Source organism: Gemmatimonadota bacterium (genome assembly GCA_026702745.1).
In the GTDB taxonomy this organism is placed as follows: domain Bacteria; phylum JAAXHH01; class JAAXHH01; order JAAXHH01; family JAAXHH01; genus JAAXHH01.
On sequence record JAPPBT010000101.1, the window covers coordinates 1 to 57,671 of the forward strand.

The following is a 57,671-nucleotide window of genomic DNA, read 5'->3' on the forward strand; positions in this document are numbered from 1 at the left end:
GACGGACTCGTACTGGTCCAGGATCAGGCGGTACTTGCCGGTGAGCCCGACCTTCAGCGACGGGTGGTAGGACGTGGGTTCCAGGCCTTCCGCGATGGCCAGGACCCGTTCGCACAGGTCTCGCGAGAAGGACACGCCGGTCGACGACCCGAAGGGTTTCAGCACCATGACGAGAAACTGCCCCTGCTCGTCGTGTCCGGTGAAGTACCCGTCGACCCACTTGTCCAGCTTCTCCGACGCCTGTTTCTCGTACTTCTCCTCCAGGTCGCTCACGGTGAACGGTTCGTCTTCCGTCTCCAGGCCGAGGTCTTCCTCGGAAACGAAAAGGGGATTCTGTTCCAGTTTCGTCTTCAGGATCTGCCGGCTCAGCCGGCTCTGGATCTCTTCCAGGTCTTCCAGGTCGGCGTACAGGTACTTGTGGTTTTCGTAGAACCGCTTTTCGTCGTCCACCCTGTACTCGATGTAACGGACATATCCTTCCGGGAGATCGGACCGGAGCCGGCCGGCGAGGTCGTCGGCGTACCGCTGGGCGGCGGCCAGGTCTTCCGTCTCTATGACGACGGTCAGGTTGCCGATGCCGCCGACGCGCTCCGTGAGCCGGTGTATGTCGTCGACGCTCCGGTAGCCTTCGGGGAGCAGTTCGACGAAGTCGGTTTTCAGCTGAAGCCTGAAGGCGAAATGGACGGAAAGCGAGGCGGAAAGCAGCGCGAACAACAGGACCTTTGCCGGATGGCGGCAGATGAAGGCGATATACCTGTTCAGGAAGCGGTCTAGGGCGGCTCTGGTTTCGGCCTTCACGGTGCATTCCTCGTATGAATCGCGCACATCCAAGGTATGGAAATATCCCGGTAAACCACTGGGGTGTCAACCACTAAAACGGCGAATGCAACGGGGTTGAAGGGCTTCGGCGAAAGGCGTTTTTCTTTGACTTATCCCGTGCGCGACCTTACATATGCTGGACCCGTTTTTTGATACAACCCATTGCTGAAAAACGCGAAAGCCGTACTCCGCCCACTACATTTTCCGCCCACTCCATGGCCTCAGTACAGCAAAGTGTTTCCGCCTCGGCTGTCCGTGCGACCGCGACCCGGATCATTACGCCGCGATCCATTCTCCTGGGCCTGACGAGCGTCGTCCTGATTTCCCTCATCGTCCCCTATTTCCAGTACACCATGGCCTCGTCCCAGCTGGGCGCGGATCATCTCCACATCGGCGCGCTGTTTCTGGCCTTTGCGTACCTGGTCGTATTCAACGTGGTGCTGGCCAGGTGGAAGAAGGACTGGGCCCTCACGCCCCACGAGTTCGTCATCCCTCTGGTCATGGGCATGGCGGCATCGGGGCTGACGACCAACGGCATGGGCGCCCCGTTCATCTCCACGCTGATGGCCCCCTACCTGCTGGCGACGCCCGAGAACCAGTGGGCCGAGTACTTCTACCCGTACCTGAAGCCCTGGGCGACCGTCACGAACCAGGGCAACGCGCTCACGTGGCTGGTGGACGGCATCCCGCCCGGCGCGTCCATTCCCTGGAGCGTGTGGGGCATTCCGCTGTTCTGGTGGCTGACCTTCATCGTCCCGATCATCTTCATGGGCCTGTGTCTCGTGGTCATCCTCAGGCGTCAGTGGGTCGAACACGAGAAGCTCGTCTTCCCCATGATGCAGATCCCCCTCGCCTTCACCCGCGGCATGGAATCGCCGAGCCGCGTCCCGGCCTTTCTCTCGGAGAAGCGTTTCTGGATCGGCTTTTCCATCCCGTTCTGCGTGATGATGTACAACATCGTAGGGTACTTCACCCCGGTTGTACCCCAGTTCCCCTATTTCGGGTCGGCGCCGCCCATCGTATTCGGCGAGGGGTTCCCCCCGCTGGAAATCAACTTCCGCCCCGCCATACTTGGAATTTCCTATTTCGTCAACCTGGACGTCCTCGCCGGTTTCTGGGTGTTCTACATGATCGGGATCATCCAGGTGGGCATCGCTCACCGGATCGGGTACGACATCCCGGGACGGGACAATTACACGTCGATCCACCCCATGCTGGACTGGCAGAACATGGGCGCGTTCATCCTGTTCGTGGGATGGGGGCTCTGGCGGGCGCGGTTTCACATCCGCGCCGTGTGCTCCCAGGCCTTCGGCCGCAGGTCGGACCTGGACGACTCACAGGAAATGCTGCCCTACCGGGTCGCAGTCTTCGGATTCATCGGGGGTTTCGTCTATGGGGTGGTCTGGCTGAACCAGCTGGGCATGAGCGTGCCCATCGCCGTGTTCCTCCTCGCCGGCGTATTCATCATCTACATCGGCGTGTCCCGCATCATCGCCGAGGCCGGGCTGCCCTACGTGCGTTCGCCCATGATCGCCCAGGTGCTCGTGTTCTATTCGGTCGGGTCGGCCAACCTGTCCATGTCCACCATGACGGCCATGGCCCAGACCTACGGACCCGTCAGCGAGATCAAGTCGACCTTCATGCCCGCCTTCATGCAGGCTGCCAAGCTGTCCGAGATCGGTGCGCGCTGGCAGCGCGGCCTGGGCTGGTCGATCCTGGCCGCCGCGGTGATCGGCGTGGTGATCTCACTGGTATGGACGATCTACATGGGATTCGACCAGGGTACGCGCCAGTTCACCAATGGCTGGTGGTTCGGCCGAATCGGATCGACCATCCCTTACACTGAAACGCTTACCAAGATGCGGGATCCCTTCGGACCGGACACGTCGCGGCTGATGTTCTTCCTGGTGGGCGGTGCGCTCATGTTTCTGCTCATGACGCTGAGAGCCCGGCTGCCGGGCTGGCCGCTGCATCCCCTCGGATTCTTTCTTTCCTACTCCTGGCCCGCCCGGGCGATCGTCTCGTCCATGTTCGTGTGCTGGGTCATCAAGAGCATCATGATGTGGGTTGGCGGCATCGAACTGTACCGGAAGGGACAGCCCTTCTTCCTGGGCCTGATCTTCGGCGTGGTCACCGGCGTGGTCATCTCCATGTTCGTCGACTACGTTTGGTTTCCCCACGCGGGCCATCATATCTACGGGATAGACTGACGTGTATTCGCGGATATTCGGTTACTTCTTCCTCGCCGTGGGCGTCCTGTTGTTCCTCGCCGTGGCCGTCGCCGGCCCGGCCTGGGTGACGGAGCACGTGATCCTGAGGATCGTCTCCCTTCCGGAAGACGTACCGCCCAGGCCCCTCGAAGAGGCGCCGGTGACCTGGGAAGAGGTCTCCGAAATCGTCACCCCGGAACGCGTGGAGGCCCATGTCCGGGCGATGAGCGAAAACCCGTCCCGCGTCGTCGGTTATCCAGGAAACCGGGCGGCCATGGAGTACGTGGTCGATGCCTTTCATGCCGGCGGCCTTTCAGACGTCTCCGTCGACACCTTCACCGTATCCTCGCCCGTCGACCACGGTTTCACGCTGACCGTGCACGACTCCGTGGAAACGGAAATGCCGGTGTACCAGTTCTGGCCCAACCTGGTCCGGCTGAATTCCTTTACCGACGGGATCCGGGGACCCCTGCACTACGGCCGGCGGGGCGAGTTCCAGGCCTTCAACGGGAAGGAGATCGAGGGGAGTATCGTCCTGGTCGATTTCGACGGGCGCGACCAGTACCTCAACGCGCGGATGCTCGGTGCGCAGGCCATACTTTTCTACGACAGCGGCCCCGGTTCCGTGACCAACAACCAGGCCCAGCGCAAGATCCTGGACGTGCCCGCCGACGTGCCGCGCTTCTGGGTCCCGGACCCCCATGCCGCTGCGGTCCTGGCGGCCGCGCGGTCCGGCGAGGTCGAAGTGACAATACGGGGACGCATGTCATGGGAACGGGCCGAGACCTGGAACGTCATGGGGTGGATACCGGGCAAGGACGAGCCGCTGCCGGGGAGCGACGGTACGGAGAAATGGAAAGACCGGGTCGTCGTGCTGTCGGCCTTCTACGACGCCATGTCGGTCGTACCCGGACTGGCGCCGGGTGCCGAGAGCGCGGGGGGCGTCGCCGCCATGCTGGAACTGATGGACGTGCTTCGGGCCCATCCGCCGGGATACACGGTACTGTTCCTGGCCACGTCCGCCCATTTCCACGGGCTGCAGGGCGTAAACGACTTCCTGGACCGTCACCAGAGGAAAGACGAGTTCTTCCTGGAACGGATTCCCGAGGAGGACCGGATCCCCTTCGACCTGTTCCTGGGCCTGGACCTCACCAGCAGGGCGGACCAGGTCGGCCTGTTCAGCTACGGCGATTTCATCTTCTTCACCTCGAATCTGGAGATTCTGTACGAACCCTATGCGGACCGGTACCTGAATTACGCGCGCAAGGCCGGGGTCCACGATGAAGCGGACAGCCGGACGGCCTACCTCAACACGCTGACGCACCCGCTCCGGTCGCAGGAAAGCTTCATGCCCGCCGGTCCCGCCTTCGACCACGAGATGGTCACGCTCGCCGGGCTCCACGGCATGACCTTCGCCACAGTGAACGACAACCGGCTCCTTATCGATACCCCGAAGGACCGGATCGAGTACGTCGATTTCCCCAACCTGGTCCGGCAGATCCGGACGCTGGGCACCTTGCTGCCCGCCATGCTGTCCGATCCCGAGGCCTTCGACGTAGACGAGTCTATACGGCTCAAGGACGAGGGCCGCGACATCGAGGGCCGGGTCCTCGAATTCGACCGCACGGTCGATTTCTTCAAGCCCAATACCCCGGTCTCCGACGCCCTGGTCGTCTACGAGCCTGGCTATACGAGCCACAGCGGCGTGCGGGGATTCATGGTCACCCACGCCGACTCGCTGGGGCATTTCCGGCATTCAATGGTCCGGTTCCCCCGGGGACCGACGGAACTTCGCAGCTACGGCCTGGGCGCCGACGGCCGGATCGTGTACGCCCCGGACCTGGGTGAAGAGGGCAACGCCACCTTTCCCCTCGCGGTGCCGAACGCCGCAAAGGTGAACAATACCATACAGGTCCTTTTCCCCTGCGAGGAGATCAACCTCTTCGATATCGTGGACCCCGGCGTCTTCGTCGCCCTCGACAACCTGACCGTACTCGGCCGGGACAACAGTCCGTTGCGCAAGTACGGCGCGGCCTTCGTGGAGGATCAGAGCTTCTTCGGCAACTGGATGACCAACGCCGCGGTGGTCTTCGCCAGGCCCGAAGACCGGGTCAAGATGTTCATGAGCTCGGGTCCCCGGGGCGTCAAGTACCTGCTGACCAACACGCCCGAATCGTGGCTCGACGAACCACCGGAAAGTATCTCGGACGACGCCATGGCCCTGGCCCAGGGACGGGGATTCACGGCGGACCATGGCCTGATCCTCTACCCCTTCTACCAGAGCGCCCTGGACCTGTGGTCGCTCAACCGGGCCCGCCTGATGAAACTGGAGGACCACGGCGTGACCAACGCCCGGGCCGCCCAACTGCACGAGGAAAGCACCCAGGCATTGCGGGCCGCCCGGGAGGCCCTGGAAAACCGCCGTTACGACGCCTTCGCCGCACAGTCGAGGGAGGCCTGGGGCTACGAGGCACGGGCCTATCCCGACGTGCGGTACGCCGCGGACGACACGGTGGACGGCATTGTGTTCTACTTCATGCTGCTGGTCCCTTTCTGTTTCTTCCTCGAACGGCTTTTCTTCGGTTTCACGGACATACGGAAGCGGCTGGCCTCGGTGGGCGTCATCTTCGCGGCGGTCTTCCTGCTGCTGCAGAACGTGCACCCCGCCTTTCAACTCAGCCTGACGCCGTACATGGTCTTTCTCGCCTTCATCATCCTGGCCATGGCACTGATCATCATCACCATGATCGTAACCCGGTTCGACACCGAGATGAAGAACCTGACCCGGTCGGCGGCCGGCCTCCACGAGGCGGACATCGGCCGGCTGAGCGCCACGGCCGTGGCCATATCCCTGGGGATATCGAACCTGCGCAAGCGGAAGATGCGCACGGCGCTGACCGCGGTCACCCTGACCCTGCTGACCTTCACCGTGTTGTCCTTCACTTCCTTCCGGACCGGCATCCAGTTCTATACGCTGGACCGCGAGAACACCCCGCCGTACGACGGTGTCCTCATGCGCAGCCTGTCGTGGCACTCCCTGCCCACGTCCTTCCTGCCCTACGTGGAGAACGCCTTCGAAGGCCAGGCGGACGTGGTGCCCCGGTCCTGGTACGAGCCGGAGGACATGACCAGTCCCTACATCGATCTGCGCGTGCCGGGCAAAGGGACCGCCACCACGGTACAATCCGTCCTGGGACTGCACGCCGGCGAACCGGCCGTCACCGGCCTGGACCGCTTCCTGGTGCCGGGCGGACGATGGTTCGCCCCGGACGAAAGGTCGGTCTGCCTCCTGCCCACGGAACTGGCCGAGCGGTTGAACGTGGGGCCGGAGGACGTAGGTACGGCGGAAGTGGAGATCCTCGGGGGACGCTATACCGTGATCGGCCTGCTCGATTCCGATGGGTTCGACGCCTACCGGGACATGGACGACGAGAGCATCATGCCCGCCAGCTTCTCCATGACCCGTTCCCTGACCGAAATGGACATCGAAGTGTTCATGTCCACCATCCAGGCCTCCGAACACCTGCCGTCCCGCAACGTGCTCGTCCTGCCCTACCGGCAGACACTCGACCTGAACGGGTCCACGCGGTCCGTGGCCATCGCGGGGTTCTCAGGCGGCGAACAGCTTCGCGATTCCGTGGAGGCCTTCATGTCCCGGGTCCTCCTGGCCGTGTTCGTCGGCATGGAAGACGAAGTAAGGGTGTACAGTTCCCTGGGCGCCACTTCGGTCTCGGGCCTGGCCAACCTGATCATCCCGGTGCTCATCGCGGCGTTCCTGGTGTTGAACACCATGATGGGCGCCGTGTTCGAACGGTTCCGGGAAATCGGCGTGTACAGCGCGGTGGGCCTGGCGCCGAACCACGTGGCGGCCCTGTTCATTGCCGAAGCCGCCGTATTCGCGACCCTCGGGGCCGTATTCGGTTACCTGGCCGGACAAATCATCACCATGGGGCTTTCGCAATGGGACCTGCTGGGCGGCATGTCGCTCAACTATTCCTCCCTGTCGACCGTATACGCCACGATGGTCGTCATGGCCATCGTCTTCCTCTCCACCCTCTACCCGGCGAAGAAGGCCGCGGACATGACGGTGGAGGACGTGACGCGGCGCTGGTCGCCCCCGCCGCCCGACGAAGACGACTGGTGCTTCGAGTTCCCGTTCACGGTGACCGTCCCCGAAGCGTTGCCGCTGTCGGGTTACCTGAACCACATCTTCCAGACCCATGAAGACAGTTCGGCGGAGGACTTCGTCGCCGAGGGGACCACGCTCGACGCGATACCGGGCGATACCTTCGACACGTATCACGTGGCGTCCACCGTCTGGCTGGCGCCCTATGACCTCGCCATCAGCCAGGACGTGCGGCTTGAACTGGAGCCTGTGCTCCACGAGAGACTGTACCGCATCCTGATCGTGATCCATCGCCGCAGCGGAGACCTGGCGCAGTGGCAGACGATCAACCGGCGGTTCTTTACCGTACTGAGGAAGCGGTTTCTGGTATGGCGGACCCTGGCAGAGCCCATAAAGGCGCGGTACCGGGATATCAAAGCCTTCGATCGCCACACGGCCCTGTAACCTGCGGAGAGGAGCGGCGATGTACGATTTGATCATCAAAGGCGGCCACGTCATCGATCCGGAGAACGGCATCAGCGGAAGCCGGGACGTCGCCGTCGACGGCGGCCTGATCGCGGCGGTGGAGCACGACATCCCGGCGGAACACGGCCGAAAGGTCGCCCGCGTCCACGGCCATTACGTCACGCCCGGGTTGATCGACATCCACATGCATGCCTACGGCGGTTACCGGGGATGGGTATTCCCGGACGCCCACGTGCTCCCCAACGGGGTGACCACGGTGCTGGATACCGGGGGCGCGGGCTGGAAGAAGTTCGAAGACTTCAAGGACACGGTCATCGCGGATTCCACAACCCGGGTCCTGGCGCTGATCAACATCGTGGGCGCCGGCATGGAAGGCGCCGTGGAGCAGGACGTTTCGGAGATGGACCCGGTACCCTGCGGGGACATGATCGCCCGGTACCCGGAGCACGTCGTCGGGTCCAAGACCGCCCATTTCGGCGGACCGGGCTGGGAGGCGGTGGACGGCGCCGTCGAGGCGGCCCGCCGAAGCGGCACCATCGCCATGATCGATTTTGCGCCGAAGCCGACCCGGAGCTACCGGGACCTGCTGCTGAAGAAGTTGAGCCCCGGCGACATACACACGCACCTCTACGCGCAGCACATACCCCTGCTGGACGAAAACGGCCGGGTGAACGACTACGTCCGGGAAGCCCGGGACAAGGGCATCCTGTTCGACCTGGGCCACGGCGGCGGCAGCTTCTGGTTCCGCATCGCCGTGCCGGCCATCGAGCAGGGCTTTCTGCCGGATACCATCAGCACGGACCTCCACAAGTACAGCGCCCTGATGCCGAACGCGAGCATGAACACGACCATGTCGAAATGCCTGAACATGGGGATGACCCTGGAGGACGTGATCATGCGCTCCACGCGAAACCCCGCCCGGGCCATCCGGCGCCCCGAACTGGGTACGCTGAGCATCGGCGCGGAGGCGGACGTCGCCGTGCTGGAACTGGAATACGGAGAGTTCGGTTTCGTGGACTCGGGCCATGCGCGCATGCGCGGCGACCGCCGGCTGAGGTGCCTGCTGACGGTGCGGGGCGGCGAGGTGGTCTGGGATCTGAACGGCCTGACGCGGCCGGACTGGGACAAGGCGGGCGACTACATAAGGACCGAGTGAGCGAATGAGTGACACCAGCCGGGAACAGCAGGAACAGCGGGAGCAGCGCGACCAGGCCGCGACGACCGCCGGACAGGACGACCAGTGGCAGATCGTGCCGGACAGCCTGCCCTACGAGGACGGGTTCAGCAGCCGGATCATCTGGGCCGCCTTCTTCGTCGGGCTGGTCATGCTGCCCGGGGCGATCTACCTGGAACTGGTGACCGGAAAGAGTTTCGCGGGCGCCGCGGAATGGGTCACCATCATCATGTTCATCGAGATCGGGAAGCGCCTGTTCATCAAGCTGAAGCCCCAGGAAGCCATCATCCTCTACTGGCTTGCCGCCGGGTTGGCGGCGACGGGCCTGGGCGCCAGCGGCATGGCGGCCGGATCGTCGGTGCACGGCGCGCCTTTTGCCAAGATGATCTGGTTCCAATATCTGATCCAGTCCCCCCAGGCGGACGGCCTGGCCCAGCTTCTGCCCCAGTGGGTATCGCCGCCCAGGGGTTCCGACTCCCTGATCACCCGGACCCTCTTCTCCATGGAGTGGATGGAGCCCATCCTGCTGGCCGTCCTCGTGTCCATCCTCGGCCTGGTCAACGCCCTTTCGCTGGGATACGTGCTCTTCCGCATCACGGCCGACACCGAGCGCCTGCCCTTTCCCCTGGCGCCCGTGCAGGCGGCCGGCGCCACCGCGCTGGCGGAATCGTCGGCGGGCGAGGAGACCTGGCGCTGGCGCCTGTTTACCGTCGGCGCCATGATCGGCCTGGGCTGGGGCATACTCTACGTGGTCGTCCCGACGGTATCGGGCGTGGTGCTGACCAAGGGCGTCGAGGTCTTCCCCATTCCCTTCGCGGACTTCACGCCGCGGGTCCGGGACGTATTGCCCGCGTCGCCTATCGGCATCGGCACGGACATGGCCACGCTCCTGGTGGGTTTCGTCCTGCCCTTCTGGATCGTGGTCGGCACCTTCATCAGTTCCTTCGTGGTCACCTTCATCGCCAATCCGGCTCTCTACCATTTCGGCCTGTTGCACAGCTGGGCGCCGGGGATGAGCACCATCCCCACTTCCATTAACAACACCATCGATTTCTGGCTTAGTTTCTCTTCCATCGGCACTTCGCTGGTCATCGGCCTGATCGGCCTGGTGGCCTTCGCCCGCGCCCTGAAACGAGACCCGGACGGCACGTCGGGCGTCCAGGGACCCCGCCGGCCGCCGCCGGAACGGGGTGATTTCAGGCTGCCCATACCCATCGCGCTCTGGGCGTTGTCTACCCTGTGCTTCATCGCTCTGGTCTACTACCTCGAACCCACGTTCCCGGTATGGATCTCCGTGGTTTTCGGGTTCCTGTGGACGCCCTTCTTCTCCTACATCGGCGCGCGCATGATCGGCCTCACGGGCTCGCCTTACGGATCGTCCTTCCCCTACGCGAGGGAGGGCTCCTTCTACCTGTCGGGCTACAAGGGCGTGGCCATCTGGTTCGCGCCGGTTCCGCTCTTCGATCACAGCGGGGTGGTCGCGACCTTCCGGCAGTTGGAACTCACCCGAACGCGATTCCCAAGCCTGGTCAAACTGTATATATTGAGCCTGTTGCTGCTCATTGTGTTCAGTTTCCTGTTCTACGCCCTGATCTGGAAACTGGCGCCCATACCGTCCGCGGCCTATCCCTTCGTCGAGAAGATGTGGCCGCTGCAGGCGACGATGGAAACGATCTGGATCAAGTCGACCCTGCCGGGCGGATCGGATGTGATCGGGCAACTCATCAAGTGGGAATACATCGGCGCCGGGATGGGGTTCACGGTGGCCCTGTACGGGGTCCTGAGCCTGCTCAAGGCGCCGCCGTTGCTATTCTATGGCCTGGTCGCGGGACTGGGCACCGGTGCCTGGATACACTACACGCTGCCCACGTTCATCGGAGCGATGCTGGGCCGGTTCTATTTCGGGCGGCGGTACGGAGAGAAAAGGTGGCGCGCCTACGCGCCGGTGATCCTGGCCGGGTACGGGTGCGGCCTGGGACTCATCGGCATGGCGGCTGTCTCCCTGGTGCTGATCGCCAAGTCCACGTCCCAGATCCTGTTCTGACGTCCCGGATCCTGTGCTGACGAATGTAAAGAGGGAACGGACTGTTTATGTCCGATGATTTCCGCGTAGCCCTGGTCGCCGACCTGCGGGGTCCCGACGGCGGGGTCGTGTTCGACAATTTCGGCGTCGACCTGCTGGACGAAGCCGGGCTCTTCCATGCCTTCCTGGAAGAGGACCGGTGGCCCGTCACCCCGGATCAGCTCGAGGATTTCGACGCGGTGATCTCCATGGGCCAGCCCTACACGCAAGACTCCTTTGCCGGGAGCGAGCGCCTGGCGCTCATCGCCCGGACGGGCGTGGGCTACGACATGATCGATATGGACGCCGCGACGGAGGCGGACGTCATGGTGACGATCACGCCGGAGGCCACGCGCAGGCCGGTGGCCAGCGCCACGATGGCCCTCATGCTCGGTCTGTGTCACCGGGTGACGATCAAGGACGCCATCGTGCGGAACGACGACTGGGACATACGTTTCGATCACATGGGATGCGAGATCCGGGGCCGCGTGGTCGGCCTGATCGGCATGGGAATGATCGGCCGCGAGGTGTCGCGCATGCTGGCGCCCTTCGAACCATCGGAGATCCTCGTCTCCGACCCCGTCGTGACCGCGGATGAGGCCGCACAACTGGGCGTTACGCTGGTGGACCGGGAGACACTGCTCAAACGAAGCACTTTCGTCACCATTCATTGTCCGTTGAACGATCACACCCGGTACCTGATCGGTGCGCGTGAGCTGCGCATGATGCGGGAGGACGCCTACCTCGTCAACACGGCGCGTGGCGCCATCGTAGACCAGAAAGCACTGGAGCAGGCGTTGCAGGAAGGCTGGATCGCAGGCGCGGCCATTGACGTATTCGAGCAGGAACCGCCAGACGCCGACGATCCCCTGCTGTCCCTGCCAAATGTCATCCTGGCGCCTCACGCTTCGTGCTGGACCTACGAGTTGTTTCGCGATATCGGACACGACTGCATGAAGGCGGCCCTGGCCGTCTCCCGTGGAGAAGAGCCTCCCTACGTGGTCAACCGGGAAGTACTCGAACGGCCCGGCTTGAGGAGGAAACTGGAAAAGTTCAACGGATAAGACCAGGAAAGGAAGACAATGCCAGTAATTTCCCCAGAGAAACTGCATCGAATCGGCTGTGAGGTGATGGAGGCAGCCGGCTGTACGGCGGACGATGCCCGCAGCGTGGTGGACCACCTCGTGGATTCCAATCTCTTCGGCCACGATTCTCACGGCGCCATCCGGATCCCGGAATACGTCAAGGCCATCAAGGACGAGGGCCGGTTCAAGGCCAGAGCGGACGTGCGAATCCTGATGGAGAGTCCTTGTACGGCCGTGGTGGACAACGGAGGCGCGCTCGGCCAGGTGGGCGGAACCGTCGCCATGCAACTGGCCATGAAGAAGGCGAGAGCGCACGGCACGGCCACGGTTTCGCTAAGGCGCACCAGCCACGTGGGGCGCGTGGGCGCTTATCCGCTCATGGCGGCCCGGGAGGGCCTGATCGGACTGGCCTTCGTCAACGCGGGCCGGTTCGGACGCCAGATCCCGCCCTTCGGCGGTATCGACGGACGCATCAGCACCAATCCCATTGCTTTCTCGGCCCCCCGCAGGAACGACGACCCCGTCATGGTAGACCTGACCACTTCCGTCGTCGCAGAAGGCAAGGTGCGTGTCGCCGCGAACAAGGGCGTTCGGGTTCCCGAGGGCTGGTTGATCGACCACGAAGGAAATCCCACCACGGACCCGACCGTGATCAAGGGCCCGCCGCCCAACGGCGCCATCCTGCCCATGGGCGGCATCGTCGCCCACAAGGGCTACAGCCTGGGGCTGCTCGTAGAGATCCTGGGCGGCACGCTGAGCGGACAGGGATGCGCGCAGGGCGAGCAGACCGTATCGAGCAACGGGGTGCTCTTCACCGTTTACGATATCTCTTTCTTTACCGATCTGGACTGGTACTACGAGGAAGTCGAAGGAATGATCCGCCACGTGAAAGCCAGCCGTACAGCACCGGGATTCGACGAGATCCTCATACCGGGCGAACCGGAGTTCCGACTGGCGGCGAAGCGACGTCAGGAAGGGATCAGCATCGACGACACCACCTGGCAGCAGATGAAGGAAGCCGGGACGCGGGTCGGCCTGGACCCCGAGCACTGGTAAGTCCGCGTATATAAATGAATAGGGGCAGGAGAATCGCTCTCCTGCCCCATAAAACCTTCTTACTGGATAGCGGCGGAAACTACTTGGCGGCGAAACTGCCCTTGAGCCGGTGGGTTCCCCACGAAACGGACAGCTTTCCCTTCCCATCCGAATCCTTGAGCTCCACGGTGAGCCGCTCCACCGATTCGTCGCCCGTGCTGTAACTCAGCGGTACTTCCAGCACGTCGTTCTCCCGGCTGGCGCCCGGTGCGCCCCAGATCCCCACCTCACTGTTGAAGATGAGCGACCACGAATCGCCTTCCACGTGCTTGATCCATGCGCTGTAGGAACCCATGGCCAGGGTCTGATCACCGAACATCAGGTCGGCTTCCGACGTGAAGGTCGTGGATTTGTTGCTGCCGAATCGCCAGACGAATCCCGCCGGCGCCATGGCGAGCATGTCCCTGCCCTTCATTTCGGGACGGCCGTAATCGATGGATACCTTGCCTCCCGACAGCGTGACTTCCGCCATGCCCCGGCCGGGGTCCGATCCTTCACCGCCTGCGGGCATCGTCGTCTGGGCATCGGCGATCCCGCCCAGGGAAGTAAGGGCCATGGCAAGGACCAGGCCGCCGATCATACGGGTAATGCGAAGCATAAAAACCTCCTGAAAACGGTACTTGTTCCGACATCCTTTGAAGCAGGTCGTACGGACCAAAAAATGACAAGAATCAACGTTGCTGTCAACGGATTTGCATCGACCCGACGTTGCCCGGGAAACGGACCAGGGCAAAGTCGACACGCATGCCGCGGCCAGCCTCGGGAGACGGTAGGCCGGCGGTGTATTTCCCTTGATTTCTGGTTCTTCCCGGTCGATTTTAGCCCGTGGGGCTCTACGTTCAACAACCCCTTCCTGCTGCGACGATTCTATATACGTCCGATAACTGTAATTCTTCAATTTAAAGGAGCTACTGGGATGACCCGTGTAGACGATGCCGTATTGAACGGTCTGGCCGGATTCGACTCGGCCACGGTTTACAACGCCGTGGAGAAAGTGCAGGGCGTTTCGAATGACGATTACACCGGACCGGAGATTCAGTACCTGACGCCTGAATTCGGCGCCGTGATCGGGTACGCCGTGACTTCCGAGGTCACCCCGCTGGACGCCACACCGGCCAATATGAGCTGGTCCGACTACTACGACGTGCTGGACGAGACGCCGGGTCCCATGATCGCGGTAATGAAGGACGTCGACACCCGTCCGAAGCGCGCCGCCCTCTTCGGCGACGGCATGGCGCATATCCACAGGAAGCTCGGCGTAGTCGGCGCCGTGGTCGAAGGCTGTGTCCGTGATCTCGAGGGCATCCGGGCAGCGGGTCTGCCTATATGGGGCCTCGGTACGGTATCCGGCCACGGCCCCTTCAACGTGCGGGCCGTAGGCCGGCCGCTTGTGGCCGGACAGTTGCTTGTGCAGACCGGCGACCTGTTGCTCGCCGACGTGGACGGCGTGGTGAAGATCCCGCTCGACATCGCGGAAGACACCCTGAGAAAGGCGAATGAGATCAGGACCTGGGAACGGTCCCACTTCGACATGATCAACAGTCCCGAATTCACCTACGAAAAATGGAAGAACCGGGAATCGCAGGCGTAAGCCGCCTATTGGACCAGATCGTGAAATCACCAACGGGCACCGAGCTGAATTGCAAAAATTGGCTCATCGAAGCGGCCTACCGCATGATCCAGAACAACCTGGATCCGCAGGTCGCCTTCGATCCCGAAAACCTAGTCGTATACGGCGGCAGGGGCAAGGCCGCCCGGAACCGGGAAGCCCTTGAAGCCATCCTGAACGCATTGCGGAACCTAGAACCCGACGAGACCCTCATGGTGCAGTCGGGCAAGCCTGTGGCGGTGTTTCGCACCCACGAGGACACGCCGCGCGTCCTGATCGCCAATTCGAACATGGTGCCGGCCTGGGCGACGCAGGAGAATTTCGACGCCTGGGAGCGCGAGGGCCTGACGATGTACGGCCAGATGACGGCCGGCAGCTGGATCTACATCGGCACGCAGGGCATCCTGCAGGGTACTTACGAGACCTTCGGCGCGCTCGCTCGTAAACACGGTTGGGGCAGCCTGTCGGGAAAGCTCGTGGTTACGGCCGGCCTGGGCGAGATGGGCGGCGCCCAGGCGTTGGCCATCACCATGAACGGCGGCGTGGGCCTGCTGGTGGAGGTGGATCCGTGGCGCGCGCGTCGTCGCCTGGAGCTTCGCCAGGTGGACACCGTGGCGGAGAACCTCGATCTTGCGTTGAGTTGGGTGGATGAGGCGCTGGCCGCGGGCGAAGCCCGGTCGATCGCCCTGATCGGAAACGCCGCCGAGGTCCTTCCCGAACTGCTTGACCGGGGTATCGTGCCCGACGTGGTCACGGACCAGACCGCGGCTCACGATCCGCTCTACGGGTACATTCCCGCCGGGCTGTCGCCTGAAGAAGCGCGCCGGTTGCGCGAGTGCGATCCGGACGCCTACCAGGAGCGTTCCCTCGCTTCCATGACCGTCCATGTCCAGGCCATGCTCGCGTGGCAGCGGAAGGGCGCTGTGGTCTTCGACTACGGCAACAACCTGCGGCAGCGGGCCTATGACAACGGGGTGGAGCAGGCCTTCGACTATCCCGGTTTCGTCCCGGCCTACATCCGTCCCCTGTTCTGCGAAGGCAAGGGTCCCTTCCGCTGGGTCGCCCTCTCGGGAGATCCCGAGGACATCTACCGGACGGACCAGGCCATTCTCGAGCTGTTTCCGGAGGACGATCACCTGTTCCGCTGGATCACCATGGCCCGGCGGCACGTGGAATTCCAGGGGCTTCCGGCCCGAATCTGCTGGCTGGGATACGGAGAAAGAGCCCGGGCGGGACTGAGATTCAACGAGCTGGTCGCTTCGGGCGAGGTCACCGCGCCCATCGTCATCGGTCGCGACCACCTCGACAGCGGTTCCGTTGCCAGCCCGAACCGCGAGACCGAGGCCATGAAGGACGGATCGGACGCCATCGCGGACTGGCCCGTACTGAACGCATTGATCAACACGGCGAGCGGCGCGACCTGGGTGAGCTACCACCACGGCGGCGGCGTGGGCATCGGATACAGCCTCCACGCCGGGCAGGTCATCGTCGCCGACGGCACGCCCGAGGCAGCCGCGCGCCTGGAGCGCGTGCTCACCAACGACCCGGGGATGGGCGTGGCCCGGCACGTGGACGCCGGCTACGAAGAAGCGCTGGCCGTGGCGAGATCCCGCGGCGTCAAGATCCCCATGATGGACTGAACATCGGAAGCGATGGTCGGATATGGCTGATTCCCGGGCCCCCGAGGCCCTCACGGATCCCCAGGCCCACACGGACCCCCTGGCCCTCACCGGCCACGATCTCACCATAGACGACGTGGTCGCCGTCTCGCGGGGCCGAACCGTCGCCATACACCCAGATGCCCTTCCCCGCATGGAACGGTCCCGGGAGGTCGTGGACCGGCTGGTCGCGGAAGGACGGATCGCCTACGGCATCACCACGGGGTTCGGTCGGTTCAAGGACAAGCTGATCTCGGCGGACCAGGTCGCCGAACTGCAGTTGAACCTGATCAGGAGTCACGCGGCGGGAGCCGGACCGGAACTGGACGAGGAGACCGTGCGGGCCATGCTGGTCATCCGGGCAAATACGCTCGCCATGGGCTATTCGGGGATTCGCACTGAAGTCGTACAACTGATGGCGGACATGTTGAACGCGGGCGTGCATCCCTGCATTCCCGGACGAGGTTCTCTCGGCGCAAGCGGGGACCTGGCGACCCTGGCGCACATGTCCCTGGTGCTCATCGGCGAAGGCGAAGCCATGTACCGGTCCCGTCGGCTCGACGGCGCATCCGCGCTGCGGGAGGCCGGCCTCCGGCCCGTAACCCTGGGTGCCAAGGAAGGCCTGGCGCTGACGAACGGCACCACGCTCATGGCCGGACTCGGCGCCTTGCTGGTCCACCGGGCGACCCATCTCGCCCTTACGGCGGACATCGCCGCTGCCATGACCCTGGAGGCGCTGGCAGGCACCGACCGCGCCTACGACGCGCGGGTGCACGCCATACGGCCCCACCCCCGGCAGATCGCCTGCGCGGGCTTCCTGCGGGACATCCTGAACGGCAGCCGGCTGCTGCGTTCCGACAATCCGGGCAACGTCCAGGATCCCTATACCCTGCGCTGCGTCCCCCAGGTACACGGCACGGTCCGGGACACGATCGACTACGCCCGGTGGGTGGTGGGCATCGAACTGAACGCCGCGAACGACAATCCGCTGGTCTTCGCCAGCGACGATCCCGCCGACGCGGAAGTCATCAGCGCGGGCAATTTCCACGGCGAACCCATCGCCGTCGCCATGGACAGCATGAAACTGGCGCTCGCGGACATGGGCAACATGAGCGAGCGGCGCTCGGCGCGGCTGGTGGATGCCGATTCCAACGAGGGCATTTTGCCCATGTTCTTAACGGACCACGGCGGACTGGAAAGTGGCCTGATGCTCGCCCAGTACACGGCGGCGGCCCTGGCGTCGGAGAACAAGGTGCTGGCCCATCCGGCCAGCGCCGACTCCATTCCGAGCGGCGCAAACACGGAAGATCACGTAAGCATGGGCGCGGCGTCGGTGCACCACACGCTTCAGGTGGTGGAGAACGTGGAGACCATCGTCGCCATCGAGTTGATCGCCGCGGCCCAGGCCATCGATTTCAGATGCAGGGAACCCGGAATCACCCCGGAAGCGCTGGGCGCCGGTACCGACCTGGCATACCGGTTGATTCGCCGGCACGTCCCCTTCCTCGACCGCGACGTCCCGCTCTCTCCACTTTTTGAGACCATACGAGAACTTGTCGCGAAGGGCGATGTAGTCGCCGCGGTCGGAGAGAAGGTGGAGATACCCGGACCGACGTTGGACTGATCCATTCATCCCCATGGGTCGAGCGCGTCCCGGCAAGACCGTAGAATCCGATTCGACGATCACCGCCAGTTCATAGATGGGTAACATGGAAACCGTCGATCTGTACCTCCACAACGCGGAGCAGGTCGTGACCTGCGCGTCCCGTGGCCCGAAGCGCGGGAAAGCCATGGCGGAGGCCGTCGTGATCGAGCGCGGCGCCGTGGTAGTCAAAGACGGGCGGATCGTGGCGGTCGGGCCGACCACGCAACTGGACGGTACCTTTACGTCCGAACGTGTGATCGACTGTACCGGCCGGTCCATCTGCCCCGGTTTCGTGGACGCCCATACCCACACGATCTTCGGCGGAGACCGCGCGGCGGAGTTCGAACTGCGGATCAAGGGCGCTTCGTACCTGGAAATCATGGCGGCCGGCGGGGGTATCGTCAGTACCGTCCGGCATACGCGGGCGGCATCCGTGGACGAACTCGCGCGCTCCGCCACGGCCCGGCTCGACGAAATGCTGGCACTGGGCACCACGACCGTGGAGATCAAGACCGGTTACGGCCTGAGTGCTTCGGACGAGCTGAAGATGCTCCGGGTCATTGAAGGGCTCGACCGCGACCATCCCTGCGATATCGTCCCCACGTTCCTGGGCGCCCACGCCGTCCCTCACGAATTCGATGGGGATGCCGAAGCGTACACGCGGTGCGTAGTCGACGAGATCCTGCCCGAAGCGGCGGCCTGGTATCGTACCTCCCGATTCGCGGAGCGGGGGGTTCCCATGTATGTCGACGTGTTCTGCGAAGACCACGCCTTCGATCTCGAGCAGTCCCGCCGCGTGCTGGAGGCCGGGATCGAAATCGGTTTCAAGGCGAAGATGCACGTGGACCAGTTCAATAGTTTCGGCGGCGTTTCCATGGCCCTGGAACTCGGCGCCGTTTCGGTCGATCATCTCGACGTGACGGGTCATGTTGAAATCGAAATGCTCGGGGGATCCGACACCATCGCCGTACCGCTTCCGGCCGTCAACTTCAACCTGGGCATGACGGACTATGCCGACGCCCGGGCGATGATGGACGCAGGCGCCGCCGTGGCCCTCGCCACCGACCTGAATCCCGGTTCCGCGCCCTGCCCATCCATGCCCGCGGTCATGGCCATCGCCTGCAGGTACCAGCGGCTTACCCCCGCGGAAGCGTTGAACGCGTCCACCATAAACGCGGCCCACGCAATCGGCGAAGGAGAGGAGGCGGGTTCTATCGAAGTCGGCAAACGGGCCGATATCCTCGTATTGAAGGCAGGAGATTATCGGCATATCCCCTACTTTTTCGGTGGAAATCCGGTGCAGACCGTAATCAAGCGGGGGCGGGTAATGAGCCCATGAACCCAAGGAACGACGCGCCAGCAATTCGTTTCGAAGCCGGCCGCTGGATCATGCCCGGCCTGGCCACGGCCCATTCCCATGCTTTCCAGCGCGCCCTCCGCGGGCGGACCCAGCGGCGCGCGACACGGGCGGGCACCTTCCGGGGCTGGCGGGACGAGATGTACCGGTTGGTCGAAGGGCTCGGTCCGGACGACCTGTACGCGATTTCCCGTTTTGCCTACACCGAGCTGGCGATGTCAGGTGTCACGGCCGTCGGCGAGTTCCATTACGTGCATCATGGTCCTGGTGGGCGTCCCTATGCGGAACGCACCGAATTGGCGGACGCCGTGATTCGCGCGGCCAGGGACGTCGGCATCCGTATCTGCCTGATACGCACTGCCTACTTGCGGGCCGGTTACCGGCAGTCCGCGGTACCCGCGCAGGAGCGATTCATCGACCCGTCGATCGATCTCGTGACGCAAGACCTCGATGACCTGCGAACGCGTTACGCAGACGATCCTCACGTGGCCGTGGCCGCGGCCGTTCATAGTGTTCGGGCGGTGCCGATATCCGGGATTCGGACGCTGGCCGCGTACGCGGACGAGCACGATATTCCCTTCCACATGCACGTCAGCGAACAACGCGGCGAACTGGAGGAATGCAGGGCGGAGCACGGGACGACGCCCGTGGCGCTGCTTTCCAATGAAGGCGTGTTGTCCCCGCGTTTCGTGGCCGTGCATGCCACGCACCTGGAGGACGCGGAAGTCTCCGCACTGGGCGAAAACCACGCTTTCGTGTGTATTTGCCGTACTACAGAACGGGATCTCGGCGACGGACTCCCGCCCACGTCCGGACTGCTAGACGCCGGCGCGCGCCTCTGCGTCGGAGTGGACAGCCACGCCTGCGAGAACGCCTTCGAAGAAGCGAGGGCCGTGGAACTCGACGAACGGTCCCGCCGAGAAGTACGACACGCCGCGGCGGAAGCACCCGTGCTGCTGGACGCGGCCACGAGACAAGGCTATGCGGCCTGTGGTCTTGAGGCATCGTGGCGGGAAGACCATGTGCACCTGAACCCCGACGACCCGTCCATCGCCGCCGTCGACGGGGATCTCGCATCCGATGCGATCCTCTTCGGTGCCACGCCGAGGGCGGTGAAATCCGTCGTCGTCGCGGGACGGCAGATCATTGCCGAGGGCTGTCACGCCCAATACGACGAGACCTTGGAACTGTACCGCAAATCGCTGCGTAAACTGGAGTTAATTTAAATAAAGAAAGATGGGCGAACGAAACGAAAGGAGCCCCTGATGGCATCGGTCAAGTATGACTACGCGGAGATGATCTGGAACGAGGTCAGGGATGCCGCGGCCCAGGACCGGGTCGCCCTCCTGCCGGTGGCGACTTATGAAGACCACGGACCGCACCTGCCGGTGGACGTCGACGTGGTCCTGGCGACGGAGATCTGCCGGCGCGCCGCGGCCCGCATCCCGGAAGAGGTCGTCCTCGCCCCGCCGGTGACCCACGGCTACAGTCCTCATCACATGGATTTCCACGGGACGATCACCATCCGGTGGGACACCTTCATCAACTACGTCCGGGATGTGTGCTGCAGTCTGGCCTATCACGGTTTCAAGCGCATCCTGATCATCAATGGCCACGGGAGCAACACCTCGCCCCTGGATCTGGCCGCCCGTCTCACCGTGCTCGACTATGAGGGACGTGTTCTTTGCGCCAGTGCGAACCACTGGGGACTGAGGCAGGCCCGGAAGACGGGTAATGCGCTCCGCGATTCGGACTACGGCGGGACGTCTCACGGCGGGGAATACGAGACGTCGCTCTACCTCGTCCTGAAGCCCGACCTGGTCGAGATGGACAAGGCCGTGGACAACCGGAGCCCGCTTCCCGACAGTTTCAAGACGGACCTCCTGTCCGGCGGACATCCCGATGCTTCCGACGCCCGCCTGGTACCCTACTGGAGTTCGATTTCTCCCAGCGGGGTCATGGGAGACGCCACAAAAGCGACGAAAGAGAAGGGAGAGAAGTTCCTGGAGGCCGCCATCAACGGCGTGATCGAGCTCGTCCGGGAATTGCGCGGGACCCCCATACTGGCGCGGCGCGTGCAGCACGGGGATGTGCCGAATACGAAGTGGAAGATGACCTAGGGGATTGCGAGCAACAACCCACACTCAGCCCCGCGACGGCTCGCTCATGGTTTCCCTGGCCTGGCGGCTCAGTTCCGGCAGATGATCGTCGTTGGCCATGACCTGCTCGAGGTGACGCAAACGGTCGGGCGTAGCGGTTCGCAGCATCGCCGGACCGTACGCTTCGTCCAGCCAGAAGCGGGAAGCGCCGCTGATGTAATCGCGCAGTTCCGGGACGAGACGCTCGGGATAGCGCTGGCACAGGTTCATGGTGAACATCCGCCGCCGCCCACCGCCGCCGAACGAGGCGTGCTTGGTATTATGGTTGAAGCAGACGATATCGCCTGGCCGGGTCTCCAGCGCCATCGCCGGCACGTCCCGCGGATCCGTATCCCACAACGACGAACTCTCGCCTACGTTTTTCTGCAAGGCGTCCGCATAGACATCATCCCGCTTGTGGCTGCCGGGAATGACCCGCAGGCAGCCGGTGTCCCGCGTTAGCGTATCCAGGTAGAAGGCGATCTTGATATGCAGGATTTCGGGATGCCATCCATCGGAGTGCCACCTCGTATCGCCGGCATAGTAGTTACCGTCGCTGCCCATGTAATTGAAATCGTCGCCCAGAAGACTGGTCGCTATCCCCCGGATCCGTTCGTCGTCCAGCAGCGAGGATAACCGGTCATGCTGGTCGATGAAAGGTACGATGCAGGACCGTTGCTTACCGTCATGCGGCCGTCCGTCGTGCCCGCCTCCACGGCCTGCCCAGACCTCCTCGAAATCGTTGATGATTTCGTCGATGCGATCATCCAGCAGACCCGGGAATCCCAGGTAACCGAACGTATCGAAGAAAGCGAGTTGCTGCTCAGTCAATTTGTAGCCCATAACCTGCGCTCCTTGGCTCCTTGAGCCTACGGATTGGGAGGAGAGGTGCAGATGAGTACGACCAGGGTTTCGGTACCGGTGTTTTCTATACCGTGCAGACACCAGGGCGGCAGATAGACGAAGTCGCCCTTTTTCACGTCACGTTTGTAATTCGCGAAGGTCATTTCCCCCGATCCCTCGAGGATGACATAGGTTTCTTCGGTGGGATGCGAACCTGGTTCAAGAATGACATGGGGCGGCACGTAAAACAGCACCAGCCCCATGTTCTCCGCGGGGGCGTTGGGATTGACGGGATGCACCACTCTGACCCCCAGACCGTTGCATCCCGGATAGACGACCGGCACGCCGTCCTGGGCGTTGACGATCATGGGATCCGGTGGCGTCTTCGGTTTGGGAATGTCGGGGATTTTGGCCTGATCTTCACTGGTGTATCCCTTGAATTCGGTGATCTTCGCCATGTAATGAGCGCTCCTATTCTGCCGTTGCCGACGGACAGCCAGACTCTATTCGGAAGGTCCTGCCCCGTATTCGAAATCGAACTCCAGTGTATCGCCCAGAGGCACGTAGCCGATTTTCTGATAGATGTGGTTGGAGGCTGGGTTCGACTGGTCGGTAAACAGACTACAGAAACTGTACCGGCCCGCAAGCAGTTTCTTCGTCAACGCGTAAACGCACGAAGTCGCGTATCCCCGGTTACGTAACGCGGCAGGAGTGTAAACCATTGTGACATTCGTACCGTTTCTCATGGCCCGCGACTGCCTGGCGATCGACACCGGACCATCGTCCTCCCAGATGTACAGGTTTCCCTCCTTGATGTACTTTTCAGCGTTGCGTTCCGCCTTCCCCGGTCCGCTTTCCTCACCGACCGCTTCCCGCGTGAATGCCGCGACCCACTTCGCCATCAGTCGTTGATCCGCCATTTCAGCCGGCCTCAGCCCGCCCGGGGCGAGCGGCACGTCGATCACGCTTCGAGCCTCGAATACCCGCAGCCGTTTTCGCGGTATCGCTGAACACCCCGGGAAAGTCCTTATCCACTGACTGGAAAAGCTCCGGGCTTCAGCCTCCGGTCCCACTACGCCCGGCACCCGTACATTCCCGTTTTTCAGGTGCCGAACAAGCCGGTCCATGGCACAATCGATTTCCGTGTCGTGTATGCTCAGGACGAGTCTGTATGGTGGCGACCTGACCGCTACGCCCACCGGATCGCCGTTATCCAGAATGCTCAGGAGCAGCGGCGGTTCGTCGCCGTAGTAGTACGGATCTCCGGCCAGCGTGTACGCCAGGCCCAGGGGCAGGTTGTTCTCGCTCTCGCGTTTTTCCAGGTGGGAACCGGACAGCGCCAGAAGTTCCCTTGCGTGGCCATGTTGCACGATGTCGTACATGACGCGGCCTCAGGACAACTCGTATCGGATCCACCACCAGTAGTTGCCGATATGCACCATGAGGTTTTTCGACAGGGGCTCGAATATGCGCCTCAGTTCGTCTTCCGTTGGATCATTCTCGACCATGACGAATTCCGAACCATCGGACAACTGTCGCGTCATGAACTGGTCCTCGTGGCCCTCAATCCTGAACAGCCGGCTTACAGCATCGGGACTTGTCGGCCTGGACGACCGCATGAACACGACAGAACCCTCCTCGAGCCGTGCGTGGAAGCCATGCAGAAACTCCGCATGCCTCGAAGCAGGGCAGGTGTGCAGAAACCCCGCCGCGAAACCGCCGTCAAAACGCTTGCCTGGTGCAATGGATCCAAGTTCGAAGGCGTCGCCGGCCAGATAACTGACGTTGGGCGGGTTGTCGTTTTCTGCGGCCAGGTCCAGCATGTTTGGAGCGATCTCTACCCCTGTGACAGACACTGCGGTTTCTGCGATTTCCCGGGTCGCCGACCCCGTGCCGCTCGCTACCTCAAGCACCTTCCGGCCGCGCATGGCTTCCTGCGATTCCCGGACCATCCTGGCCTGTTCGGCCGGCAGATCTGGCGCGGGGCCGCGAGGGACCCTGTGCGGCATGTCGCCATGGACCTGGCGCAGGTTGTAGTACTCGATGGTCGCCCGATGCAGGTTGTCCGGTGCCAGGTTGTGCGAATCCGGCGCTGGTCGACGATCGCACGAATCCGGAGACGGTACCCGATCGCGCAAATCCGGCGCTGGTCGTCGGGCGCGCATTTGATCGCTCATTCACGCACCGTTCCCGTGACGCCGAGGTAGAGCTTACCCTCGTATCGCACGGTGAAATCCATTAAGCAGGATTCCGACAACCGGACGAAATCCGCCCCTTCGAAGTACCGCTTGTAGATCTCGAATTGCCGCCCGTCATTGAGCGTGCGGACCGTGGTGCCTTCCTTGGGCCTGGATCCGCGGTACCGCGTCCAGCTGGAGTCCAGGATGACAACGCGTCCGCCCGGCTTCAGCGCGTTTCGCAAGCTATGGAAGAACCGGTCTATCTGGCTGTCGGTGACGTGGCTGAGGAAGAACCCCACCAGTACGGAATCGAAGGACCGGTCTTCCAGCGACACATCGAGGGCGTCGGCCTTCACGAACCTGGTGTTCGGTTCGACGCCTTGCGCGCGCGCCTTCTCTCTTCCCTCCTCGAGCATGTTCTCCGACTGGTCCACGAGCGTGATCGCCGAACAGTTCGTAGCGTAAAACTGTAGCCAGTAGCCCGTTCCGCAGGGAATATCCAGGACGCTGCCGCGACAGTGTTCCCGAACGAGATCCCCCAGGGACCGGGCCTCTTCCTTGTACAACTCCGGATCCGTAACCGAACCGGGCGGCTTGCCCAGTGTGTAGATCTCGTCGAATTCGGCCGCCCGTTCGTTGTAATAGGCGTTCATGCTCTGGCGGAGGCGCGGGTCCATGGATGCATCACTTTTAAGGTCGAAGCTACAGGTTGTTGTGTGATGTCTTGAATGTCCTGGGAATCCAATGTGTAAAACTGTTTATTACGCAGTCAAGGATGCATTCCCTACGCAAGCACCGATCCGAAGCCAGGATGCTGGATTGAGGATGCCGGAAGCCCCGAGAATCAAAGGAGTTTTGTCATGAGATCGGAAAACAATGCAATCGACCTTCCCACGGGACGCCGGAATATCATGGAACGGCGGCATTTCCTGAAAACCGCGGGCGTGACGGCCGGACTGGCCACGTTCCTCGGCCCCGATTCCTTCCGGGGCGTCGAGGCCGCAGTTAGTGAAATCGCGGATCTCACGCCGCAAGAGGCCGCCCGTGACGAAGGGCTCTGGCGCGAAGTCAAGCGGGCATTCACCGTGGACCGCAGCCTGATCAACCTGGATAACGGCTATGCCTGCCCTACGCCCCGCGTCGTCACCGAAGCGTTCATTCGATACATATGGGAACAGGAACAGAACCCGTACGGGGTGTTCGTTGACATGGCCAGGGACCGCATGAGTACCGTGAAGAAGTCCATGGCACGGCAGTTCGGGAGCAGCCCTGATGAAATCGCCCTCGTACGAAATACCACAGAAGCGCTCAAGACGGTCCTGTACGGCATCCCGCTGAACCGGGGTGACGAAGTCCTCACGACGACCCATGACTATCCTTCCCTGGTGCGGGTCGTTCGGGATCGGGAGAAGAAGGAAGGGATCAAACTGGTCGAGGTGCCCGTACCGTATCCCGCCGGGTCTCTGAAAGACCTGGTCAAGGTCATCGAAGATGGCATTACATCGAGGACCCGCGTGATCATGGTGTCCCACATCACGTACACCACCGGACAGGTGTTCCCGGTCCGGCAGATCTGCGACCTGGCCCATCGGCACGGGATCGAAGTCGTCGTGGACGGCGCCCATGCCGTCGCCCAACTGGATTTCAAGGTCTCGGACCTGGATTGCGACTATTACGGCGCGAGCCTGCACAAATGGCTCAGTGCGCCGAAAGGGACCGGCTTGCTGTACATGAAGCGCGAGCACGTCGAGAAGATCGAGCCGCTGTACGGCCCGACCATGAGTCTCAGATTCAACTCCCTGACGAGCATGCAGAAATTCGAGTCCGTCGGTACCCAACCTCTACCGCCGTTCCTCGCCATCGGCGAGGCCGTCGCTTTTCACAACGCCATCGGACCGAAGCGCAAGGAAGAACGGCTTCGTTACCTGAAGAATTACTGGGCGGAACGGCTTCAAAGCCATCCCCGGATACGGCTATACACCCCGACGACCCCCGAAATGAGTTGCTGTATTGCGGGGGTCGGTATCGAAGGGGCCGATCCGACCGGTATGCGAGACTACCTTTGGAATGAACATCAGATTCGGACATCCCGGGGCCGGTACGACCGGGAGGACACCGGTCGAACGTGGGTTCGTATCACGCCGAATCTGTACACCACGCTGTCTGAGCTTGATTACTTCGGCGACGTGATGGAAGAGGTGGCGGACAACGGCCTGCCGGAACCGTACAGCGAGTACACGTTCGATCCGAGTATAATGCGCAGGTAGGATCTCCTCTGAGAGGCGGCAGTCCGTCACCCAATGGCAGCCAGTCCGTCACCCGATGTTTGAAGTGGCTTAAGGTGCCCCAGGGCATTGCTCACGGTCACAAAAATACCTTGCAACGGGGTAGTCCCGGTCTTATCATTTTGAATCATTACAACAGTTTCCAAGACGGAAACAATTAGTACATTTCCCAAACCAGAACTTCGTACTGCGATTCCCGGTACAGTCAATGTCCGGCCCGGATACGGTTGCCGGACGGCCGTGAGACTCGTAAGACTCACGAAGAGTAACATTCACGGCTCATTTGATGACGAGGAAGCGTATGAGTGGGCGTGACGGTAAAGGTCAATCAGGGGATAGGCCCGGGTCGCCTGCGCCGTTGTTAACGCGGAGGACCATGTTGCGCCGCGGCCTGGCGGGACTGCTTGCGGTTTCCTGCGCGGGCTTGAAGGACGCCGGTACCTTTTTTGGAGGTTTGAACATGGTCTCAGCACAGGAGATGGAAACCGGATTCGAAGGTGCGACGGATGATGAGATCATCCTGGGCATGTCGGCCGCGTTCTCCGGTCCTTCCAGGGGTCTTGGCAGCGAGCTGTATCGCGGCGCCATGGCCTATTTCAATCATGTGAACGACAACGGCGGCGTGGCCGGACGCAAGATCACCCTGAAGCTTTACGACGATGGTTACCAGCCGGACCCGTGTGTCCGGAACACCATGAAGCTCATGCTCGAAGACAACGTGTTCCTGCTCTTTGGGTACGTGGGCACGCCGACCGTAACGCGCGTGCTGCCCCTTTTGAAGAAGTTCCAGGACGAGCAGGTCTACCTGTTCTTCCCCTTCACCGGCGCCCAGCCCCAGCGGGAGCCGCCTTACGGTGATTTCGCCTTCAACCTCAGGGCGTCCTACCGGCAGGAAACGGCCGGTCTCGTCAACAACTTCCTCGCCGCGGGCAAAAGAAGAATCGGCGTGTTCTACCAGGCCGACGCCTATGGAAGAAGCGGTTGGGCCGGGGTGAGGGCGGCACTGGACCGGCACGGAGAGCGGCTCGCGGGCGAGGCGACCTACCGCCGGGGCTCGCGTTTCACCGGCAGCATGCGGGAGCAGGTGGAGATCCTCAAGTCCAATTCTCCGGATGCCGTCATCTGCATCGGGTCGTACGCGGCCTGTGCGGCCTTCGCCCGCGACGCGGTGGACCGCGACCTTCGCGTGCCCATTGCCAATCTCTCCTTCGTGGGCAGCGAAAACATGCTCCAGCTGCTCAGCGATCTGGGGGAGGACGTGGAGACCTACTCCCGTTACCTCGTCAATTCCCAGGTTGTCCCGAGCTACGAGGACACGTCCATTCCCGCCGTTCGGGAGTACCGCGAACTGATGGAACGCTACGATCCGGCGGTTCCCGCGGAACTCGTCCAGGAGTCGTACAGCCCCTTTCCACAGAGTTTCGTGAGTCTCGAGGGTTTTCTGGACGCCAAGCTGATGACCGAGATCCTGCGGCGCTTGGGAGGAAGTCCCGACCGCGACGGGCTGGAGGAAGCCGTATTCTCGGTCGACAACTACGATCTCGGGATCGGCGAGCGGGTCTCCTTCGGACCGGACCGCCGGCAGGGTCTGCAGACCGTCTACTATACCGTCGTCCAGGAGGGCCGGTTCGTGACCCTGGAGGACTGGCAAGGCTGGCTATCCTAGCATGAAAGTACAGAAGCTCTTCCAGCGCACCCGCTTCGGGATCTTCCTGCTCTTCGGCGTCATCGTGCTCTGCACGTCCGCCCTGTGTATATACACTGTAGATACGCAGTTGACGTCGGAGTACGAGACCAACAGCCAGAACATCGCCAAGAGCATCGCCGACTCCAGTGTCGACATCCTGCTCAACCGGAACCTGGCCACGCTGCAGTCGATGATCGATCAGTTCGTCGAGATCCAGGGTATCCGGTATATCTACATCACCAGCGAGGACGGTGAGTATCTCGCCCATACCTTCGTTCCGGGGATTCCCGAGCAGATTCTCGCGAGCGATCACGCGAATACCGAGCCGGTGGAGCGCAGCATCCCCGGCCTGGGTGATTTCCTGGAGGTCGGCAGCCCCATCCTGGCGGGTGTGGCGGGTACGGTGCACGTCGGCATGGACCAGGACGAGGTTGCCCTCAAGATCCAGCGCGCCATCGGCCAGCAGGTCATCCTCATCTGCATTTTCCTGGTCGTGGGCGTCCTCGCGTCAATCTGGCTGGTCAATCTCGCCGCGAAGCCCCTCGCGGAACTGCTCGCGTACGCCGTCAACATCGCGGGCGACAAGGAGCCGGAGACAACGGCCGACGATCTCCTGGGACGCGACGACGAAGTTGGCGACCTGGCTCGCCTCTTCCGCCACATCTCCGGTAAGTCTCCCGACTCCGGTGCGTCCGGCGCGTCACCGGAGAACGTCCGGTAAGGGGAGGATAAGCGATGCGCATTCCCCGAAGCGCCATCGCGCTCTTCTGCACGGCGCTTCAGATCTGCTTCGGTACGGTCTACGCCTGGAGCTTCTTTCAGACGATTCTGGTGCGCCAGATCGGCTGGACGCATACCGAGACGGCCTGGGCCTTCAGCATCGCTATTTTTACCCTCGGCGTGTCGGCGGCGTGGGCCGGAAACATGCTGCCGAAGATGGGACCGCGCAAACTCGCGCTGATCGGCAGTTTCATGTTTGCGTGCGGGTACCTGATCTCGGGCCTGGCGCTGGAGATGGAGTATATCCCGCTGTTCTATCTCGGTTACGGGGTGGTCGGCGGCGCCGGCATAGGGCTGGGATACGTCACGCCGGTCGCGACGGTCGCCAAGTGGTTTCCGGACCGCAAGGGACTGGCTACCGGGATCGTGGTCATGGGGTTCGGGGTCGGGGCTTTTCTGCTCAGCAAGGGCCTGGCGCCCTTCCTCATTGTGCGGACCGCGGGCGCCCTGCCGGAAGTCTTCATCTGGCTCGGCATCATCTTCGCCTTGATTCTCATCCCCTGCAGCCTGGCCCTGTCCGATCCGCCGCCGGATGCCACGGGTCCTTCGACTTTGGCCGCGGCCGACCCCGACGAGGCCGACGAACCGAAGTACGCCCGGACCTACCTGGGCACCACGCAGTTCGTCTTCATGTGGATCGTCTTCTTCTTCAACATCGCGGCCGGGATTTCGGTCGTCAGTTTCCAGTCGGAGATCCTGCAGGAGATCTGGGGCCTGGCGGATGACTCCATCGAACCGACCGTCCTGGCCGAATACGGTGCCACGCTCATCGCGGTGAGTTCGATCTGCAATGGTCTCGGAAGGCTGTTCTGGGGATTGCTGTCCGACCGGTTCGGCAGGGTAACCGTCTTCCGGGTGCTGTTGGGCAGCCAGATGGTGGTCTTCGGCATTCTGATGACCGAAACCAATCCGTGGATTTTCTCCGCCCTGGTCTGCTACGTGCTGCTCTGCTTCGGCGGCGGTTTCGCCACCATGCCTTCCTTCGTCCTCGACGTGTTCGGCACGAAGAAGATGTCCACCATCTACGGCGCAGTGCTGACCGCGTGGGCGGCCGCGGGGATTTTCGGACCGCTGTACGTGGGGTACCTCAAGGATGTCTATCCCGACCGTGCGGTCATGTACTGCTTCCTCATCGGGATTCTAATGCTCGGCGCCGGCTACCTGTTCTCCTACTTGCTGAACGACGGCCGGATCCGCCTGGGTCGCCCGACGCTCGAGACCACCCTGCAGCGGTACGGGATCGCCGTGCCGGAGCGGGGTTGAGGTGCGTGAGGGGTTGAGATGAGAGACCGTGCCAGTCCGTTTTTCTTACCATATTGAGCGATATTTGCGAGGGGAATACGATGCGAAGCCGGAGATTCGGGTTCATCGTCGTCATACTGCTGGGTCTGGATGCATCTCCAGTTTTTGCACAGGGGGTTACGGGATCCGTCCAGGTGGGTACGCTCGGGATCGGGGCGCAGGTCGCGACGCCACTCGCAAGCCGGATCAACTTCCGAGGCGGGCTCGATTTTCAGCCGGTAAGCTTCGAAGTACTCGCGGATGATGTGGAGTTGGATGTTGAACTTCCCGCGGCCACCGTGACGGCGGTGATCGATCTGTACCCGAACGAAAGCGGTTTCCGGCTGAGTGCGGGTGTGCTCTACTTCGGGGGGTCCCTTGGACTCGAGGGTGCTCCAACGGAAGACGTGGAGCTTGGGAACAACGTATACACGCCGGCCCAGGTGGGAACGATCCGCGGCTCGCTCGGGACCTCCAGCCTTGCCCCCTACGCGGGCTTCGGGTGGGGAAATGCCGTCGGAACCGGTTTCGGCTTTGCCCTGGATGTCGGGATAGCCTACCATGGGACGCCGGAATTCAGCCTCGAGGCTACCGGTCCCGTATCCTCGGACCCGCAGTTCAGGATGGACCTGGATGCGGAGGCCGAATCGGCCAACGAAGATATCCCCGGCGTCGCATCCGTGTATCCGGTCCTTAAACTGGGTCTCAGCTACGGGTTCTAGCCAGATGGCGGAATCTTCCTCAGTTACCGATTTGCCCTAGACCTAAAACCCCGGGCAGGTCGGCCAGCGAGGTTATTTCAACGTCGGGCTTGATCTCGGCGTGGCCTTCCTTCCCTTCCCGATTCAGCCAGACCGTTTTCGCTCCGACGCCGTGCGCTCCCATTACGTCGTTTTCGAACGAATCTCCGACGTGCAGAAGCTCCTCCATCGGACAGCCCGCTCTCTGCGCGGCTATCTCGAAGATCCTCCGATCGGGTTTTCGAATCTGCACGTCCTGCGAGAAGACCACGAAGGCAAATCGTCCCTCGAGCCCGCATCGCTCGGGATAACTGTTCCCGTTGGACAGCAGGCCCAGCTTGTAGTGCGGGGCCAGGATATCGAGCGCGGGTTCGACGTCCCGATACAACTCGATGTCTTCGAAGCGATGCTTGAGGTAGAGCTCATTCAGACGGACAGCGATATCGTGGTCCGGTCGCCCCACACGTTCAAGCGTCCGCTCGAAGGCGAGTAGTCTCAGTTCCTCCATGTTCCAGGTCCGTCCCTGCTCTTCCTCCTCGACCCGGTTGCGAATCGCGATCATCTCTTCCACCGAGAGGTCCTCGGCGCCTTGGGTCGGAACCAGCCTGCGCAGTTCCGCCAGGGCTTTTTTCAATGCATGGCGCATGACCTTCTTAAAATCCCACAGGGTCATGTCGCCGTCGAAAGATATGGCTGAGATCCGCAAGGTATCGCCTCTGCAGTTGGCCCAAACTCTTGGACCAAACAAAAAGGTGTAGGTAACCCGAGATTTCCCTATGAACCGTTTCGCCTTAACGCTTCGCTGATGCCGGCACTCGTCAGGGCGCTTTCGCGACGGTGAGGATGTGCGCGCTCACGCCGATGAGTGAGGGTTCCGTCTCGACAAGTTTCAGGAAAGTGAGCAGATCCTTACGCTTCGCCTCATCTGCCCACAACTCGTCGAAATCACCAAGCAACCACGCCGGTCCTTCCAGCCCGATCGTCCTAACCAGGTCGAACCCCGCAGCCGTGATCTCTTCTTCGAATTCTTCAGGCCGGTGGAAACATGCCGTAGTAAAGTAACGTGGATCCATATCCGGGTTTTCATGTCGCCCTTCATTCAGGTCCTTCAGTACGATACGGGCGAACTCGGGATTGAAGAGATACCCCTGTTTCATGCCGTCCATGAACGAAGCGAACCTGGAGATGGCCGCACAGATCAGCACACCTCCCGGTTTCAGCACACGTAGGGATTCCTCAAGCGCGGCGATCCGGTCCGGCCGTTCTTGCAGGTGATACAGAGGACCCATCAGAAGGACCGCGTCCATGGAATGCGTCTCGAAGTCCAGCGTTCTGGCGTCGCCGACCGCCGCGCTCTTCAGGATTCCGTCTTTATTCCGTTCCTTTGCCTGCTCGATGTGGCGCGGGACGATGTCGAGCAAATGCACTTCGTAGGACAGCCCGGCAAGCCAGAAGGCATAGGTCCCCGGGCCGCCGCCTGCATCGAGAACACGGGCCGGCGGTGTGGGGAGGTGTTGCCGAAGGACCTCCCTGGTCCTTTCGCCTTCCAGCCGGGCGGTTCCCTTCTCGAGCCGGTCGGATTCGTGCTCAATCTCTTCGTAATATCGGACTACGTTACGGTCCACTATGAACTCCGGTCATGGTGTTTCGTCTCAAGGGGTTCGATTCGGGTACTGGCCGGTTCGACTCGCATACGCCTATGACCGATAAGATTCCATATCAGATGATTTGTATTTAACCCTGATCTGTAGCTGCATCCGGATGTAAATTACACACCGACCCCTGGCCCGTCTAATCTATTAATCAGGCAGACCCGGAGACCGAGCCTGGTTCCGTCAGTAAACCGGAAGGAGTGTGCTAAAGTGGCACGGAGAGATTGGTACTGCGAGGATGTACTAACCGGAAACCTTGAAGTGAGTCGAGTCTTTGAAGACGAGTTGGTTCTGGCGTTTCATCATCCACGTCCTGTATCCGAAGTCCACGTGGTCGTAGTGCCGAAAGCCCACGTAGGCGGTCTCATGGACGGGGCCGCTTTGGATGGAAACCTTCTTTCCTCGATGGTCCTGGCTGTCCAGCAATCGGCGATATCCACCGGTCTCTTGAATGGCGAAGGCTTCTATGTCCGAGCCAACGCGGCGGCACCTGGCGTTACGCCCCACATGCACTGGCATGTTATCGGACCGGGAGCCGGCGCAGACTGGCCGGATACCGGATCGCGATGAGCAAGCCAATTACGCCATCGCGCTTCTCGATATTGCGAGTGATTTCGCCCACTGAACCTTTCCCCCTCGAACTTCGCCCTGTTAGATGAAGGGAGAGCGATCTAATGGGGTTCCTCGATGATCAGAGGCTGGTCCAACGGATAGGGTCCGGCGACGAGCAGGCCTTCGTGACGCTGATCCGCCGCTATGAACGTTCGCTGGCTGCATTGATCCGGGATCGTATCGGTGCCGTGGACGCGGTCGAAGACGTGCTGCAGGAGACGCTTGTACACGCCTGGTCGGGACTGCGCGATAGATCACCCCGACACGTGCGCGCCTGGCTTTACCAGGTCGCCCGAAACCGTTGCGCCGACTTCCTTCGCTCCGCACAGCGCAGGGAGCGATTCGTCGAGTCCGAGGATCTCGCAACGATAATCAACCGTTTCGGTGTGCCGGTGGCCCGCCAACGCAGGGCAGCGGAGGACGTGGTCGATGCCTTCGATCACGTACCCGAGAAGGAACGGGCGGCACTCAGGTCGTTCTACCTGGATGGGTTGAGCATAGCGGAAATCGCGGCCCGGCATCGCTGTCCACCGGGAACCATCAAGCGGCGGTTGTCCCACGGCAGGGACATGGTCCGCACCGAACTGGGCGTCACCACGAATAGAAGGAGCACGGCCATGAGCGCAGCGAGCAGCACAGGGAAGAAGGGGTTTCCGGAACTTCGGCCCCACATATCCATCGATAAGAGTACAGGTACCCCCTTTTCCATTGATTTCCGGGAGCTGGCCTGGTGGTTCATCGTTCCCGAAATCGGCGAGCAGGTCCGTTGGGCCGACTACGAGCCAGCCCGCGATGGAACGGCCTGGAAGTTAACCGAGGACAAAACCGCGGCCGCCCGCCGACACGCGATCATACACGGACGGGAATGCGTCGAGATCAAGATCGAGGAACATCGCCATCAGGACCGGGAAGGCCTGCTTCCGCTCAACCACGATCCGGACAAGATAGCCCGCCATACCCGGTTCTGGGGCCGCCTGACAGAGACGGAAGTGCATTGGCTGGCCGTCGAGAGCACGAAATCTGATGGCACCAGGGAACTGCTGACCTGTCTAGATGAGGACTTTGGATGGGATTGGGGTATGTCGGCTCGTCATGTCGAAGACAAGGGCTACCTGTCGGAGCAAGCCGACGGTACGTTGACGAAAAACCCGGATGCGCCGCAGGTATTCTCGCACGGCCTTTACACATTGCGCATCGGCGACCGGGCTTTCGAATGCATGCGCGTGTTCGACATCGACGAAGATGCGTCCGAACGGGCGGTGCTGGTCATGGCGTTCGTCACCCGCGCGGGCCGCACGGTCCTGTTCCGGCGATACAACGGAAACCTCTGGGGAAAGCGGGAGAAGCCGCCCCACTCCTGGGGCGTCGAAATGACGTGGGAGGAGGATCTGCCGCATACCGACCGCCTCGTAATCGACGGCGTCAAGTACGTACATCACTACGACAGCCTGACGGACGTGGCATGTGGACTGAGAGCGTAAGTGGCTCTGCCAATGAAACGAAGCGAGTGCATGAATATCACTAGATTCAACAGCAAGAATCCGACTCTTATGCATAAGGAGTCTCAGAGCGTGTTCCCTATCGGTCGATGCGGCATCCTGCATTTAGTCGATCAGTGTGTTCCATCAAGCCACGTTCGGGTCAGAGCCTTTGCGAATGTTTCATACACCATATGGGGAGCAAGCCAATTAGCACGAGAACCTCATTGGACGAATACCGTATTCGAAACCGTGTCGCGGTCTGGGGAGTTCCCGAGAACACTCGATGGTGGTTTACTGTCGTCTATCTGGCACTCACGGCCGCAGGCCATGTTATTATCTGGAAATTCGGGGTTTACGTACTTTCAGTCGAGCTTGTATTGGACTACATTGTCAAGATCGGTGTATCATCGATTTTCGCTACATTTACTCTTATAGAAGGAGTGGACTTTATGGGATGGCTTTACGAATCAATTAAGCAACGACACAGGGAAGAGGGTCGTGAAGAGGGTCGTGAAGAGGGTCGGAAAGAAAGAGACCAGGCCTACAGAGAGTGGATCAGCAGGGAACAGGAGGCCGGTACACTTGGCACACCGAAGCAAAGTCCTCCACCGTTTCTTGAGGACGTTGCCTCACAATCAGAACGAGGTGGGGTATAGGAAGTATTACCACGAGTCGTCTGGAACTGGTATCGATGAGCCCGGGACTGCTGGAAGCGCTACTCGCCCGGAATCGTGTGTTGGCGGAGAAGATTGGCGGCTACACGATACCGGAAGATTTCGTGATCAACGTTCGCACTTTACGAACGCGACTGAGACAGCTACATGCTCGCCCGGAGGCGCAGCCCTGGTTGTCGCGGGCCATTGTCTTAAAGCAGTCGCAGACGATGTGCGGACGAATCGGCTTCCATTCCGAGCCGGGTCCAGAGGAACTTCTAAAAGTAGCGGCGGATGGAGTAGAACTCGGCTATGAAATCGGTGAGTCCTTCCGCCGACGTGGCATAGGCAAGGAAGCGGCAATCGGATTGATGAAATGGGCGTATGAAGAACATGATCAGCGATGTTTTGTCCTGTCGATTAGCCCGGATAATGTACCATCCCTACGAATGGCCCGGTCGATGGGGTTTCGAGAAACAGGTTACCATATTGATGAAGAGGACGGCCTCGAACTGTACTTCGAGCGACGATTGGACTGTTGGCCTGCCGAATGGACAACAGCATCCGGGTGCCGTAGTGCGGGGAGCCTGAATGCCTAGACAGGATTTCAGAAACAAGCCTATCGAGGAAGTAAAGGCCTTCCTCAATACCCAGCGTGGTCTTCTGCCGCTCGAACTGCACTGCGACGCCCGCGAAATGTCGTGGTTCGACTTCGGGGACATGCATCTGCGCGAGACCTTTCTCGAGATCTCCGCGGAAGAACGACTGTCGCAGCATGCCGACGCTTTGACGGTGGTTACCGATTTCGATGTACTCGAGACGCCGGATCTATATGTTGACGCCCTTGCGCCTTCAGGCTTCATCTTCCACGTAGGGCGATGCGGTTCGACCTTGCTTGCCAAGGTGTTGTCGAGCCTGGACCGGCACATTGTTATCAAAGAAGCGGAACCTGTACAACAACTATTGGGTGTTGAATACGAAGAGGTATTCAGGAATAAACGCGAACGGTATTTTCAGTCCCTGCTCAACATCTATGGCCACAGGCGGCTGCCTGTACACGAACGGTTCTTCGTCAAGTTCTCCAGCAATCACATTAAACGATTGGAAATGATCCGAGGGCTCTATCCCGGCGTCCCGTGGTTGTTCCTCTATCGTAATCCCTACGAGATTATCCCGACCTCTCTCGAAGGGCCCGCGTGGTTCATCCGCAACAAGAACACGCCCGAAGGCGCCTTTGATGCCGCTCTTCCGATCGAATCCGTCGAACAGATGAGCGATCTGGCATTCAGCGTGCAGGTTGAATCGTCCACCCTCCGGATCGCCATTGATAACACCTGCGACCACTGCCTGTTTGTGGACTATACGCAGTTAAAGCCCGAAAACCTCCCGAGGATCCTGCGCTTCTTCGGGCTCAATGTGACCAGGGAGGAATACGACGGTTTGGTTGAGCCGTTCGGATTCTACTCGAAGAGCGATGGGGAGTCCGTACCGTTTGTGCCTGACGGCGCGGCGAAGCGAGATAAAGTGACGGACGAAATCAGGGAGGCCATCGAGGAGGAACTGTGGGATCTGTATCAGGCTCTCCATCACTCGGAACGTAACCTGGATCAGGTCTTTTCCGACTCTACTGCCGGTGGGGGATCTCGGCCATGAGCGCCAGGAGGTTCATCTCGCTGTCCCGGAAGAACGCCATCCATAGCTCGTGATCCTCAAGATCGGCGATCTTGTGCGGCCGTCCAACAAACTGTACGTCCCGGTCCTTCAAAACCTGGTAGGCATCCTGGATATCGTCGACTTTGTAATACAGAATGGAAGTGTGAATATCTTCAAACCCCTCCTCGGGGATATTCAACATGAGCCGTACGCCTGCGCAGTCGAAGAACGCCATGTTCGGCACCTGGAACAGGAACCGAATGCCCAACTGATCGCGATAGAAGGCAACGGCCCTGTCGAGATCCTTCACCCTGACGGAAACCTGGCCGATGGCCGAAAGGCCGAATTCGTTATGTTGCGACATGTTGGACCTCCTTAAGTACGCTCATCTACCTCGGTCGTGTGGTTGCCGATTTCATGTCGAATTTCTCCGGCCCACGTAGAGGATGTGCCTTGATGCCGCCACGATACTGGGCTCCGAACTGATTTCGAACAGGAGATCCAGCCAGCGCTCCCGCACATCACCCTCCAGCCTGTTGTAGCTTTCGTCGTCCGCGGAAATGGCCGGCTCGACCCCGGCAATCTGCAATGTATGGAAGCCCACCTTCTCGTGTATCGGAGCGATCTCCTCCAGACGGGAAAAGTGTCCCCGGAAGCCGCCCCTGGGCGCATCATCCGGTCGGCGGCCTTTTTCGATCAACCAGCGTACCTCGTCGCGGTTCTCGATCCACGAAGGGTTCTTCTTGATCAGGTTGCCGAAATTTCCGAACCTGGAAAGCCAGGCGGACAGGACGACTCCACCCGGTTTCAGACAATCATACGCCGAACGCAGCGCTGCCGTTCTGTCCTCTTCCATCACCAGATGGTACATAGGTCCCAGAAGGAGGACTGCCTCGAAAGCACCGCGGGGGACTTGCTCCAGCGTGCGGGCGTCCCCCGTCATGAAATCGATCCGGTCAGCAAGGCCGAGTTCATCCGCCCTGGCTTGGCATCGAGTGGTGAATTCATCGGAAAGATCCACGGCAGTGATCTGGAATCCGCGCCTTGCCAATGGAAAAGTATATGCGCCGGTGCCGAAACCCACGTCGAGTATATCACCCCGGGTGGGTAAATACCGGTCAAGGTATCGCCACGTAATGTCGGCCTCCAGCTGCCGGTGCACCAACCGACCGGCCTCCCTTTCCCAACCGTCGTTGTAGAACGCGCGTATGTCGGATAGATCATCCATGGTATTGCGACTCCGTGGGAATCCGGATTTCCTCCCAACTCAATCTCGTCAGTGCTGCTTCAGCGCGTTGACCGGGTTCCTGCCCGCCGCAGCCAGCGCATGCGCCCCGATCGTCAACCAGGCGATGACGAGCGCGACGACGCCTCCCGCGATGAACCACGCAAAGCTGATTCCCGCCGAATAGGCGTAGTTCTGCAGCCATCGGGACATGACGAAATACGCCAACGGCCAGGCGATGACGTTGGCCAGCAGGACATATTTCATGAAGTCCCTGGAGAGCAGCAGCACGATGTCTGAAACGGTGGCTCCGAGCACCTTTCGGATCCCGATCTCACGGGTTCTCTGCTGGATTGAGAAGGATGCCAGACCGAACAGCCCAAGGCACGCGACGAGGATCGCAAGAAAGGCGAAGACCGCGAAGACCGTACCCAGTTGGCGTTCGGCGCGGTAAAGGCTGTCGAAATCGTCGTCGAGGAATGTGAATGCCAGTGGGTAAAGGGGATCGACCTCCTGCCACACCTCCTCGATCCGGGAGATAGTGTCCGTTACGTCCTCCGGCCTGATCCGGATAAGCACATCGGTGAAGTAGGGGGGATAGTGCGTGAATACGATCGGCTCGATTTCCTCGCGAATCGATTGGAGGTGAAAATCCTCCACGACCCCCAGCACGCGTCCCCGCAATCCCCCGTATTCAATCCATTCAACTGACTCGCCGATCGCATCGGGAGGCGCTTCCCAGCCCAGTTTCTGTACCGCAGTCTCGTTCAACATGATGACCATGGTCGAATCCATACCCCATTCGACCGGAAAGTTCCGGCCCGCCACGAGGTCTATTCCCATGACGTCCAGGAACCGGTCGTCCGATGTGAGCAGGGATACAATGAGATTGTCCTCGGGGCTCATCTCATCAGAACGGACGGCCATAATCCGCGGTGCCTTCACGCCCGGGACCCCATCGGTCGTCGCCATTCCGACCACACCGGGCAACTGCGCCAGCCGCTGTTTCAGTACCGGGGAGCTTTCCCGTTGCTCACGTCCCGTGATTTTAACGACCATCACGTGCTCTTTGTTGAAACCGAGTCTCATGTTTTGTATGTACTCAAGTTGATCGTATATGACAGCGGTGCTGATCAGCAGAAAGATGGACATGACGAATTGGATCACGACCAAGACCTGACGGAGCCCCATCCCATGTGTTCCCGACTTCAAACTTCCTTTCAATACTTCGGTGGGCAGGAAGCTCGAGAGATATACCGCGGGATAGCTGCCGGCGGCCACTGCGATCACGAGGGTACCCGCCACGAGTGCCCCCAGCACCAATCCGTTCGTCAGCGCGAAGTCCAGTTGCTTTCCGGCCAGCGCATTCACGCCGAGCAGGCAGAGGTACACAAGCGCGATCGCGACGATCATGGCGATTCCGTCATAACGACGGCTTCTCCCAGGAATTGCCCCAGCAACTGCAACCGGTTGGCCCCCATCACTTTGCGCACGCCCACCTCCCTGGCGCGCATGGCCGACCGCGCCGTGGCCAGGTTCACGAAGTTGATGCACGCGATAAGCGGAATCAGCAGCGCGATGATCAGGAAGAGTACTACGTAGCGGAAATCACCATTGGGTTCGAGCTCGCTGTCCCGGTGCGAATGCAGGTGGATGTCCAACAGCGGTTGCAGCGAGGGTCTCAGTACCTTGGTCGATTCGCTGAACCTGCCCGACTTGTTCCGTTCTAAAAAAGCGGGCAGTTGCGCTTCCAGGTCATCCGGAGAGGCGTTCTCATGCAGCAGGATGTAGGTATATTGATTCTCGTGCATCTCCCATTCATCGAGGCTGTTCGGATACAGGGCATTTCGTGTCAGGAGGGATATGATCATGTCCGGGCGCAGATGCGAATTGGCGGGGATGTTCCGCATGACGGCGGTCACCGTGAAATCCCACAGGTTATCCCCCCTGAGGACTTTCCCCATGGGATCAACGTCGCCAAAGTACTTGAAGGCCATTTCCTCCGATATCACGATCGAATACGGTTCAGTCAGCGCGGTCCGGGGGTCGCCGGTGACGAAGGGAATGTAAAACATTTCAAGCAGGGCCGCGTCGGCCCAGATAACCTTTTGCTCGTAGAAACGTTTTTCTTCATGCATGATGAACCAGGCCGATGTCGTGCCTCTCACCCGGGCGAAGCGTTCGATTTCGGGGAAATCACGCTTCAGGGCGGGTCCCCAACCCGAGGGCGATCCCGCCGTCCGCACGGTCTGTCCGGTGCTTTCTATGTCATCGACGATCCGGTATACCCGGTCGGCATGGGGATGATACCGATCGTAACTCAACTCGTCCCAGACGTAGAGCAGGATCAGCATGCAGGCTGACAGCCCGATCGCGAGCCCCACAATGTTGATGAGCGTGTAGGCAGGGTACCTGAGGAGGTTGCGAACGGCGATGGTGAGGTAGTTTTGGAGCACTTCTGTCTCGCGTAAAGGAAGATTAAGTGCTATGCTGGAACGTGTTATTTATGCAAGATACATCCTGATTTCAGTTACTCAACATAAGTTACTATCGCAATCCTGGAATACCGGAATTTGATGATGACTGATCCCTCGACCGATCCGATGACCGACACTTCACATCAGGCGTCGATCCCCGTAATCCGCCATGAAAGACCGCGGTTGTACAGGCCTGCCGACGATCCTGGCTTCCGTTTCGAGGCTCCGGCCGATCCGGTCCGTCGTCGCATCCTCTCCAAACTCCTGGCCGACTGTGAACTGTATGCAGGCCAGCGTCCCTGGCGACGGGTTCCGTGTCGGGCGCACAGCCCTCACCCCAACCACCAGCTCTACCTGACTTTCTACACCGCCATGCAGGCCACGGCGCTGATCGAGAACTACGCCTTCGCCTGGCGGCTTACGGGGGATCCGCGCTGGCTCGGACGGGCCCGCGCATGGCTGCGGGCGGCTGCGAACTGGGACCACGGCGACCGCGTGGAGGAACACTTCTACACGGCCAACCGCTACATGCACGCTTTCGCGCTTGCTCTCGACCTGATGGGCGAGGTAATACCGGAAGTTGAGAAGTACCAGGTGCGCGATTGCCTCGTGGGGCTGATGGATCGCTGGTGGCCGTACGTGGACGAACGTCGTCACTATACGGCGGGCGGGCACCACACCGTCGTCGACTACGGGCACTTCGGGGTGGCCGCGGTGCACCTGCTGGGTGATCACCACCGTGCGGAGGAATGGTTGCAGGCGGTTATCGATCGCTTCCGGAACGGCATCCTGCCCCACGGCTGCGGTCCCGGTGGCGAGCCCATCGACGGGCCCACCTTCTGGGGCTTTGAGAACCTCTGGCTGCTGCATTTCGCCGATGCGCTGCGCAATGTAACCGGCATCGACCTGCTTGGCGAGGCACCCGCCCGGCTGCGTCTGCCGCTGAACTGGTTCCGCGCCCACTGGACTGCCGCGCGCAAGATACCTGATCAGCTCTACTTTCCTGCCAATGCCAATGTCGTGCTCGGTGGCCAGCTCAACGTCAATTCGCCGGTGCTCCTCAGGCTGGCCCAGGAGGCCGGAGACGGAAGGCTGCGCGACGTGGCACTTTCCGATCCCCGCCTGGGCCGCCTGTATCGTTTTGGAATGGGCGTCAAGGGTTCGAACGCGGAGTGCATGATTTCCTACGGGCCCTACGTCTATTGCTACTACGATCCCGCATTTCGGCCGACCAGGGCGCGGCGCGTGACGACGTTGGCGGGACGTTTCGACATGTATACGGGCCGGTTCGCCGTGATGCGCAGCAGCCATGATCCCGATGCGGCCATGCTATGCGTCAGCGGGTACGACGGCGGCCTGGCTGCCAGCTTCATGAGCATGCACGTTCAGTGGGCGAGCAGTCCCCTGCTTCAGACTATCAGTGCCTTCGAGGCCCAGCCGGTGACCTGCGGCAGTCTGCCTTGCGTGGGCGGCCAGAACGAGACGGTCGCCAGGTTGGGCGGCCTGAAGCGCACGAAGGACTGGCAGCGGCTCCGCGTCGCCTCCCGGAGGACCGAGCACGAATACTGGATTTCTCGCGGAGATCATCCGATCATGCTCGTGGCGCTGAGGCGTCGTCCACGGGGCGTGCGGGTAGTTAAAGAGGGTGTTTCGTATGTCCGGTTGCGTGGGGGTGATGCCCTGCAATATGATGCAGAACCCTGGTTCCGCGCCAATGGAGGACATCTGCGTCTTCGCTTCCGGTTGCGGGGGCGTGCGAACGGCCCAAGGGTGTTGTTCAATGCAGGGAACGGTGTAGGCGGGCATTTCGGGACGGGCGTCAACACCTTCGCGCTCTTTGTGGACACGGACGGACGATTGTGTTTCAGCGTGCAAAGCCAGAACAGCAACCTGGTTACCGTGTATGCTCCGGGTACGGTAGGCGTGGGAGCCTGGCACGAAGCGCAGATCGCCTGGGACGGCTTCAACCGGCGCCGCGCGAAACCGTGGATGGAGATTGCCCTTGATGGCAAGTCGAATCGCCTGGACGACCCGGCGGTCTTCGGCGAGATGGGACGGGACTCGCAGGGTCTCGCTTCGCGGAAGGAGCCGCGCAGGTTCTACGCCAGGCCCAATACCGCCCTGGCCTTTGGCGGCTCGATTCAGACGCCCGGAGTAACCGCGGACTGCGATCTGTCCCTGATCGACCTTCGATGCCCGGGCCGGCGTCGGCTCACGGTGGACCCGGCCGTCGGCCTGGGGCCTGAGACCGGTGGCGGCGAATTGGCTTACAAGCTGAACCCGGTGGATCTGCTCGGCCTGGAGGGAGACCGCGCCCGCCTTGGTGCGGGATCGCGGGAGGTGGAGTTGATTTCAGTATTTGGCAGCGGCCTGACCATGCGGAAGGAGGAGGTACCCTATGCGCCTCCGGGGCTCGCAGCCGGCAGTCTGGTCAGCTTTCTCCCGGATGCTACCGAGCCATCAACGCGGCTGGTGGCGGGTGCAGCCGCCGACGTCCTGGTCCTGGCATTCTGCGGGCGTACGTCGAAGGCCCAGGTTACACGGAAGGATGACCGGTTCCGCTTGAGTGCGGGCGGCCGGGCGTATTCATTTGAGGTTTCGCAGGGCCGTGGTGGGATACTGCGGCTGCGCCTGGGACCTAAGTAGTGGTCTCCGGACTTGTAGGCTTCATCTGGATCGCCGCTGGCTCACCAACCATTCCCAAAGTTCGGGATCGCCGTAAGCGTTTACCCATGCCCCGACGTGTCCCGCTTCCGGGTACACGGTAAACCGGACATTGCCCCCTGCTTCCTCAAGCGCATCGACCATCTCCTGCGATCGTTGCAGCGGAACGGCCTCATCTTTCGCGCCGTGGAATACCCAGGTCGGAATCTCTTTCATCAGCGGTGCTTTCTCAGGCTCCCCGCCTCCACAGATGGGAACGGCTGCGGCGAACAGGTCCGGATAGGTGTAGGCCAGGCCCCAGGACCCGTACCCGCCCATGCTGAGACCGGTCACGTAGATCCGGGACGTATCGATGCGATGGGTTTCGACGACCTCATTGATCAGCGCATAAAGCGATTCGATCGACCATATCTCTCCATCGGGGCACTGCGGCGAAATGACTACGAAGGGGAAGTCCTCGCCTTGTGCGATCATCTTCGGCGGACCGTGGACCTTCACCAGTTCGAGGTCGTCACCACGTTCGCCCGCTCCATGAAGGAAGAGGAGCAGCGGCCATTCCTCCTCGTTCGTTTCGTATGCCGGTGGCAGATACAGGAGGTAACTCATCTCACTGGTCTCTCCATTGCTGGTTAGTGCCAGGCGCTTTTCAGCCTGTCGCTCCGGTGTTTGGGCATTGCAGTGGCGATCGATCAGCAGCATATAGCACAGCGTAATAACGAGCGTGATAAACAGACGTGAAATCATGGCGGGTTTCTCTCCTTCGATATTCGTCGATTCGTTGAAGTTCGGCGGGATGTACTGTGCGGGACCGTGCGTGCGTGAACGTATTGAAACCTTTCAGAGTCTCAGTGGGTCGCGCACCTCGACCACTGTCCCGTCTCGCACTTGCGCCGTGAAACGCAGCACACCGGGTCGTACGACCTCGGCGGCCAGTTCCACACCGTCCACCACGACGCGAGGATCGCGGCACCAGGCCGGCGGGACACCGACTTTCATGGTCAGACTGCGGTACGGAATCTGGTCGGGAAGTTCCGACAGCCCAATACGGAAGCTTTGCGAATCTTTCTTGAAATCTGTGGCTTCGCTGCTCTTCTCCCCGTCTGTATCACCCACCTCACCACCTCCCACCGCCTCGATCCGGGCATGCCTTCGCACCAGGTGATAACTGAGGGCTTCTTCGGGCAACGCGCACCAGACCGCGTCGCCTCCCTCGGCCAGGACCGTTTCAAGGCGTTGCCTGAGCTGGGCTTCGGAGCAGTCCTTGTTGGGATGGACGGCTGTCTCCATCGGACAGTGACAGTAGTCGATGAGCCATCCCTGAGTTTCCTGGGCTTGGCGGATGTTCCGGAATGGATCGTAGGCGCTGTAAAAGGGCGGATAGTAGTGGTCGTGCAGCGGAGTTCGATTGATCCAGAACAGTTCGTCATCCGGCAGGTTGAGCGCGTCCGTCAGGCTCATGGCACCCAGGTAGCCGTACCGTCGGCAGGCTTCGAGGACGTGGTCGGCCATATTGGTGTTGTCGCCGGGTGAGCAGTACAGAATGATCGACTCACCGAGGGCTTCCTCAAGAACCTGTTTGGCTTCGCCGATCTCCCGGTCCACCGTCTCGGGCGTTATGATCTCATGGCTCCACGAGTGGTTGCCCACGCCCCAGCCGCGGGCGAGCAGGTCGCTCAGCTCATCGGCGCTCATGTGGCGATATCCGTTGAAACTGGAGCTTCCGATGTTCCGGATCTCGCCCATCTGGCCGACGACGACCTCGACGTGGCCGGGGATGCCGTACTCCTCGTGCATGGGAATGGCGAAGCGATGCAGGTCGGCCAGGGCCTCGTCGTAGGTAATCGAGTAAACCCAGCGCTTGCCGTACTTCCAGGGACAGATGCTCAGGCTCATGGCGCGTGACTCACATCAGGTGGACCGATCATCCTGGACTTTCTCTGTAGCCTGCTTGAACTGGGCGAAGGTGCAACCGTGGCCGAGGGTCCATTCGAAGATGTGGAGCCCGTAGTTGGTCGCGAGCCGTTGCGGGAAGGTGTCCGGCGACTCGACGCCGACGGTCCCGTCCCGGATCACTATGCAGCGGTATCCGCGCGCGAGCATGTGCCGGGCGCCGCCCTCGGCGCCGAGCAGGCACATGTCGGTCGCGAACCCCATGTAGATGAGCGTTTCGATGCCGCGTCCGCGCAGGTATTCGTCCAGCGCGTCGGAGTAGAACACGAGGGGCTCGTCCCCGACCGGAGATACGATTTCGGCGCGCCGCATCTCCGCCAGGGGCGAGCGCTTCATGTAGTCGACGCCGTGCGCCCGTTCGAACAGCTCTTGCCTGACCGGGTGTATGGATGCCGCCACGTCCGACCGCCGTGACTCGATGTGGGGGTACTTCCGGTCCATCCAGTCCGTCTCGACGTGGCAGACCGCCATCCCGATGGAACGCGCCAGGTCCATGGCCGGGCGGATGACTTCGGCCATGATGCGGGCGGCCTCCACCGTCGGCTGGGGCCAGCCCATACCCACGCAATAGTTAGCGTCCGTAGGCGGACCGTCGGGACAGCCGATGTTCCAGCAGTGGAGGCCGATCAGGGCGGTCTTTTCGACGGGCAGTGAAAGGGTGACTTCCTCGTATCCCGCGCTGTCCGTCGGCACAGAACGGTAGTAGCGGGCGTCGAGTTGGAGCGTTTTGACCACGGCGTGATCTCCGTCGTGCTCATCCATCGCCGGTCCGTCCTGTTCGCTCATCGCCGGTTCTCCTCGGCAACGCGGCGCACGATCGCGGCCGCCTGTTCGCAGTGGCGGGGCTCGTATTTGTCGCAGAACGAACTCCAGCGGATGAAGCGCTCAAGTATCCCGTGGGCGTTCGGACAGCTTCCCGCATCATAGCGATATGTGCGGGATGCCGGCGGCTGCGAATAGGGGAAACGCCGGTGCTTTGCCGCCTCGTTCAGGAAGGGCAGGGCCACCGGCAGCAGATAGTAGCGCATCGGGCTCGCCCCCGGGATGCCGCCTGCCGCCACCTGGGCGCCGAACGCCTCCACGTCGCATCGGAATTGTTCCGGGTCGATGGTGAATCCCGCCATCCAGCAGGAGTATACTTCGGTCTCCGGTGGGATCGGCAATGCCGTTATGCCCGGAATCTCGTCGAGAAGCGCGCTCAACAGGCGGATCATGCGATCGCGTTGCTCTACCTGCGGCCGGATGATCTCCAGCTGGGTCAGGCTGATCGCAGCGGTGGACTGGGTCATGCGGTGGGCGAATCCGTTTACCGTGTGTACACGCCCGAAGTGCTCGACCATTTCCCCGGCCCGGCTCTGGCCGATAAACCGCGCCCGCTCGGCCAGCGCATCGTCGTCGGTGAGGATGCAGCCGCCCACGTCCGAACCCATGGTCTTCTCCGCATCGAAAGAAAAGCCACCGGCCGTCGCCAGGGTGCCGGCATAGCGGCCCTTGTAGCGGCCGAAGACCGCCTGGCAGGCATCCTCGTAGACCACCAGGCCGTGGCGGGCGGAGACTTCGTTGATGGCGTCCATGTCGCAGATCAGGCCGCTCAGGTGCACGACGAGGATCGCCCTTGTTCGATCGGAGATGCACGCCTCGATGGTCTCGGCGCTCACGTTGATCGTTCCGGGCGCGGTGTCGGCGAACACGGGGATGTAACCGGCGCTGATCAACCCCTGCACGGTGCCGAAATCGCTGACCGAGCTCACGATGATCTCGTCACCCGGCTCGAAGTCGAAAGCCGCCGCCAGCACGGCCAGGGCCGGCGTGCATCCCGGCGTGGCGATGCAGTGGGCGACGCCGTTGGCCTCGGCGAAGGCGCGCTCGAACCGGCCCACCATGTCGCAGGTCAGCCCGGAATCGACGACCTCGGCCAGGAACTCCATGGCGCGGGGACCGATCTCGCGGGGAAAGGGCTGTGGCAGGGGACCGCCTGAATCCTGCTGGGTGGCGGCTCCGTATCGTGCATGCTCGCGCTCAATGCGGTCGGATACTGTTTCGGACGCCATGCTACCTCCATTCATGCTTCGTTTTCTTCAACCCGCCCTTGCACCGTTCGGCACAGGTAATTCGGGTACCAACAGGCATGGTTTAATCTCGTCCGCATACCCTATGTCGAAGAGCATGCCCTGGGAGACTTCACCGGCCATCTTCCTCTCGGCCAGATTCACCACGAAGAGGGCTTGCTTACCTTCGATTTCCTTCGGGTCCGACCGTTCCTGCTTGATTCCTGCAAGGATCGACCGGGTATGGTCTCCGAAGTCGACTGTCAGCTTCACGAGTTTGTTCGATGCGGCCACCTCATCGACCGCGGTGATCGTACCGGCGCGAATGTCGAGTTTCTCAAAATCCTCGAAAGAGATGGTTTCTTTAATCGGAGCAGGTTTCATGATTGAATGGCCTCGAATTCCGGTTTCAAAATGCCGAACACAATCCTGTCCCAGCGCTGATTGGACCAGTACACGGCCTCTCGTTCCCGTCCTTCCTGCACAAACCCGACCTTCTCCAGCACCCTGATGGCGCTTGCGTTGTTCGCCATAGTCGCGGCCGAGACCCTGTACAGGTCCAGGTGCTCGAACCCGTACCGTAACATAACCAGGGCGGCATCCGTGCAGTACCCCTTGCCCCGGTCTTTTTTAAGAGCAATGCCGGCTCCGAGGTTCGCCGTGCGATTCCTCCAGTCGATTCCGGACAGTTGTATGTCGCCAACGATGTTTCCTTCATCATCAAAGATGCCCAGGTAGATTTGACTCTTTTCCTGTTTATCCTGGATCTCCTCGAACCATTTATCCGAACCTTCGACCGAAAGACCCGGCCGGACCGGTTCAGTTGGCACAGGTTCCACGGGCTCATAGTTCTCCCACAGGGTGCGGCAATGCGCACGTTCCATGGTCCGTAACACAACAATCTTTCCGCGTAATTCAATCATCCAAGATAACCCGTCGTTATGGTTTTGGCCATGCCAGCTTGACCGCGAACTCGGCTAACGGTCCTAGCGGCAGCTCCCGTACCCGGCTTTCGGTCAGCCACTCGCAGTGATCGGTCGATCCTTCCCTTTCGGGTCTCAGGTCGAACGTCGCAAGCTCAACCTCGTAGACGATACCGATGTGATGTACCGGATCGCCCTGCCAGTCCGTCCGACCTTCGTAAGCCTGCGAATACACGGAGGCCACGTGGTACGCCTTGATGTCTACGAGTCCCGTCTCCTCCTCCAACTCGCGGCGCAACGCGGCATCCGGATGCTCTCCCCATTCGATTCCGCCGCCGGGCATCGTCCACAGGCCTCCGTCCTCGAGACCTGTCGTCGCGCGAACCAGGAGCAGGCGGTTCGAAGGGTCGCGGCACAGCGCGTAAGCGCCGATGTAAACGTGCTGATTTTCGGACTCTGCGGTCATAAATCGTTTCGCTCAGAAAGTCTAAAGTCGGGTGTTAAGGTAATTGGAAATCACCCAATTAGTCACAGGTTTCAACGAACAATGGGCATATGGATGGCGTGCACGTTGTGTGTCTTAATCAGATGTTCCGTCTTCCGGCTTCGATCCGCAACCAGCACCGAAACACCCACTACCTTTCCCTGTAGGCGCTCGATCAACTTGATCATGGCCTTTACCTGGGCGCCGGTGTCGATCACATCATCCACGATCAGGATGCGTTCACCGGGTCTAATCAGGTCTTTGTTCACCTCCAGGGTCTTCTTCCTGTTCGTGTAGTCTACAAAAGAGATCTTCGACCGGTGCTGACGATGGACGGGAAGTCCTCCCCCTTTACGAAAAGGAATGAAGCCCCGGTTCAGCCTCTGGGCAACCGCGCTGCCCAGGATGAATCCCAGCGATTCCGGACTCGCCACCTTGTCCAGGTCGACGTCGCGGAATGGACGGGCGAGATCGAGTACCAGGTTCCTGCGGACTTCCGATTCGTTACACAGGGGAGTCAGGTCTACTTTGTTGCCGGGTACTCTCCGGTCTATATGAGGACGATAGTAGTCCCATTTCATATTGGTATCTTTGGAATGATGGTCTGGCGTCCGTGGGTGGGTGTCCGTTGGCGGGCGTCCGTTCGTATACTCAGGCTGCTGATTCAGCTGCTCAACTGCAGCTTCAATCCGTCATATGCCACCCGGTAACCGCGCTCACTGGCGTATTCGTCCAATGCGTCATGCTCCATGATCCCCTCGTGGGACAGGTGCGTCGCGTATACCTCGCCGTTCTCCTTGAGCAATCCGCATGCGCGGAATCGATCCGCGTGGGCGGCGACATCCTTCGCCGCGAGATGGTCCGCCGGCCTGGACTCGAAGCCGATCCCGTAGGTGTGGTCGAGCATGACCACGTCATACCGGACGCGTTCTTGTTGAAGGTGTGCCCAGACTGCTTCGGACAGCACCGATGTGTCGGTTCCATAGAACACGGCATGATCTCCCCGCACAATGGAATAAAGAAGAAACCCCTGGTCGTTGCCGTGATTGGCGGGATATCCGATGATGCGGTAGTCTCCTATACGGTATCCTTCAAAGGACGTAATAGACAGGGTTTTCAACTTCAATGCAGCCTGTGTTTCAGGGTCGAAAAGGCTTCCGTACGCACTCTGTTGACGCACCAGTGCATCGATCGCGTACAGTGTCTCATCAGAACCTCCAAGCAACAATTCGCCGGATACGGTCGTCCCGTATTCGGCATGTCTGGAGAGAATGAATTCAATGTCCAGATGGTCCGCATGGGGGTGCGTTTGAAGACATATGCCGATGCCGGCGAGCGAGATTTGGTGCTGGAAAGACGCGGCGGCGATGACGGGGCCGATGTCCACCATCAGATCATCGTTGATCAACAGCGACGATCTCTTGCGGAGATTCTTGCCGCCAATCCTCCTGGCGTCCGTGCAGACCCGGCAGGCGCAGAAGAGGATCGGCATCGAAGGCGCGGCCGCGGTTCCGAGAAAGGTTACATTCATCTGTCAGACGCCTTCCCCATCACCCGTTCCGCAGCACATCCGCCATGTTCGACGTGACCGTCCTGATGACGCGGTAGCCGAGCACGGCCATTACCACCACAAGACTGAGGGCACCGACCAACACAAAGGTGTCGGCGCTGATATCGACTCGATAGGCAAATTGCTGCAGCCAGAAACGTAGTCCGTAGTACGCCAGCATCCACCCTATGGCGTTGGCGATGACGATCAGCACGACGAACTCCCTGGACAGCAGGACGAGGACCTGGGAAACCGAGGCGCCCAGGACCTTTCGGATGCTGATTTCCTTGGTGCGCTGCCCCACGCCGAACGAGGCGAGGCCGACCAGGCCCTGAAGGGCAATGAACGCGGCAATACTGGTGAAGATCCCGCACACCTGTCCGAAGTGGCGATCGGCTTGATACATCCGGTCAAAATCATCCGAAATGAAGGAATACCGCAAAGGAAACGCAGGGAGTATCGATTCCCAGGTTTCCCGGATGTTGTCTATCGTGTTTTCCAGATCAACCGGGCTCAGCTTTACTGCGAAAAACGTGGTTCCGTAGGTATAATGGAGAAGCGCCAGTGGCCGGATCGGTTGATGTAGCGATTTGACGTGTAAGTCTTTCATTACGCCAACCACATCCACTCTGTACTCGTTATTCAGCATGACCTGCCTGCCGATCGCTTCTTCCGGCGTGACCCATCCCAGTGCCCTGGTAGCCGTTTCATTTAGAATCACTTTGCCCAAGTCCGAATTCGATTGTTCGCCCGTATGGAAGCTGCGGCCGGCAAGCAACTCGATACCCAGCGTCTCGACGAAATCCGACCCGGTTTCGATGTAACCCAGGTCGATCCGATGGGTACCGGCGCCTTCAAAGACTTCCGCGGTCATCGAACGGATAAACCCCTGGCTGCCGGCGACGCCGGGCATCGAACTGGCATCCGTCACGTTCAATACACCGGGATGTTGCAACAGCGCCTGTTTCAAGACGGGAAAGCTCTCTTCAATGTCGCGAATGCCGCTGGGGATGACCATTACCTGCTCCTTCTCGAATCCCAGTCTGACGTTTCGCAAGTAATCCAGCTGCTGGTACAGCACCAGGGTCCCGACGATCAGGGCGACGGAGATCGTGCACTGTACCGTGACCAATCCCTTTCGCAGGTAGTCCTGCCGGCGATGGACCGGCTGGTTTCCAGTCAGCATGCCGGTCGGTTTTATGGCCGATGTGAATACCGCGGGATAGAGGCCGGCAAGCAAGCCCACGAGTACGGTCAACCCGAACCAGGGAGCGAACCAGGCGGGATCATCCAGCATCAGCAGCGTGAGCTGTTTGCCGGACAGGTCGTTGAACGTGGGAAGGACCAGCCATACGATGATCACCGCCAGCATCGAGGCGCAAAAAGCCTGCAGCATCGTTTCTCCGATAGACTGCTGGATCAGCTCCCACCTCTGCGCGCCGGCCACTTTGCGAAACCCCACTTCCCTGACGCGCACCATCGCGCGCGCGGTCGAAAGGTTGGTGAAATTCACGCAGGTCAATACGATAACGAATCCCGCGACGACCAGCAGGATGGCGACGTAGGTGCTGTCTCCGTTGATGCCCAACTCGTTTTCCAGGTGAGAATGCAGGTGGATGTCGGTAACCCGCTGCAGATACGGTTCGAAGCGGCCTCCCGTTTCCGCCAGATAGCTGCCCATATGCTTGTCCACGAACGAGGGAAGCTTGTCCTCGAGCAGCGCTCCCGCGTGACCTTCGGTCAGCAGGAGATAAGTGTAGAAATACCGCACGCTCCAGCGGATCAGCGCCCTCGGATTGCCTACGTGCGGGCTTGTAGACAGGGACACGAAGTAATCCATTTTGAAATGGGAGTTGTCCGGCATGTCCTCCATGACGCCGGTGACGCGCAGATCGGCGAAACCATTATCCGCGACGATCACTTTTCCCATGGGGTCTTCGTCTCCGAACATCTTCCGGGCGGTCGACCGGGTTATGACCACCGAGAAGGGATCTCTCAGGGCGGTATCGGGATTACCCCTTAGCAGCGGAAAGGAGAACAGGTCGAACAGGGTCTCGTCGGCCCAGGCCACGTCGGTTTCATAGAACACCCTGTCCTCGTAGGCCATGAGCCAGATTCCGGCGGTACCCTGTATGCGCAGAAAGTGTTCGACTTCCGGGAATTCTTCCTTCAGCGCCGGACCGAGCAGGGGCTGCGTCTTGACGTCGCTTCCTTCGACGATCCGGTAGATCCGGTCCGCGTTCTCGTGGTAAAGGTCGTAACTCGACTCGTTCTGAACGTAGAGGAGGATCGATATGGCGCAGGCGAAACCAATGGTCAGTCCCAGGATGTTGTTCAGCGCATAGCTCTTGTACCTGGTGAGATTCCGGACCGCGATGATGAAATAGTGTCTGAACATGGTGGGACTACCTGACTGGGGATTACTCACAGTCGTTCTTCATTGACTCGAACGCCAACTCGCTGGCACGGTCACCCCTGCCTCAACGCGTTCACCGGGTTCCGACGCGAAGCGGCCACCGCATGCGCCCCGATCGTCAGCCAGGCGATGACCAGGGCCACGACGCCCCCGGCCAGAAACCATGTAAAGTCGAGAGCCGCGACGTAGGCGTAGTTCTGCAGCCAGCGCGTCATGACGACGTAGGCCAGCGGCCAGGCGATCAGGTTGCCCAGCAGGACGTGTTTCATGAAGTCCTTCGACAGCAGTACGACGATGGTGGAGACCGATGAACCGAGCACCTTGCGGATCCCGATTTCCCGGGTGCGCTGCTGAATCGAATAGGAAGCCAGTCCGAGGAGTCCGAGACAGGCCACCAATACGCCCAGTACCGCGAAGATCGCGAAGACCTCGCCGAGCCGCCGGTCATCCTGGTACAGCCGGTCGAAATCCTCGTCCAGGAAGGTGTATTCCAGGGGAAAGCCCGCATCGACGTTTCGCCATGCCTCCCCGATACGTGAAATGGTCTCGGGAATCCGACCGGGTTCGAGCCGGACGAGCACGAAAATGTGATAGGAACTCGTTAGAATAACGATCGGTTCGATCTCCTCGTGAATGGTACGGAGATGGAAATCTTCTACCACGCCGATGACATTTCCTTTCTTCCCGCCGAAGGGCAGCCACGCGAACGGTTTGCCTATGGCTTCCGGCGGAGTGCCCCAACCAAGGTAACGAACGGCCGTCTCGTTGAGCAGGAAGCCCGTGGTCGAGTCCGTCCCCCAGTCCGTCGAGAAGTTCCGCCCGGCTGCCAGATTGATCTCCAGGACATCCAGGAAGGACTCGTCCACCTGCAGCGTGGCCATCATGAGGTGGTCTTCCGGCGCCATGCCATCGGGCCGGACCGCCATGATCGGGATCACCCGCATTCCCGGTACACCGCTTGCCGTGGCCACGCCCCGTACACCGGGCAATTGGGACAGTCGTTCTTTTAGTACGGGCGTATTCCGACGCTGCGTGGATCCCGTGATGGGAAGCACCATCACCTGTTCCTTGTTGAAACCAAGCCGCTTGGTACTAATATATTCGAGCTGATCGTAGATGATCGCCGTGCTGACCAGCAGGAAGATGGACATGGCGAACTGTATAACGACCAGGATCTTCCGCAGATTCAGTCCCCGCCGGCTCGAATCCAGATTGCCCTTTAGTACATCGGTGGGCACAAATCCGGAGAGGTAGATCGCCGGATAACTTCCGGCGGCCAATCCCATAATGATCGTACCGAATGTGAGCGCGGTCAATACCAGTCCGTTCGAGAGCGGGAAGATCAGCTGCTTCCCGGCGATCGCATTCAACGCGGGCAGGGCGAGCTGCACCAGGATCACCGAAGTCGCCATGGCGAGTGCCGCCATGACGACGGCCTCTCTCAGGAACTGCCCCAGCAACTGGGTCCGGTTGGCGCCCATTACTTTCCGGACGCCTACTTCCCGGGCGCGCATGGCCGACCGGGCCGTAGCCAGGTTGACGAAATTGATGCACGCGATCAGCGGAATCAGGAACGCGATGAGCGTGTAGAGGACCACGAAGCGGATGTCGCCGTTGGGCTCGAGTTCGCTTTCCCGGTGCGAATGCAGGTGGATGTCGGCGAGCGGTTGCAGCGACGGGCTCAGCACGACGCCCGTTTCGCGGTATTTGTCCCCGGCGTATCGTTCAAGGAAGTCCGGAAACTGCGCTTCGAGGTCGGCCGGGTCCGTGTTTTCACGCAATCGGATGTACGTGTAGAAGTTGTCATGAACCTCCCAGTTTTCCCGGTAGTAACTGCCTATGGTGGCCAGGGAGGAATAGGAGGTAAACATGTCCGCCCGCATATGGGTATTGACGGGCAGGTCCCGCATGATTCCGGTGACCTTGAAATCGTAGGTGTTATCCACGCCCAGAATCTGCCCCATGGCCTCTTCACCGCCGAAGTACTTGGCCGCCATCGTTTCCGAGATGACGATCGTAAAGGGCTCTTCCAGCGCGGTATTCGGATCTCCGGCGACCAGGGGGATGTCGAACAGGTCGAACAGGCCGTCTTCCACCCAGATGACCTTTTTCTCATAGAATTGCATTTCTTCTCTATGAAACAGCCAGGAAGAGGCCGTACCCCGCATTCGAACGAACCGCTCGACCTCGGGATAGTCCCGCATCAGCGCCGGCGCCCAGCTCAAGGGCGATCCCGCCGTCTGGATGGTCTGCCCGCCGCTTTCTATATCGTCCACGATCCGGTAAATCCGATCCGCGTCAGGGTGATAGCGGTCGTAGCTGAGCTCGTCCTGGACGTACATCACGATCAGCATGCATGCCGCCATGCCGATAGCGAGTCCGACGATATTGATGAGGGAATAGACGGGTTGCCTGAGGAGGTTGCGCAGGGTGACCGTGAGGTAGTTGCGGATCATATGTGCATTACATGATTGAAGTGTCAGTACGTTACGGTTCGCCGACCCTATTCAGACCGCAGGGTCTCCACAGGATTCACCATCGAGGCGGTGACTGCTTTTGCACTGACCGTAACCAGGGCGATGACCAGCGCCAGAAGGCCGGCGATCAGGAACCACCCCGGGCCGATGTCGACCCGGTAGGCGAAGTTCTGCAACCAGTTGCTCATGGCCCAGTAGGCCAGGACCCAGGCGATCGGTACGGCAACTGCTACCAGTTTGAGAAAGTCCTTCGAAAGCATGTATACGATGCGAGCCACCGAAGCCCCCATGACCTTGTGGATTCCGACCTCCCTGACTCGCTGCCGGATGGCGAATGAAGTCAGGCCGAACAGGCCCAGACAGGCAATAAAGATGGCCAGGAAACTGAAAGCGCCCAACAGATTTGCGGTGCGTTGCTCCGACTGGTACAGTCGCTCGAAATCTTCATCCAAAAACGAATAGGCCAGGGGGTAATGGGGAAATACCGAAGCCCATGTCTCTTCGATCGCACGGATTCCTTCGGGTATATTCTGCGCCTGCAGACGTATCGCCGCCTGACCGCCGCCTCGGCTCAGGAGCCTCAACTGCATGGGACCCGCCGCGTCATGAAGGCTTTGCATATGGAAATCCTCGACGACGCCGATGATCCTGACGGGCCGGCCTCCTCTGTATCGTACCTGCTGTTTAACGATTTCCTCCGGCGCGGCCTGGCCCAATCGTTCAATCGCAGACCGGTTCAGGATCACCGCGTTATTCGAATCATCGTTGAGCGCACTGGAAAACGGGCGTCCGGCCAGCAAATCAAGGCCAAGGGTCTCTACGAAACCGGTAGATACAAATAAAGCGGGAATCCCGATCAGGTCTTCTTCCGGTTGATCCGCCAGACGGGTCGGAAAGGAAGGAATCATAGCGGAACTGGCCATACGTCCCGGCATCAAAACAGATCGAGTAATACCCTGAATCTGAGGACGCTGAGAAAGTCGTGTCTTGAAGGCCTCGAAATTCCGATCCACTCCAGTGACGAGCGGAATAACGACGACCTGGTCCCTATCAAATCCCAGGTATCTACTTTGCATGTAATCCAGCTGCTGATACACCATCGCGGTGCTGACGATCAGCAGAATCGACAGCGTAAACTGCACCACCACAAGACCTTTTCGCAGCATGGAACCGGTCATGCCGCCCGTCATTTCATCCTTGAGGATCCGGATCGGGTGAAATCCGGAGACAAACAGTGCCGGATAACTACCGGACAACAGACCTGTAAAGACCGCGATGCCCAACAGCCATAGCAACGTCTCCGGGTATTCCAGGTAACTGATCTGTATTCCTGCTCCCGCCAGCGTGTTGAACCAGGGCAGGATGGCCGTAAAGAGCCCCAGAGCCACCATAAAGGCCAGGCCGGCCGAAATCATGGCCTCGCCCATAAACTGTATCACCAACGCGCTTCGCTGGGCGCCGGCGGTTTTCCGAATGGCCACTTCTTTGGATCGGGCGGCGGACTGCGCCGTGGCCAGATTCATGAAGTTTATACAGGCGATGAGCACGATAAAAAAAGCCACAGCCGTGAAAACGTAGATATAACCGATATCGCTATGACCGGTCATATCCCGTTCCAGCTGCGACCGCAGATGGATGTCGGTCACAGGCTGCAGCCGGGGACTGAAGGGCACGTTACGCGCCGCGAGCGGCTGAAGAGGCTCATAGGTATCTACCCACCTGGCGATCTTGGCCTCCAATTCTCCAGAAGCTGTTCCTTCCGCCAGCAGAATGTACGTGTAATGCTGCGCACCAAACCAGGCCGTTGCATACTGCTCACGACGGTTTTCGACATTGAGATTCTCGCTGACCAGATAATCGGCGGTGAAGTGGGAATTGGACGGAATCGCTTCCATAACGCCCGTCACACGGAAGTCGTATGTGTCATCTGCGCGGATAAACTTGTCTATGGGATTCTCATCGCCGAAGAGCTTGGCCGCCATGGGTTCGCTGATGACGATCGTTCGTTCAGGATACGCGTAGTCGTCCAGCGCGGTTTCCGGACCGCCCTGAGTAAGCGGCAAGGTAAAGATGTTGAAGAAGTCTTTGCCTACCGTATAGACATCGCTTTCCAGGTACGCGTTATCCCCATAGGACATCATCCAGATATTCGTTGTGCCCCGCATCCG

At 60.8% G+C, this 57,671-nt stretch carries 48 protein-coding genes (1 of these 48 running past the window's edge); 22 read left to right on the forward strand and 26 right to left on the reverse strand.

The features are described 5' to 3' along the window. Positions 1 to 798 (reverse strand): hypothetical protein (locus tag OXH56_16040; GenBank protein ID MCY3556821.1); only part of this gene is annotated, 798 nt, incomplete at its 3' end. A 236-nt stretch (positions 799 to 1,034) separates the two neighbouring features. Here OXH56_16040 and OXH56_16045 point away from each other — a divergent pair. The 6 genes from OXH56_16045 to OXH56_16070 are packed head-to-tail and all read left to right on the forward strand — an operon-like array spanning position 1,035 to position 12,997. Next, the gene (locus tag OXH56_16045) at positions 1,035 to 3,029 is read left to right on the forward strand and encodes a hypothetical protein (GenBank protein ID MCY3556822.1); all 1,995 of its coding nucleotides are present in this window, start codon (positions 1,035 to 1,037) and stop codon (positions 3,027 to 3,029) included. 1 nt (position 3,030) lies between these two features. Next, positions 3,031 to 7,599, forward strand: coding sequence for a M28 family peptidase (locus OXH56_16050; protein MCY3556823.1), 4,569 nt, complete (start codon positions 3,031 to 3,033; stop codon positions 7,597 to 7,599). A gap of 19 nt (positions 7,600 to 7,618) precedes the next feature. Further along, positions 7,619 to 8,776, forward strand: a complete 1,158-nt coding sequence (locus OXH56_16055; GenBank protein ID MCY3556824.1) for an amidohydrolase/deacetylase family metallohydrolase — start codon at positions 7,619 to 7,621, stop codon at positions 8,774 to 8,776. A 4-nt stretch (positions 8,777 to 8,780) separates the two neighbouring features. Next, positions 8,781 to 10,838, forward strand: a complete 2,058-nt coding sequence (locus OXH56_16060) for a peptide transporter (protein MCY3556825.1) — start codon at positions 8,781 to 8,783, stop codon at positions 10,836 to 10,838. A gap of 47 nt (positions 10,839 to 10,885) precedes the next feature. Next, positions 10,886 to 11,920 carry a dehydrogenase gene (locus OXH56_16065; protein MCY3556826.1) on the forward strand — a complete coding sequence of 345 codons (1,035 nt, stop codon included), beginning with the start codon at positions 10,886 to 10,888 and terminating at the stop codon, positions 11,918 to 11,920. Between the two features lie 18 nt (positions 11,921 to 11,938). Beyond that, the gene (locus tag OXH56_16070) at positions 11,939 to 12,997 is read left to right on the forward strand and encodes an Ldh family oxidoreductase (GenBank protein MCY3556827.1); all 1,059 of its coding nucleotides are present in this window, start codon (positions 11,939 to 11,941) and stop codon (positions 12,995 to 12,997) included. Positions 12,998 to 13,076: 79 nt separating this feature from the next. On the opposite strand, the gene OXH56_16075 is transcribed toward OXH56_16070, so the two are convergent. Beyond that, positions 13,077 to 13,634 (reverse strand): DUF2911 domain-containing protein, encoded by a 558-nt coding sequence (locus OXH56_16075; GenBank protein MCY3556828.1) that lies wholly within the window; start codon positions 13,632 to 13,634, stop codon positions 13,077 to 13,079. A gap of 318 nt (positions 13,635 to 13,952) precedes the next feature. Here OXH56_16075 and OXH56_16080 point away from each other — a divergent pair, with 318 nt between their 5' ends. The 6 genes from OXH56_16080 to OXH56_16105 all read left to right on the forward strand — a co-directional run bounded on the left by OXH56_16080 (position 13,953) and on the right by OXH56_16105 (position 21,425). After that, positions 13,953 to 14,627: an RraA family protein gene (locus OXH56_16080; GenBank protein ID MCY3556829.1), complete on the forward strand. Its 675-nt coding sequence runs from the start codon at positions 13,953 to 13,955 to the stop codon at positions 14,625 to 14,627. Then, positions 14,600 to 16,285 (forward strand): urocanate hydratase, encoded by a 1,686-nt coding sequence (gene hutU, locus OXH56_16085; protein ID MCY3556830.1) that lies wholly within the window; start codon positions 14,600 to 14,602, stop codon positions 16,283 to 16,285. Before OXH56_16080 ends, hutU begins: the two co-directional genes overlap by 28 nt. Before the next feature lie 22 nt (positions 16,286 to 16,307). Further along, on the forward strand, positions 16,308 to 17,927 hold the full coding sequence (gene hutH / locus OXH56_16090; GenBank protein ID MCY3556831.1) for a histidine ammonia-lyase: 1,620 nt from the start codon (positions 16,308 to 16,310) through the stop codon (positions 17,925 to 17,927). An 85-nt stretch (positions 17,928 to 18,012) separates the two neighbouring features. Beyond that, positions 18,013 to 19,287: an imidazolonepropionase gene (gene hutI, locus OXH56_16095; GenBank protein ID MCY3556832.1), complete on the forward strand. Its 1,275-nt coding sequence runs from the start codon at positions 18,013 to 18,015 to the stop codon at positions 19,285 to 19,287. Next, the gene (locus OXH56_16100) at positions 19,284 to 20,531 is read left to right on the forward strand and encodes a formimidoylglutamate deiminase (GenBank protein MCY3556833.1); all 1,248 of its coding nucleotides are present in this window, start codon (positions 19,284 to 19,286) and stop codon (positions 20,529 to 20,531) included. Before hutI ends, OXH56_16100 begins: the two co-directional genes overlap by 4 nt. Positions 20,532 to 20,570: 39 nt before the next feature. Further along, positions 20,571 to 21,425 carry a creatininase family protein gene (locus OXH56_16105; protein ID MCY3556834.1) on the forward strand — a complete coding sequence of 285 codons (855 nt, stop codon included), beginning with the start codon at positions 20,571 to 20,573 and terminating at the stop codon, positions 21,423 to 21,425. A gap of 24 nt (positions 21,426 to 21,449) precedes the next feature. On the opposite strand, the gene OXH56_16110 is transcribed toward OXH56_16105, so the two are convergent. From OXH56_16110 to OXH56_16130, 5 genes are read right to left on the reverse strand one after another with little or no spacing between them, the layout of a single operon-like run. Further along, positions 21,450 to 22,286 (reverse strand): phytanoyl-CoA dioxygenase family protein, encoded by an 837-nt coding sequence (locus OXH56_16110; protein ID MCY3556835.1) that lies wholly within the window; start codon positions 22,284 to 22,286, stop codon positions 21,450 to 21,452. A gap of 26 nt (positions 22,287 to 22,312) precedes the next feature. Further along, entirely contained in the window at positions 22,313 to 22,744 is a 432-nt protein-coding gene (locus OXH56_16115; protein ID MCY3556836.1) for a cupin domain-containing protein, read from the reverse strand. Between the two features lie 45 nt (positions 22,745 to 22,789). After that, entirely contained in the window at positions 22,790 to 23,668 is an 879-nt protein-coding gene (locus OXH56_16120; protein ID MCY3556837.1) for a GNAT family N-acetyltransferase, read from the reverse strand. 9 nt (positions 23,669 to 23,677) lie between these two features. Then, positions 23,678 to 24,463 carry a class I SAM-dependent methyltransferase gene (locus OXH56_16125; protein ID MCY3556838.1) on the reverse strand — a complete coding sequence of 262 codons (786 nt, stop codon included), beginning with the start codon at positions 24,461 to 24,463 and terminating at the stop codon, positions 23,678 to 23,680. Further along, a complete protein-coding gene (locus OXH56_16130; protein ID MCY3556839.1) occupies positions 24,460 to 25,143 on the reverse strand; it encodes a class I SAM-dependent methyltransferase in 684 nt (227 codons plus the stop codon). Before OXH56_16130 ends, OXH56_16125 begins: the two co-directional genes overlap by 4 nt. A 183-nt stretch (positions 25,144 to 25,326) precedes the next feature. Between OXH56_16130 and OXH56_16135 the strand changes: the two genes are divergently transcribed. The 5 genes from OXH56_16135 (at position 25,327) to OXH56_16155 (ending at position 31,221) form a co-directional block, all read left to right on the forward strand. Next, positions 25,327 to 26,733 carry an aminotransferase class V-fold PLP-dependent enzyme gene (locus OXH56_16135; protein MCY3556840.1) on the forward strand — a complete coding sequence of 469 codons (1,407 nt, stop codon included), beginning with the start codon at positions 25,327 to 25,329 and terminating at the stop codon, positions 26,731 to 26,733. 478 nt (positions 26,734 to 27,211) lie between these two features. Then, positions 27,212 to 28,417: an ABC transporter substrate-binding protein gene (locus tag OXH56_16140; GenBank protein MCY3556841.1), complete on the forward strand. Its 1,206-nt coding sequence runs from the start codon at positions 27,212 to 27,214 to the stop codon at positions 28,415 to 28,417. Position 28,418: 1 nt separating this feature from the next. Next, positions 28,419 to 29,159, forward strand: coding sequence for a hypothetical protein (locus tag OXH56_16145; GenBank protein MCY3556842.1), 741 nt, complete (start codon positions 28,419 to 28,421; stop codon positions 29,157 to 29,159). 14 nt (positions 29,160 to 29,173) lie between these two features. Then, complete coding sequence (locus OXH56_16150; GenBank protein ID MCY3556843.1) at positions 29,174 to 30,481, forward strand: OFA family MFS transporter; 1,308 nt, start codon at positions 29,174 to 29,176, stop codon at positions 30,479 to 30,481. A gap of 80 nt (positions 30,482 to 30,561) precedes the next feature. Beyond that, positions 30,562 to 31,221 carry a hypothetical protein gene (locus tag OXH56_16155; GenBank protein ID MCY3556844.1) on the forward strand — a complete coding sequence of 220 codons (660 nt, stop codon included), beginning with the start codon at positions 30,562 to 30,564 and terminating at the stop codon, positions 31,219 to 31,221. Positions 31,222 to 31,240: 19 nt separating this feature from the next. On the opposite strand, the gene OXH56_16160 is transcribed toward OXH56_16155, so the two are convergent. The 3 genes from OXH56_16160 to OXH56_16170 form a co-directional block, all read right to left on the reverse strand. Beyond that, positions 31,241 to 31,945, reverse strand: coding sequence for an HAD family hydrolase (locus tag OXH56_16160; GenBank protein MCY3556845.1), 705 nt, complete (start codon positions 31,943 to 31,945; stop codon positions 31,241 to 31,243). Positions 31,946 to 32,057: 112 nt separating this feature from the next. Next, on the reverse strand, positions 32,058 to 32,864 hold the full coding sequence (locus tag OXH56_16165) for a class I SAM-dependent methyltransferase (GenBank protein MCY3556846.1): 807 nt from the start codon (positions 32,862 to 32,864) through the stop codon (positions 32,058 to 32,060). A gap of 270 nt (positions 32,865 to 33,134) precedes the next feature. Beyond that, positions 33,135 to 33,317 (reverse strand): hypothetical protein, encoded by a 183-nt coding sequence (locus tag OXH56_16170; GenBank protein ID MCY3556847.1) that lies wholly within the window; start codon positions 33,315 to 33,317, stop codon positions 33,135 to 33,137. A 248-nt stretch (positions 33,318 to 33,565) separates the two neighbouring features. Here OXH56_16170 and OXH56_16175 point away from each other — a divergent pair, with 248 nt between their 5' ends. The 4 genes from OXH56_16175 (at position 33,566) to OXH56_16190 (ending at position 37,290) form a co-directional block, all read left to right on the forward strand. After that, positions 33,566 to 34,984 (forward strand): RNA polymerase sigma factor, encoded by a 1,419-nt coding sequence (locus tag OXH56_16175; protein MCY3556848.1) that lies wholly within the window; start codon positions 33,566 to 33,568, stop codon positions 34,982 to 34,984. A gap of 224 nt (positions 34,985 to 35,208) precedes the next feature. Beyond that, a complete protein-coding gene (locus tag OXH56_16180) occupies positions 35,209 to 35,640 on the forward strand; it encodes a hypothetical protein (GenBank protein MCY3556849.1) in 432 nt (143 codons plus the stop codon). Between the two features lie 26 nt (positions 35,641 to 35,666). Then, on the forward strand, positions 35,667 to 36,236 hold the full coding sequence (locus tag OXH56_16185) for a GNAT family N-acetyltransferase (GenBank protein MCY3556850.1): 570 nt from the start codon (positions 35,667 to 35,669) through the stop codon (positions 36,234 to 36,236). Continuing rightward, positions 36,229 to 37,290, forward strand: coding sequence for a hypothetical protein (locus OXH56_16190; GenBank protein MCY3556851.1), 1,062 nt, complete (start codon positions 36,229 to 36,231; stop codon positions 37,288 to 37,290). Before OXH56_16185 ends, OXH56_16190 begins: the two co-directional genes overlap by 8 nt. Here the strand turns inward: OXH56_16190 and OXH56_16195 are convergent. From OXH56_16195 to OXH56_16210, 4 genes are read right to left on the reverse strand one after another with little or no spacing between them, the layout of a single operon-like run. Further along, positions 37,262 to 37,654, reverse strand: coding sequence for a VOC family protein (locus tag OXH56_16195; protein ID MCY3556852.1), 393 nt, complete (start codon positions 37,652 to 37,654; stop codon positions 37,262 to 37,264). The two genes, OXH56_16190 and OXH56_16195, sit on opposite strands and share 29 nt — an antisense overlap. A gap of 51 nt (positions 37,655 to 37,705) precedes the next feature. Then, on the reverse strand, positions 37,706 to 38,518 hold the full coding sequence (locus OXH56_16200; protein ID MCY3556853.1) for a class I SAM-dependent methyltransferase: 813 nt from the start codon (positions 38,516 to 38,518) through the stop codon (positions 37,706 to 37,708). Positions 38,519 to 38,566: 48 nt separating this feature from the next. Further along, positions 38,567 to 39,928: a hypothetical protein gene (locus OXH56_16205; GenBank protein ID MCY3556854.1), complete on the reverse strand. Its 1,362-nt coding sequence runs from the start codon at positions 39,926 to 39,928 to the stop codon at positions 38,567 to 38,569. Beyond that, a complete protein-coding gene (locus tag OXH56_16210; GenBank protein ID MCY3556855.1) occupies positions 39,925 to 40,971 on the reverse strand; it encodes an ABC transporter permease in 1,047 nt (348 codons plus the stop codon). The genes OXH56_16205 and OXH56_16210 overlap by 4 nt, the downstream gene beginning before the upstream one ends. Positions 40,972 to 41,175: 204 nt before the next feature. Between OXH56_16210 and OXH56_16215 the strand changes: the two genes are divergently transcribed. Continuing rightward, the gene (locus OXH56_16215; GenBank protein ID MCY3556856.1) at positions 41,176 to 43,638 is read left to right on the forward strand and encodes a hypothetical protein; all 2,463 of its coding nucleotides are present in this window, start codon (positions 41,176 to 41,178) and stop codon (positions 43,636 to 43,638) included. A 21-nt stretch (positions 43,639 to 43,659) separates the two neighbouring features. Here OXH56_16215 and OXH56_16220 read toward each other — a convergent pair whose 3' ends face one another. From OXH56_16220 to OXH56_16275, 12 genes are all read right to left on the reverse strand, one after another. Next, entirely contained in the window at positions 43,660 to 44,400 is a 741-nt protein-coding gene (locus tag OXH56_16220) for a prolyl oligopeptidase family serine peptidase (protein ID MCY3556857.1), read from the reverse strand. 93 nt (positions 44,401 to 44,493) lie between these two features. Next, entirely contained in the window at positions 44,494 to 45,549 is a 1,056-nt protein-coding gene (locus OXH56_16225; GenBank protein ID MCY3556858.1) for a polysaccharide deacetylase family protein, read from the reverse strand. Positions 45,550 to 45,564: 15 nt separating this feature from the next. After that, on the reverse strand, positions 45,565 to 46,392 hold the full coding sequence (locus tag OXH56_16230) for a cysteine hydrolase family protein (protein MCY3556859.1): 828 nt from the start codon (positions 46,390 to 46,392) through the stop codon (positions 45,565 to 45,567). Further along, complete coding sequence (locus OXH56_16235; GenBank protein MCY3556860.1) at positions 46,389 to 47,657, reverse strand: DegT/DnrJ/EryC1/StrS family aminotransferase; 1,269 nt, start codon at positions 47,655 to 47,657, stop codon at positions 46,389 to 46,391. Before OXH56_16235 ends, OXH56_16230 begins: the two co-directional genes overlap by 4 nt. A 27-nt stretch (positions 47,658 to 47,684) precedes the next feature. After that, complete coding sequence (locus OXH56_16240; protein MCY3556861.1) at positions 47,685 to 48,038, reverse strand: tRNA-binding protein; 354 nt, start codon at positions 48,036 to 48,038, stop codon at positions 47,685 to 47,687. Next, on the reverse strand, positions 48,035 to 48,577 hold the full coding sequence (locus OXH56_16245) for a GNAT family protein (protein MCY3556862.1): 543 nt from the start codon (positions 48,575 to 48,577) through the stop codon (positions 48,035 to 48,037). Before OXH56_16245 ends, OXH56_16240 begins: the two co-directional genes overlap by 4 nt. A 16-nt stretch (positions 48,578 to 48,593) precedes the next feature. Next, positions 48,594 to 49,043, reverse strand: coding sequence for an NUDIX domain-containing protein (locus OXH56_16250; GenBank protein MCY3556863.1), 450 nt, complete (start codon positions 49,041 to 49,043; stop codon positions 48,594 to 48,596). A 71-nt stretch (positions 49,044 to 49,114) separates the two neighbouring features. Beyond that, positions 49,115 to 49,642: a phosphoribosyltransferase family protein gene (locus OXH56_16255; protein ID MCY3556864.1), complete on the reverse strand. Its 528-nt coding sequence runs from the start codon at positions 49,640 to 49,642 to the stop codon at positions 49,115 to 49,117. A gap of 83 nt (positions 49,643 to 49,725) precedes the next feature. Further along, positions 49,726 to 50,592 carry an MBL fold metallo-hydrolase gene (locus OXH56_16260; protein MCY3556865.1) on the reverse strand — a complete coding sequence of 289 codons (867 nt, stop codon included), beginning with the start codon at positions 50,590 to 50,592 and terminating at the stop codon, positions 49,726 to 49,728. Between the two features lie 19 nt (positions 50,593 to 50,611). Further along, positions 50,612 to 53,008: an ABC transporter permease gene (locus tag OXH56_16265; GenBank protein ID MCY3556866.1), complete on the reverse strand. Its 2,397-nt coding sequence runs from the start codon at positions 53,006 to 53,008 to the stop codon at positions 50,612 to 50,614. A 71-nt stretch (positions 53,009 to 53,079) separates the two neighbouring features. Then, entirely contained in the window at positions 53,080 to 55,482 is a 2,403-nt protein-coding gene (locus OXH56_16270; protein ID MCY3556867.1) for an ABC transporter permease, read from the reverse strand. Positions 55,483 to 55,529: 47 nt separating this feature from the next. Next, a protein-coding gene (locus OXH56_16275) for an ABC transporter permease (protein MCY3556868.1) crosses the window boundary here: on the reverse strand, positions 55,530 to 57,671 show its 3' portion. Its footprint extends 261 nt past the window's final position; the window shows 2,142 of its 2,403 coding nt (coding positions 262–2,403); the start codon falls outside the window, past its right edge; the stop codon is at positions 55,530 to 55,532.

Bases quoted from the DNA above. Each gene is read 5' to 3' on its own strand.
- OXH56_16230 (MCY3556859.1), bottom strand. From the start codon at position 46,392: ATGAGCGAACAGGACGGACCGGCGATGGATGAGCACGACGGAGATCAC.
- OXH56_16250 (MCY3556863.1), bottom strand. From the start codon at position 49,043: ATGACCGCAGAGTCCGAAAATCAGCACGTTTACATCGGCGCTTACGCG.
- OXH56_16145 (MCY3556842.1), top strand. From the start codon at position 28,419: ATGAAAGTACAGAAGCTCTTCCAGCGCACCCGCTTCGGGATCTTCCTG.
- OXH56_16240 (MCY3556861.1), bottom strand. From the start codon at position 48,038: ATGAAACCTGCTCCGATTAAAGAAACCATCTCTTTCGAGGATTTTGAG.
- OXH56_16075 (MCY3556828.1), bottom strand. From the start codon at position 13,634: ATGCTTCGCATTACCCGTATGATCGGCGGCCTGGTCCTTGCCATGGCC.
- OXH56_16120 (MCY3556837.1), bottom strand. From the start codon at position 23,668: ATGTACGACATCGTGCAACATGGCCACGCAAGGGAACTTCTGGCGCTG.
- OXH56_16260 (MCY3556865.1), bottom strand. From the start codon at position 50,592: ATGAATGTAACCTTTCTCGGAACCGCGGCCGCGCCTTCGATGCCGATC.
- OXH56_16200 (MCY3556853.1), bottom strand. From the start codon at position 38,518: ATGGATGATCTATCCGACATACGCGCGTTCTACAACGACGGTTGGGAA.
- OXH56_16265 (MCY3556866.1), bottom strand. From the start codon at position 53,008: ATGTTCAGACACTATTTCATCATCGCGGTCCGGAATCTCACCAGGTAC.
- OXH56_16105 (MCY3556834.1), top strand. From the start codon at position 20,571: ATGGCATCGGTCAAGTATGACTACGCGGAGATGATCTGGAACGAGGTC.
- OXH56_16055 (MCY3556824.1), top strand. From the start codon at position 7,619: ATGTACGATTTGATCATCAAAGGCGGCCACGTCATCGATCCGGAGAAC.
- OXH56_16270 (MCY3556867.1), bottom strand. From the start codon at position 55,482: ATGATCCGCAACTACCTCACGGTCACCCTGCGCAACCTCCTCAGGCAA.
- OXH56_16235 (MCY3556860.1), bottom strand. From the start codon at position 47,657: ATGGCGTCCGAAACAGTATCCGACCGCATTGAGCGCGAGCATGCACGA.
- OXH56_16155 (MCY3556844.1), top strand. From the start codon at position 30,562: ATGCGAAGCCGGAGATTCGGGTTCATCGTCGTCATACTGCTGGGTCTG.
- OXH56_16065 (MCY3556826.1), top strand. From the start codon at position 10,886: ATGTCCGATGATTTCCGCGTAGCCCTGGTCGCCGACCTGCGGGGTCCC.
- OXH56_16225 (MCY3556858.1), bottom strand. From the start codon at position 45,549: ATGAGCCTGAGCATCTGTCCCTGGAAGTACGGCAAGCGCTGGGTTTAC.
- OXH56_16100 (MCY3556833.1), top strand. From the start codon at position 19,284: ATGAACCCAAGGAACGACGCGCCAGCAATTCGTTTCGAAGCCGGCCGC.
- OXH56_16045 (MCY3556822.1), top strand. From the start codon at position 1,035: ATGGCCTCAGTACAGCAAAGTGTTTCCGCCTCGGCTGTCCGTGCGACC.
- hutI (MCY3556832.1), top strand. From the start codon at position 18,013: ATGGAAACCGTCGATCTGTACCTCCACAACGCGGAGCAGGTCGTGACC.
- OXH56_16220 (MCY3556857.1), bottom strand. From the start codon at position 44,400: ATGATTTCACGTCTGTTTATCACGCTCGTTATTACGCTGTGCTATATG.
- OXH56_16115 (MCY3556836.1), bottom strand. From the start codon at position 22,744: ATGGCGAAGATCACCGAATTCAAGGGATACACCAGTGAAGATCAGGCC.
- OXH56_16110 (MCY3556835.1), bottom strand. From the start codon at position 22,286: ATGGGCTACAAATTGACTGAGCAGCAACTCGCTTTCTTCGATACGTTC.
- OXH56_16205 (MCY3556854.1), bottom strand. From the start codon at position 39,928: ATGATCGTCGCGATCGCGCTTGTGTACCTCTGCCTGCTCGGCGTGAAT.
- OXH56_16070 (MCY3556827.1), top strand. From the start codon at position 11,939: ATGCCAGTAATTTCCCCAGAGAAACTGCATCGAATCGGCTGTGAGGTG.
- hutH (MCY3556831.1), top strand. From the start codon at position 16,308: ATGGCTGATTCCCGGGCCCCCGAGGCCCTCACGGATCCCCAGGCCCAC.
- OXH56_16135 (MCY3556840.1), top strand. From the start codon at position 25,327: ATGAGATCGGAAAACAATGCAATCGACCTTCCCACGGGACGCCGGAAT.
- OXH56_16130 (MCY3556839.1), bottom strand. From the start codon at position 25,143: ATGGACCCGCGCCTCCGCCAGAGCATGAACGCCTATTACAACGAACGG.
- OXH56_16125 (MCY3556838.1), bottom strand. From the start codon at position 24,463: ATGAGCGATCAAATGCGCGCCCGACGACCAGCGCCGGATTTGCGCGAT.
- hutU (MCY3556830.1), top strand. From the start codon at position 14,600: ATGGAAGAACCGGGAATCGCAGGCGTAAGCCGCCTATTGGACCAGATC.
- OXH56_16190 (MCY3556851.1), top strand. From the start codon at position 36,229: ATGCCTAGACAGGATTTCAGAAACAAGCCTATCGAGGAAGTAAAGGCC.
- OXH56_16080 (MCY3556829.1), top strand. From the start codon at position 13,953: ATGACCCGTGTAGACGATGCCGTATTGAACGGTCTGGCCGGATTCGAC.
- OXH56_16150 (MCY3556843.1), top strand. From the start codon at position 29,174: ATGCGCATTCCCCGAAGCGCCATCGCGCTCTTCTGCACGGCGCTTCAG.
- OXH56_16255 (MCY3556864.1), bottom strand. From the start codon at position 49,642: ATGAAATGGGACTACTATCGTCCTCATATAGACCGGAGAGTACCCGGC.
- OXH56_16175 (MCY3556848.1), top strand. From the start codon at position 33,566: ATGGGGTTCCTCGATGATCAGAGGCTGGTCCAACGGATAGGGTCCGGC.
- OXH56_16195 (MCY3556852.1), bottom strand. From the start codon at position 37,654: ATGTCGCAACATAACGAATTCGGCCTTTCGGCCATCGGCCAGGTTTCC.
- OXH56_16245 (MCY3556862.1), bottom strand. From the start codon at position 48,577: ATGATTGAATTACGCGGAAAGATTGTTGTGTTACGGACCATGGAACGT.
- OXH56_16140 (MCY3556841.1), top strand. From the start codon at position 27,212: ATGGTCTCAGCACAGGAGATGGAAACCGGATTCGAAGGTGCGACGGAT.
- OXH56_16060 (MCY3556825.1), top strand. From the start codon at position 8,781: ATGAGTGACACCAGCCGGGAACAGCAGGAACAGCGGGAGCAGCGCGAC.